General features: G+C 49.2%; 58 protein-coding genes (2 of these 58 cut by a window edge). 26 read left to right on the top strand and 32 right to left on the bottom strand.

The window, feature by feature from the left end:
- From LHL18_RS17870 to LHL18_RS17855, 4 genes are all read right to left on the bottom strand, one after another.
- Positions 1–378 carry the 5' portion of a GGDEF domain-containing protein gene (locus LHL18_RS17870; protein WP_226768100.1) on the bottom strand. The gene continues 1,068 nt to the left of window position 1, outside the view, so 378 of the gene's 1,446 nt are visible here — the first part of the coding sequence; the start codon lies at positions 376–378; its stop codon lies beyond the left edge, outside the window.
- A 40-nt stretch (positions 379–418) separates the two neighbouring features.
- On the bottom strand, positions 419–832 hold the full coding sequence (locus LHL18_RS17865; protein ID WP_226768099.1) for an HIT family protein: 414 nt from the start codon (positions 830–832) through the stop codon (positions 419–421).
- A 48-nt stretch (positions 833–880) separates the two neighbouring features.
- The gene (fghA, locus tag LHL18_RS17860; protein WP_226768098.1) at positions 881–1,729 is read right to left on the bottom strand and encodes an S-formylglutathione hydrolase; all 849 of its coding nucleotides are present in this window, start codon (positions 1,727–1,729) and stop codon (positions 881–883) included.
- A gap of 143 nt (positions 1,730–1,872) precedes the next feature.
- Complete coding sequence (locus tag LHL18_RS17855) at positions 1,873–2,982, bottom strand: S-(hydroxymethyl)glutathione dehydrogenase/class III alcohol dehydrogenase (protein WP_425542633.1); 1,110 nt, start codon at positions 2,980–2,982, stop codon at positions 1,873–1,875.
- Between the two features lie 153 nt (positions 2,983–3,135).
- Here LHL18_RS17855 and LHL18_RS17850 point away from each other — a divergent pair, with 153 nt between their 5' ends.
- From LHL18_RS17850 to LHL18_RS17835, 4 genes are all read left to right on the top strand, one after another.
- Positions 3,136–4,008 (top strand): LysR substrate-binding domain-containing protein, encoded by an 873-nt coding sequence (locus LHL18_RS17850; protein WP_226768097.1) that lies wholly within the window; start codon positions 3,136–3,138, stop codon positions 4,006–4,008.
- A 55-nt stretch (positions 4,009–4,063) separates the two neighbouring features.
- A complete protein-coding gene (locus tag LHL18_RS17845; protein ID WP_226768096.1) occupies positions 4,064–4,819 on the top strand; it encodes a type 2 periplasmic-binding domain-containing protein in 756 nt (251 codons plus the stop codon).
- A gap of 79 nt (positions 4,820–4,898) precedes the next feature.
- Positions 4,899–5,528 carry a thiol:disulfide interchange protein DsbA/DsbL gene (locus LHL18_RS17840; protein WP_226768095.1) on the top strand — a complete coding sequence of 210 codons (630 nt, stop codon included), beginning with the start codon at positions 4,899–4,901 and terminating at the stop codon, positions 5,526–5,528.
- The gene (locus LHL18_RS17835; protein ID WP_134055435.1) at positions 5,515–6,162 is read left to right on the top strand and encodes a DsbA family oxidoreductase; all 648 of its coding nucleotides are present in this window, start codon (positions 5,515–5,517) and stop codon (positions 6,160–6,162) included. The genes LHL18_RS17840 and LHL18_RS17835 overlap by 14 nt, the downstream gene beginning before the upstream one ends.
- A 32-nt stretch (positions 6,163–6,194) precedes the next feature.
- Here LHL18_RS17835 and LHL18_RS17830 read toward each other — a convergent pair whose 3' ends face one another.
- The 4 genes from LHL18_RS17830 to LHL18_RS17815 form a co-directional block, all read right to left on the bottom strand.
- Positions 6,195–6,548 carry an MmcQ/YjbR family DNA-binding protein gene (locus tag LHL18_RS17830; RefSeq protein ID WP_226768094.1) on the bottom strand — a complete coding sequence of 118 codons (354 nt, stop codon included), beginning with the start codon at positions 6,546–6,548 and terminating at the stop codon, positions 6,195–6,197.
- Between the two features lie 167 nt (positions 6,549–6,715).
- A complete protein-coding gene (locus LHL18_RS17825) occupies positions 6,716–7,093 on the bottom strand; it encodes an EF-hand domain-containing protein (RefSeq protein ID WP_226768093.1) in 378 nt (125 codons plus the stop codon).
- Positions 7,094–7,346: 253 nt separating this feature from the next.
- Positions 7,347–9,368, bottom strand: coding sequence for a S9 family peptidase (locus tag LHL18_RS17820; protein WP_226768092.1), 2,022 nt, complete (start codon positions 9,366–9,368; stop codon positions 7,347–7,349).
- A gap of 80 nt (positions 9,369–9,448) precedes the next feature.
- Positions 9,449–10,969 (bottom strand): fumarate hydratase, encoded by a 1,521-nt coding sequence (locus tag LHL18_RS17815; protein ID WP_226768091.1) that lies wholly within the window; start codon positions 10,967–10,969, stop codon positions 9,449–9,451.
- A 99-nt stretch (positions 10,970–11,068) separates the two neighbouring features.
- On the opposite strand from LHL18_RS17815, the gene pabB reads away from it, so the two are divergent.
- From pabB to LHL18_RS17800, 3 genes are all read left to right on the top strand, one after another.
- On the top strand, positions 11,069–12,445 hold the full coding sequence (gene pabB / locus LHL18_RS17810) for an aminodeoxychorismate synthase component I (RefSeq protein ID WP_226768090.1): 1,377 nt from the start codon (positions 11,069–11,071) through the stop codon (positions 12,443–12,445).
- 3 nt (positions 12,446–12,448) lie between these two features.
- A complete protein-coding gene (locus tag LHL18_RS17805) occupies positions 12,449–13,009 on the top strand; it encodes a CoA pyrophosphatase (protein ID WP_226768089.1) in 561 nt (186 codons plus the stop codon).
- Positions 13,010–13,129: 120 nt separating this feature from the next.
- Positions 13,130–14,512 carry an L-serine ammonia-lyase gene (locus tag LHL18_RS17800; protein WP_264190277.1) on the top strand — a complete coding sequence of 461 codons (1,383 nt, stop codon included), beginning with the start codon at positions 13,130–13,132 and terminating at the stop codon, positions 14,510–14,512.
- Positions 14,513–14,557: 45 nt separating this feature from the next.
- On the opposite strand, the gene LHL18_RS17795 is transcribed toward LHL18_RS17800, so the two are convergent.
- Positions 14,558–14,848: a high-potential iron-sulfur protein gene (locus LHL18_RS17795; protein WP_134055454.1), complete on the bottom strand. Its 291-nt coding sequence runs from the start codon at positions 14,846–14,848 to the stop codon at positions 14,558–14,560.
- A 304-nt stretch (positions 14,849–15,152) separates the two neighbouring features.
- Here LHL18_RS17795 and LHL18_RS17790 point away from each other — a divergent pair, with 304 nt between their 5' ends.
- The 6 genes from LHL18_RS17790 to LHL18_RS17765 all read left to right on the top strand — a co-directional run bounded on the left by LHL18_RS17790 (position 15,153) and on the right by LHL18_RS17765 (position 19,517).
- Complete coding sequence (locus LHL18_RS17790; protein ID WP_226768088.1) at positions 15,153–16,253, top strand: hypothetical protein; 1,101 nt, start codon at positions 15,153–15,155, stop codon at positions 16,251–16,253.
- A 145-nt stretch (positions 16,254–16,398) separates the two neighbouring features.
- The gene (atcJ, locus tag LHL18_RS17785) at positions 16,399–16,683 is read left to right on the top strand and encodes a cold adaptation protein ActJcold adaptation protein ActJ (RefSeq protein ID WP_226768087.1); all 285 of its coding nucleotides are present in this window, start codon (positions 16,399–16,401) and stop codon (positions 16,681–16,683) included.
- A gap of 23 nt (positions 16,684–16,706) precedes the next feature.
- Entirely contained in the window at positions 16,707–17,267 is a 561-nt protein-coding gene (gene atcA / locus LHL18_RS17780) for a cold adaptation protein AtcA (RefSeq protein ID WP_226768086.1), read from the top strand.
- Positions 17,268–17,272: 5 nt separating this feature from the next.
- The gene (gene atcB / locus LHL18_RS17775) at positions 17,273–18,040 is read left to right on the top strand and encodes a cold adaptation protein AtcB (RefSeq protein ID WP_226768085.1); all 768 of its coding nucleotides are present in this window, start codon (positions 17,273–17,275) and stop codon (positions 18,038–18,040) included.
- 11 nt (positions 18,041–18,051) lie between these two features.
- Positions 18,052–18,945, top strand: a complete 894-nt coding sequence (atcC, locus tag LHL18_RS17770; protein WP_226768084.1) for a cold adaptation protein AtcC — start codon at positions 18,052–18,054, stop codon at positions 18,943–18,945.
- 38 nt (positions 18,946–18,983) lie between these two features.
- Positions 18,984–19,517: a phosphatase PAP2 family protein gene (locus tag LHL18_RS17765; protein ID WP_226768083.1), complete on the top strand. Its 534-nt coding sequence runs from the start codon at positions 18,984–18,986 to the stop codon at positions 19,515–19,517.
- A 127-nt stretch (positions 19,518–19,644) separates the two neighbouring features.
- Here LHL18_RS17765 and LHL18_RS17760 read toward each other — a convergent pair whose 3' ends face one another.
- Complete coding sequence (locus LHL18_RS17760) at positions 19,645–20,028, bottom strand: VOC family protein (RefSeq protein ID WP_226768082.1); 384 nt, start codon at positions 20,026–20,028, stop codon at positions 19,645–19,647.
- 194 nt (positions 20,029–20,222) lie between these two features.
- Between LHL18_RS17760 and LHL18_RS17755 the strand changes: the two genes are divergently transcribed.
- Entirely contained in the window at positions 20,223–22,274 is a 2,052-nt protein-coding gene (locus tag LHL18_RS17755) for a TonB-dependent receptor (RefSeq protein ID WP_226768081.1), read from the top strand.
- A gap of 241 nt (positions 22,275–22,515) precedes the next feature.
- A complete protein-coding gene (locus LHL18_RS17750) occupies positions 22,516–23,184 on the top strand; it encodes a substrate-binding periplasmic protein (protein ID WP_226768080.1) in 669 nt (222 codons plus the stop codon).
- 6 nt (positions 23,185–23,190) lie between these two features.
- On the opposite strand, the gene LHL18_RS17745 is transcribed toward LHL18_RS17750, so the two are convergent.
- Positions 23,191–24,426, bottom strand: a complete 1,236-nt coding sequence (locus tag LHL18_RS17745) for an EAL and HDOD domain-containing protein (RefSeq protein WP_226768079.1) — start codon at positions 24,424–24,426, stop codon at positions 23,191–23,193.
- 235 nt (positions 24,427–24,661) lie between these two features.
- Between LHL18_RS17745 and LHL18_RS17740 the strand changes: the two genes are divergently transcribed.
- Positions 24,662–25,474 carry an HDOD domain-containing protein gene (locus LHL18_RS17740; protein ID WP_226768078.1) on the top strand — a complete coding sequence of 271 codons (813 nt, stop codon included), beginning with the start codon at positions 24,662–24,664 and terminating at the stop codon, positions 25,472–25,474.
- Between the two features lie 32 nt (positions 25,475–25,506).
- On the opposite strand, the gene LHL18_RS17735 is transcribed toward LHL18_RS17740, so the two are convergent.
- Together LHL18_RS17735 and LHL18_RS17730 are read right to left on the bottom strand one after the other, a co-directional pair.
- Complete coding sequence (locus LHL18_RS17735; RefSeq protein ID WP_226768077.1) at positions 25,507–26,679, bottom strand: vWA domain-containing protein; 1,173 nt, start codon at positions 26,677–26,679, stop codon at positions 25,507–25,509.
- Between the two features lie 160 nt (positions 26,680–26,839).
- A complete protein-coding gene (locus tag LHL18_RS17730; protein ID WP_226768076.1) occupies positions 26,840–27,685 on the bottom strand; it encodes an AAA family ATPase in 846 nt (281 codons plus the stop codon).
- A gap of 112 nt (positions 27,686–27,797) precedes the next feature.
- On the opposite strand from LHL18_RS17730, the gene cysK reads away from it, so the two are divergent.
- Positions 27,798–28,772 carry a cysteine synthase A gene (gene cysK / locus LHL18_RS17725; RefSeq protein WP_226768075.1) on the top strand — a complete coding sequence of 325 codons (975 nt, stop codon included), beginning with the start codon at positions 27,798–27,800 and terminating at the stop codon, positions 28,770–28,772.
- A 104-nt stretch (positions 28,773–28,876) separates the two neighbouring features.
- Positions 28,877–29,323, top strand: coding sequence for a hypothetical protein (locus LHL18_RS17720; RefSeq protein WP_134055480.1), 447 nt, complete (start codon positions 28,877–28,879; stop codon positions 29,321–29,323).
- A 23-nt stretch (positions 29,324–29,346) separates the two neighbouring features.
- Here the strand turns inward: LHL18_RS17720 and LHL18_RS17715 are convergent, their stop codons facing one another.
- Both LHL18_RS17715 and ggt read right to left on the bottom strand, forming a co-directional pair.
- A complete protein-coding gene (locus LHL18_RS17715) occupies positions 29,347–30,084 on the bottom strand; it encodes an enoyl-CoA hydratase (RefSeq protein ID WP_226768074.1) in 738 nt (245 codons plus the stop codon).
- 11 nt (positions 30,085–30,095) lie between these two features.
- Positions 30,096–31,853 carry a gamma-glutamyltransferase gene (ggt, locus tag LHL18_RS17710; protein WP_134055484.1) on the bottom strand — a complete coding sequence of 586 codons (1,758 nt, stop codon included), beginning with the start codon at positions 31,851–31,853 and terminating at the stop codon, positions 30,096–30,098.
- A gap of 205 nt (positions 31,854–32,058) precedes the next feature.
- Between ggt and rrtA the strand changes: the two genes are divergently transcribed.
- Complete coding sequence (gene rrtA, locus LHL18_RS17705; protein WP_226768073.1) at positions 32,059–32,658, top strand: rhombosortase; 600 nt, start codon at positions 32,059–32,061, stop codon at positions 32,656–32,658.
- Here the strand turns inward: rrtA and LHL18_RS17700 are convergent.
- A complete protein-coding gene (locus LHL18_RS17700; RefSeq protein WP_226768072.1) occupies positions 32,636–33,307 on the bottom strand; it encodes an RluA family pseudouridine synthase in 672 nt (223 codons plus the stop codon). The genes rrtA and LHL18_RS17700 overlap by 23 nt on opposite strands.
- A 103-nt stretch (positions 33,308–33,410) precedes the next feature.
- On the opposite strand from LHL18_RS17700, the gene LHL18_RS17695 reads away from it, so the two are divergent.
- Together LHL18_RS17695 and mscL are read left to right on the top strand one after the other, a co-directional pair.
- Positions 33,411–34,097 carry an RluA family pseudouridine synthase gene (locus LHL18_RS17695; RefSeq protein ID WP_226768071.1) on the top strand — a complete coding sequence of 229 codons (687 nt, stop codon included), beginning with the start codon at positions 33,411–33,413 and terminating at the stop codon, positions 34,095–34,097.
- Positions 34,098–34,226: 129 nt separating this feature from the next.
- On the top strand, positions 34,227–34,628 hold the full coding sequence (gene mscL / locus LHL18_RS17690; RefSeq protein ID WP_134055490.1) for a large-conductance mechanosensitive channel protein MscL: 402 nt from the start codon (positions 34,227–34,229) through the stop codon (positions 34,626–34,628).
- A 192-nt stretch (positions 34,629–34,820) separates the two neighbouring features.
- On the opposite strand, the gene LHL18_RS17685 is transcribed toward mscL, so the two are convergent.
- Positions 34,821–37,292, bottom strand: coding sequence for a S9 family peptidase (locus LHL18_RS17685; RefSeq protein WP_226768070.1), 2,472 nt, complete (start codon positions 37,290–37,292; stop codon positions 34,821–34,823).
- Between the two features lie 180 nt (positions 37,293–37,472).
- Complete coding sequence (locus LHL18_RS17680; protein WP_226768069.1) at positions 37,473–38,081, bottom strand: FMN-dependent NADH-azoreductase; 609 nt, start codon at positions 38,079–38,081, stop codon at positions 37,473–37,475.
- Between the two features lie 184 nt (positions 38,082–38,265).
- On the opposite strand from LHL18_RS17680, the gene LHL18_RS17675 reads away from it, so the two are divergent.
- Positions 38,266–38,916, top strand: a complete 651-nt coding sequence (locus LHL18_RS17675) for a sigma-70 family RNA polymerase sigma factor (protein WP_206109582.1) — start codon at positions 38,266–38,268, stop codon at positions 38,914–38,916.
- The gene (locus LHL18_RS17670) at positions 38,900–39,574 is read left to right on the top strand and encodes a ChrR family anti-sigma-E factor (RefSeq protein ID WP_134055496.1); all 675 of its coding nucleotides are present in this window, start codon (positions 38,900–38,902) and stop codon (positions 39,572–39,574) included. Before LHL18_RS17675 ends, LHL18_RS17670 begins: the two co-directional genes overlap by 17 nt.
- Positions 39,575–39,631: 57 nt before the next feature.
- On the opposite strand, the gene LHL18_RS17665 is transcribed toward LHL18_RS17670, so the two are convergent.
- The gene (locus tag LHL18_RS17665; RefSeq protein WP_226768068.1) at positions 39,632–41,869 is read right to left on the bottom strand and encodes an aminotransferase class V-fold PLP-dependent enzyme; all 2,238 of its coding nucleotides are present in this window, start codon (positions 41,867–41,869) and stop codon (positions 39,632–39,634) included.
- Between the two features lie 128 nt (positions 41,870–41,997).
- Complete coding sequence (fadR, locus tag LHL18_RS17660; protein WP_134055500.1) at positions 41,998–42,714, bottom strand: fatty acid metabolism transcriptional regulator FadR; 717 nt, start codon at positions 42,712–42,714, stop codon at positions 41,998–42,000.
- A 170-nt stretch (positions 42,715–42,884) separates the two neighbouring features.
- Between fadR and dsbB the strand changes: the two genes are divergently transcribed.
- On the top strand, positions 42,885–43,421 hold the full coding sequence (dsbB, locus tag LHL18_RS17655; RefSeq protein ID WP_134055502.1) for a disulfide bond formation protein DsbB: 537 nt from the start codon (positions 42,885–42,887) through the stop codon (positions 43,419–43,421).
- A gap of 68 nt (positions 43,422–43,489) precedes the next feature.
- Here the strand turns inward: dsbB and LHL18_RS17650 are convergent, their stop codons facing one another.
- From LHL18_RS17650 to prmB, 11 genes are all read right to left on the bottom strand, one after another.
- Positions 43,490–44,545 (bottom strand): alkene reductase, encoded by a 1,056-nt coding sequence (locus tag LHL18_RS17650; RefSeq protein WP_226768067.1) that lies wholly within the window; start codon positions 44,543–44,545, stop codon positions 43,490–43,492.
- A gap of 31 nt (positions 44,546–44,576) precedes the next feature.
- On the bottom strand, positions 44,577–44,906 hold the full coding sequence (locus LHL18_RS17645; protein WP_134055506.1) for an ArsR/SmtB family transcription factor: 330 nt from the start codon (positions 44,904–44,906) through the stop codon (positions 44,577–44,579).
- A 97-nt stretch (positions 44,907–45,003) separates the two neighbouring features.
- A complete protein-coding gene (locus LHL18_RS17640) occupies positions 45,004–46,218 on the bottom strand; it encodes a serine hydrolase domain-containing protein (protein ID WP_226768066.1) in 1,215 nt (404 codons plus the stop codon).
- A 110-nt stretch (positions 46,219–46,328) separates the two neighbouring features.
- On the bottom strand, positions 46,329–47,159 hold the full coding sequence (locus LHL18_RS17635; RefSeq protein ID WP_226768065.1) for a hypothetical protein: 831 nt from the start codon (positions 47,157–47,159) through the stop codon (positions 46,329–46,331).
- 98 nt (positions 47,160–47,257) lie between these two features.
- Positions 47,258–47,725, bottom strand: a complete 468-nt coding sequence (locus tag LHL18_RS17630) for a GNAT family N-acetyltransferase (RefSeq protein ID WP_134055512.1) — start codon at positions 47,723–47,725, stop codon at positions 47,258–47,260.
- An 81-nt stretch (positions 47,726–47,806) separates the two neighbouring features.
- Positions 47,807–48,421, bottom strand: a complete 615-nt coding sequence (locus LHL18_RS17625; RefSeq protein ID WP_226768064.1) for an FKBP-type peptidyl-prolyl cis-trans isomerase — start codon at positions 48,419–48,421, stop codon at positions 47,807–47,809.
- An 87-nt stretch (positions 48,422–48,508) separates the two neighbouring features.
- On the bottom strand, positions 48,509–48,796 hold the full coding sequence (locus tag LHL18_RS17620) for a YfcL family protein (RefSeq protein ID WP_226768063.1): 288 nt from the start codon (positions 48,794–48,796) through the stop codon (positions 48,509–48,511).
- Between the two features lies 1 nt (position 48,797).
- A complete protein-coding gene (locus LHL18_RS17615) occupies positions 48,798–49,928 on the bottom strand; it encodes an ATP-NAD kinase family protein (protein ID WP_226768062.1) in 1,131 nt (376 codons plus the stop codon).
- A 34-nt stretch (positions 49,929–49,962) separates the two neighbouring features.
- Complete coding sequence (locus LHL18_RS17610; RefSeq protein WP_226768061.1) at positions 49,963–51,123, bottom strand: MFS transporter; 1,161 nt, start codon at positions 51,121–51,123, stop codon at positions 49,963–49,965.
- Between the two features lie 18 nt (positions 51,124–51,141).
- Entirely contained in the window at positions 51,142–52,245 is a 1,104-nt protein-coding gene (gene aroC, locus LHL18_RS17605; protein WP_226768060.1) for a chorismate synthase, read from the bottom strand.
- 34 nt (positions 52,246–52,279) lie between these two features.
- Entirely contained in the window at positions 52,280–53,230 is a 951-nt protein-coding gene (gene prmB, locus LHL18_RS17600; protein ID WP_226768059.1) for a 50S ribosomal protein L3 N(5)-glutamine methyltransferase, read from the bottom strand.
- A gap of 53 nt (positions 53,231–53,283) precedes the next feature.
- On the opposite strand from prmB, the gene smrB reads away from it, so the two are divergent.
- Positions 53,284–53,826, top strand: a complete 543-nt coding sequence (gene smrB, locus LHL18_RS17595) for an endonuclease SmrB (protein WP_226768058.1) — start codon at positions 53,284–53,286, stop codon at positions 53,824–53,826.
- Between the two features lie 16 nt (positions 53,827–53,842).
- Here the strand turns inward: smrB and sixA are convergent, their stop codons facing one another.
- Positions 53,843–54,331 (bottom strand): phosphohistidine phosphatase SixA, encoded by a 489-nt coding sequence (gene sixA, locus LHL18_RS17590; RefSeq protein ID WP_226768057.1) that lies wholly within the window; start codon positions 54,329–54,331, stop codon positions 53,843–53,845.
- A 206-nt stretch (positions 54,332–54,537) separates the two neighbouring features.
- Here sixA and LHL18_RS17585 point away from each other — a divergent pair, with 206 nt between their 5' ends.
- Positions 54,538–56,662, top strand: partial view of an insulinase family protein gene (locus LHL18_RS17585; protein ID WP_226768056.1) — the 5' portion only. The gene runs 671 nt beyond the window's last position; the window shows 2,125 of its 2,796 coding nt (coding positions 1–2,125); it begins with the start codon at positions 54,538–54,540; its stop codon lies beyond the right edge, outside the window.

The raw sequence follows: 56,662 nt of genomic DNA, 5'->3' as shown, positions 1-56,662 counted from the left end.
GAACTGACCAATATTAGCCAAACGCCTGAGTAACCTGGCGCCGGCATAGTACGGCATTATATGCGCCACACCAAACAGCAAGCCGGCCTGCAGCAACTGTGCATAGCTCAGGGACAATTGATAGTGCTGAGCGGTCCAGAATGTAACAATCACACAGCCCAGCAATAGTGCCGGCACGGCTCTGACGCCAACAATAAAAACCGCTGCACTGGTAAGCCCAGCAGCGGGAAACCAAATGCTGGCATGCTCGGTGTATTCAACCAGCAGCCCTAACATCCAAACAACAAGCCAAAGCAGCAATAGCAATGCATTGCGCCATAATGCATGACGGGAGCACTGCCTGAGTATGCTAAACACTTGCGGGTAATAGTTGCTCATCTGCTGACTTATGTTTTTTATTTTTCTAAGTTAATGCTACTTATAGCGCTGAACTGATCTTCTGGGCTAATGCCTTAATTTTTTCCATATCACCCTGCTCGGCACCGTGGCCTTTTAACTTTCGCAGATGCTCAGGAATTAAATGAAAATGTAAATGCGGTACGGTTTGGCCTGCCGCTTCGCCGTTAAGCTGCATTAGCACAACGCCTTCAACCCCAAGGGTAGATTTTAGCGCGGACATCACTTTTTGCACTGTGGTCATGGTATGGATCAGCTCATCGGCTGGAATGTCCAACAGCGTTTCTGCTTTAAACTTTGGGATAACCAGGGTGTGACCGTCGGCCTGAGGCATGATGTCCATAAAGGCCAGCGTGTAGTCATCTTCGTACACTTTGAAACTGGGAATGTCGCCGCGCAGAATTTTTGCAAAAATATTATTGTCATCGTAACTCATGGCATACTCCGGTAACGTCTTTTTACCGGAGTATGCCAGCACAGCAGTTTACTTCAAGTACTGCGCATGAAAATGCAGGTGTTCACCAATAAAACTGGCGATAAAGTAGTAGCTATGATCATAACCTGGCTGCAGCCGGATCTCGGCATTAACATCGTTTAAAGATGCCGCTTCCACCAGGCTTGCTGTACGCAGTTGCTCTGGGTAGAAATTATCTGCGCTGCCTTGATCCACCAAAATCGGCGCTACCTTCTTTGCATCCCGCAACAACAAAGATGCATCATATTGCTGCCATTGGCTTCTATCTTCACCCAAATAACCATTAAAAGCCTTAATACCCCAAGGGCTATTTGCCGGATTGCAAATCGGCGAGAAAGCGGAAATGCTGCAGTAACGCTCTGGGTTGCGAAGGCCGATAACCAAAGCGCCATGGCCCCCCATCGAATGACCACTGATCGCGCGTTTGTCTGTTAACGGCAATGCTGCTTCTACCAGTTCAGGCAATTCGCTAACGATATAGTCGTACATCTTGTAGTGCTTATTAAAAGGAGCCTGTGTCGCATTGACATAAAAACCAGCACCGAGGCCAAAATCGTAGGCTGCATTTTCATCATCCGGCACATCGTCACCACGCGGGCTGGTATCCGGTATAATCAGCGCTATACCCAGTTTGGCGGCAAATTGCTGTGCGCCGGCCTTACTGGAAAAATTTTCATCAGTACAGGTTAACCCCGACAGCCAGTATAGCGCGGGTACCCTCGCGGTTTCGGCTTGCGGTGGCAGAAAAACAGAAAACTGCATGTCGCAGTGTAATACTGCCGATTGATGTTTATAGCGGATTTGCTTACCGCCAAAGCATAACTGTTCACTTACTTTGGTTATGGCTGATGTAGTCATACTATGTCCTTCAAACGCGGTCAGGACAGATTACAACGCCCGCCCTGGCTCGTCACAGCAACTCGTTCGCGCTTGCGCGCTCGCTCAGACACTCTGTGCCGACCAGAACGGGGTTCTAATCCGTCCTTCAATCACTTTCAAAATCAAAAATGAATAACAGTTCTGATTGACTTACCTTCATGCATTAAATCAAAGGCTTTATTAATATCTTCCAGCGGCATGGTATGGGTAATAAAGGTATCCAGCTCAAACTCACCATTTAAGTAACGGTTGACATAATCTGGTAGCTCGCTGCGCCCTTTTACACCGCCAAACGCCGTACCGCGCCATACCCGACCTGTTACCAGCTGAAACGGTCTGGTAGAAATTTCCTGCCCCGCGCCAGCAACGCCGATGATAACCGACTCCCCCCAGCCTTTGTGACAGCACTCCAGGGCTGAGCGCATCACATTGACATTACCAATACATTCAAACGAGAAATCAACGCCGCCATCGGTCATCTCAACAATAACCTCCTGAATCGGCTTATTAAATTTCTTCGGGTTTACCACATCTGTTGCGCCGAGCTTTTTCGCAATATCAAACTTATCTTCGTTGATATCGATAGCAATAATCCGGCTGGCTTTGGCCATCACGGCGCCAATTACTGCCGATAAACCAATACCACCCAGGCCAAAAATGGCTACCGTATCGCCCTCTTTTACCTTAGCCGTGTTCATTACCGCGCCCATACCCGTGGTAACACCACAGCCGAGCAGACAGACTTTTTCTAAAGGCGCTTCTTTACTGATTTTCGCCAGCGAGATTTCCGGTAACACCGTGTATTCAGAGAACGTTGATGTGCCCATGTAGTGATAAATTGGTTTACCGTCTTTTGAAAAACGTGTGGTGCCATCTGGCATCAAACCCTTACCCTGGGTTGCGCGAATGGCCTGACACAGGTTTGTTTTACCCGACAAGCAGAACTTACATTTGCCGCACTCCGGCGTGTATAGCGGAATAACATGATCGCCGACAGCAACAGAGGTTACGCCCTCACCCACTGCTTCAACAATACCGCCACCCTCATGGCCCAGAATAGCCGGGAAAATACCTTCAGGATCCTCACCGGACAACGTAAAAGCATCAGTGTGGCACACACCGGTCGCCACAATTTTAACCAGGACTTCACCTTTTTGCGGTGGCATTAAGTCCACTTCTTCAATTGATAAAGGCTGACCTGGGCCCCAGGCCACAGCTGCACGTGTTTTAATCATGTTCATTGGGTTGTCCTTTTTAAAAAGTTAACACAGGCAAAGTTTATAACGGCAAGTGTAACCTGAATTGTATTTTTTCCATATCAATGAAAATACCACTACAATGCAAATAAGTTTTTCATATTTGCAATAATACTAAGGCAAAACCAGATGAAACACTGGATTGGGATCAGTGAGTTTGTAGCCGTAGCAGAGCAGCAAAGTTTTACCAAAGCAGCCAAAGTACTGGGGATTTCGGTGGCGCAGGTCAGCCGTAATATTGCCGAGCTGGAAACATCGCTGGCGATTAAATTATTGTATCGCAGCACGCGTAATGTCAGCCTGACCGAAGAAGGCCAACTCTACCTGCAGCATTGCCGCCACCTTGTCAGCAGTCTGGAAGAGGCAAACCGTACGCTGGCCAACCTGAAGGCCAGCCCCAAAGGGCTGATTAAGATCACAGCACCCGTATTTTATGGCGAAACCCACATTGCCCCGCTATTGCATGATTTTCTTAAGCTATATCCTGATACCGAGCTGGATATGCAGCTGACCAACAACAAGTTAGATCTTATTCAGGGTGGTTTTGACCTGGCGATACGTCTGGGTACACTGGAAGACTCCAGCCTGATAGCGCGTAAGCTGGCCAGCAGAACCCAGTACATCGTTGCTTCTCCTGAATATCTGCACAAAAACGGCACGCCAACGACACTACAGCAGCTACAGCAACATCAGTGCCTGACGGGCACGGTCACTGTATGGCGTTTCAATGTTGAAGGCAGTGTGCAGCAGTTTAAACCTAAAGGCAGAGTTGTCTGTAACAGTGGGGTCGCATTACTGGATGCCGCATTAAAGGGGCTTGGGCTGGTACAGCTGCCTGATTATTACGTTAAAGACAAGCTCAGTAAGGCACAGCTGCATTCGGTACTGGATAACATTCGTCAACCCGATGACGGTATCTGGGCGCTTTATCCACAAAACCGGCATTTATCCGCGAAAGTGCGGGTGCTGGTAGATTTTTTGGCTGAGAAGTTAGCAAAGTGATATATAATTACGCTCTCACGCTACAGCATCTGTCAGTAACGACACCGGTAACCTCATGAATAGCCGTTGGCCCAGACTGGGCTTTATCATTTGTTTGTTTTTAGCCGCCTCTACTGCGCTTGCAAGCTCCGAGCAAAAGTTGATATTCAGAAGCGCTTTGGACACGCCGGCAGCGCAGTATAGTCAGGCATTGCTTAGCGAAGCCTACAAGGCCATGGGGATCCCGGTTGAATTTATCACCGTGCCTCTTGGCAGAAGTCTGATCGAATCTAATAGAGGTAATCTGTCCGGTGAACTGGCCAGAGTACTGGAAGCCACCCAAAGCTATCCCAATTTAAGGGCTGTGCCTTATGTACTATTTGATACAGACGTTAATCTATATGTTAACCAGACAAAATGTGCCGGTTGTAGTTTATCTACCGTGAATAGTGTTGTTTATATCCGCGGCGCCGTAATTCTGGAAAACATGCTGCAGGCACTGCCGTCAGATATCAAGTTAATCCAGGCAGCAGATACCGCTGCTGCCCGTCAGTTGTATGAACAGCAAAAAGTCGACGCTGCGCTGTTTGTCGCTTATAGCTTACCGGAACAGCCACAGGGCTTTGACAGCATGATGCAAACATTAAAAACGGTGCCGGATTACCACATGCTGCATAAACGTTATCAACCTTTGCTGCAAGCACTGGCTAAAACACTGTTTAAACTGGAAGCAGACGGTACAGCGGCCAGGCTGCGCCAGCAATTCGGGGTTGCCTCACCAAAACATCAGCTACAAAGCCTCCTTAGCCAACCGGTAGCCGAGTTCCACTAATCACACTGCCAGCATTTGGCTTAACCCCGCAGCTGTTTTATCATGCTACTGTTAATAACTGAAAAAATCGGAACTACTGATGAAAAAACTGCTGCTACCCCTGTTGTTCGTGTTACTTACCCCCTCCTTGCTGGCACAGGATTTTAATGCCGGTGAACATTATGATGTGGTGTCGTCTGGCGTTAGCACACCAAAACAGGTAATGGAGTTTTTCTCATATTTCTGTCCGCACTGCTACAACTTCGAGCCGATCGCACAGCAGCTTAAAACAACATTACCGGCTGATGTCAGTTTCAAACGGGCTCCGGTGTCTTTTCTGGGAAGAGATATGGGGCCGGAGTTACAGCGCGCCTATGCATTGGCAGTAGCGCTGAATGTTGAACACAGCATCACGCCAGCACTGTTTGCCCGTATTCATACAGAGCGTAAAGCCCCCGCTAACCGTGCAGATGTAAGAGCATTGTTTGCCGAGCATGGCGTTGCGCCGGACATGTTCAACAGTAGAATTGACAGCATGCCGGTACTTGCAGAGGTTGCCGGTTACGACAGCATTCGCGAGAAGCTCAATATCACTTCAGTACCGACTTTTGTCGTCAATGGTAAATATGTGATTAAAATCGGGGCGTTAAAATCACAGCAGCAATTTAATGATCTGGTCAGCTATTTGCTAAACCTGGACGCACAGGAGTCTGGTAATGCAACAAATTAAAATCGATTTGGTATCTGATATCGCCTGCCCATGGTGCGCCATTGGTTTTGCCAGGCTGGAAAAGGCGTTAAAAAGTTTACCTGATATAAATGCAACGATAGAGTGGCATGCATTTGAGCTGAACCCGGATAAAAATATGTCCAAAGAGCCTATATTGCCGGCACTGAGCCGCAAATATGGCCGGCCGGAAGCTGAAATGCGGGCAGCGCAGGAGAATATGATCCGCATTGCGACAGAGCTTGGGCTTAACTTCAGCAAGATGCAGCAGCGTTTTACCTGTAATACGTTTGATGCCCACCGCTTAGTCAAATGGGCTGATACCCAGCATAAAGCCACAGCGATGAAACAGGCATTGTTTAATGCGTATTTTGGGGAAGCTGCTGATGTTTCAAACCATGAAGTGCTGATGCAGTGCGCACAAAGCACCGGGCTGGACAAAGACGCCGCTGCAAAGGTCCTGGCAACAAATGAGTACGCCGACATCGTCGATGCCGATATTGCGAAGTACCAGCATGCTGGCATTTCATCGGTACCGGCTTTTGTCATCAATAACAAATATCTTATTTCAGGTGCACAGGAACCATCACAACTTGCGGCGGCATTGCAACAAATTGCCGGTGAAGCTAGCGCCTGAGAGCCGGCATACAGATGATCGCAGTGCCCAGTTTAGCCTGCTAACTGCGGTCGTCTGGCTTTAGGCAGGCTTTTCACCACCAGCTGAAAAGAATTTTCTATCTGACGTTTAATTTCATTCTCAGGTACGCTGCCATCAAGCTGCAGCGTGTTCCAATGCTGCTTATTCATATGATAGCCGGGCGTTATTGCCGGGAATATATCTCTCAGCATTAGTGCCTCCTGCGGATCACATTTCAGATTCACTCTTGCCATCCCGGCTGTTTCCGACAAAATCGCGAAAATCTTACCCACTACTTTATATACATAAATATCCGGGCCGAACGGAAAGTCTTCGGTGCTTTGCAGTTGCATCAGGCAATGCTCGCGGCAGTCTTGAAAATTCATCACATACCCTTGCAGAAAACCGGTGAGTAATTGGCTGACTGTAATTTTATGCAGTCAAGCCAACGACAGGTTAAAGAATACAGAGCGGGTTAACAACATAAAATACCCGGGCAGTTTACTGCCCGGGTATGCCGAAACCAAAAAGCCTGATGCCAGCTTACATACAGCTACATACCAATGCCGCTGCTTTTAACCCGCTGCCATTCGCTTTTATCCAATACCCTGTCGCTGTTGGTATCGAACTTATCAAACACACTGGTATGCCACTCTGTACGGGTTAACCGGCCATCACTGTCACGGTCAAACTCATCCAGATTACCCCCCATGCGGTTGGCCATAAATTCAGTATCATCAATCATACCGTCATTGTTACGGTCAGCTTTGCCAAAATACTGCTCGCCGACATATTGCTCAAATTCTATTTTTGATACAGTACCGTTTTTATCTGTATCTACGATATCCATGTGGCCGACTCCCCCTGCCAGCACTGAAGTAGTTGCTAAAGCCAAAGTAAGGATCAGCGCAGAATTCAGTTGCGTTTTCATGTCATATCTCCTCTTACTGATTACGAAACGACGCTGTAAAGACACAGCTTAATGTTACAACACCATGATCTAACGCAATGGCTGTTCCAACCAGTTACTTCACCAGTACATAAAATAATAAGGCGCTGAAAAAAATCGGTTTTTAAAGGCGGGATCTAATATAAAAGCTACCGGTCAACGTGCAACCGGTAGCCTAGCAGAGGTAATATTTGCATACAGCTGGTAATTATTACGCCAGCTTAATTTAACAAACTTAACCTTTGGTGTACTTATCCAGCCACTGGAATACTTCGTTATACCAGCGTACGCGGTTGTCCTTGTTTAAGATCCAGTGATTTTCATCCGGAAAAATCACTAAGCGCGAGTCAATGCCTTTACGTTGCAGGTTGGTAAAGGCGCCCAGCCCCTGCGCATACGGCACGCGGTAGTCTTTTAAGCCATGGATCACCAGCATCGGCGTTTGCCATTTGTCTGCCAGCGCTGCAGGGTTAAATTTCTGATAGTCAGACTCAGCCTGCCATACCGGCCCGCCTAAATCATACTCCGGAAACCATAATTCCTCAGTGCTGCCATAAAAGCTTGGCATATCGTACAAGCCGGCGTGGTTAACCAGGCACTTAAAACCGGTTGGCCAGTTACCGGCAATCCAGTTCATCATGTAACCGCCGTAAGACGCGCCAAGCGCACAAGCCCGGCTGCCATCAATCCACGGTTGCGCCTGCACGATGTAGTCAAAACCCTTCTTTAAGTCCTCCAGCGGCTTACCGCCCCAGTCACGGCTGATAGAGGCTGTAAATTCCTGGCCATAGCCGGTTGAACCATGAAAATCGATCATCACCACCGCATAGCCCTTGGCGGCATACATCTGCGCATTCCAGCGCTCGTTAAACATATTGCCAAAGCTACCCTGCGGCCCACCGTGTACTAAAAACGCCATCGGATATTTTTTCTTGGCGTCAAAGTCCCACGGCTTTACCAGATATCCATACACAGTATCGTCGTTAGCGCCTTTAAAGCTAAACTGCTCGTAGTCGCCAAACTGCACTTGTTCACGCCAGCTTGCATTGATGTCGGTTAGCTGCGTTAAACCACTGCCATCAAGATTAAGCTGAAACACCTCTGGCGGCATATCCAGCTTATGGTTGGTAAATACAATTTTATCGCTGGCAACATTCAGCGCACCAGCCGTGCCGTCGCCAAACACTTTGCGCACATCACCAAAGCCGGTATTAATGGCATAAATGCTGTACTGGCCAACATCGTGCGTGGTGACATACACAGTGCGGTTATCCGGGCCAAATTTATAATCACTGACCGAGCGGTCAAATTCCGGTGCCAGCTCTTTGCGCTGCCCGGTCACCATATCCAGCAACATCAGGCTGAATTTATCCGCCTCGGCCTGTGGTTTACTCATGGCTTTATATGCCATAAAACGGCCATCGCTGGAAAATGACGGCTGTGCATCCCAGGCCGGGTTAGCTGCTGTCAGGTTTTGTTTTTCACCACCTGTTACCGGCACCATAAAAATATCGTAATTAGTGTGCCAGGCCTGATCGGCCGCCGGGATCTTCGCGCTAAACACCAGGCGCTGATTATCCGGTGTGAAAGCTACCTCGTTCATACCGGCGATGTCGGTGTTCCACTCACTCATCAGGTTGGTGGCATCTTTCACTACACCTTTGCTAAGTGTCGCAACATGCAGGTGACTGCGATACGCCGTTTGCCAGCTATCCCAGTGCCGCACCATCAACTGGTCAAACGCCATCGCCGTATCTTTTTTAGTTGCATCAGCCGCTTTAGCATCTACTGTACATTGCAGTGTCTGGCAGCCGGGTTTAACCGCCAGCGCCAATGCTAACTGCTTGCCATCTGCTGACACTTTAAAACCTTCAACCGGCAGTGGTAAGTCTGTTAGCTGCAACGCCTCACCGCCATACAGCGGCAGGTTCCATACCTGAGCAGTGCCACTGCGGCTGGCAATAAAATAAATACTGCGTCCATCTGCTGCCCACTGCAACTGGCTTTCACGGCCTGCACTTTGGGTTAACCGGGTCACCTTGTTCAGGTTTGATAAATCCATCAGGTACAGATCGCTGCTGGTATCCGCTGGGCTAAAACCACCATTGCTCTGACCATAAGCGACAAAACGGCCATCAGGCGATAACGCCACATCGTGCAACTTATTAAACTGGTTCAAATGCTCTACTGTAAGTGGCGCTTTGGCCTGAGCGCTGGCGGCGGCCAGCAGCGCGAGTGTCAGTAAGGTCTTTTTCATGCGTATCCCTTGGATTTTTGTTGTTATAAGCTGAAAAAAATAAGGCTGCAGCACAGCTACAGCCTTTGGGTTTAATGCAATTACGCTTTTTCCATTTGCTGGATATTCACTTTCCAGATAGCCGGCCCCTGTTGGTGCACGTTGTTACCGTTTGAATCGACCGCAACCGTTACCGGCATATCCTGTACATCAAACTCGTAAATCGCTTCCATACCTAAATCGGCAAAAGCGACCACGCGTGACTTTTTAATCGCTTTAGATACCAGATAAGCCGCGCCGCCCACTGCCATTAAGTAAACTGCTTTGTGCTGCTTAATACTGGCAACGGTTTTATCACCACGCTCTGATTTACCTATCATACCCAGCAAGCCGGTTTGCGACAGCATCATATCGGTGAACTTATCCATCCGCGTCGCCGTTGTCGGGCCGGCCGGGCCAACCACTTCATCGCCTACCGCATCTACCGGGCCAACGTAATAAATAAAGCGGTTTTTAAAGTCCACGCCATCAGGCAGCGCTTCGCCGCGGTTTAGCATGTCGGCAATACGCTTATGCGCCGCATCACGGCCGGTCAACATCTTGCCGCTTAACAGTACGGTTTCACCGGCCTGCCAGCTTTGTACATCTTCTGGTGTGACGGTATCGAGGTTAACGCGGCGTACATTACTGCCAAGCTCCCAGGTTACCTGTGGCCAGTCTTCCAGTTTTGGTGGCGTGATATCTGCTGGGCCACTGCCGTCTAAATGAAAATGTACATGGCGTGTTGCCGCACAGTTTGGGATCATCACTACCGGTAAGCTGGCGGCATGGGTTGGTACGCTGTTAATTTTTACATCAACAACTGTGGTTAAACCACCCAGACCCTGCGCGCCAATACCCAGTTTGTTTACTTTTTCATACAGCTCTAAGCGCAGTTTTTCATCTGCCGTTTCAGCACCTTTGGCGATAAGTTCCTGAATATCGACCGGGTCCATCAGGGCTTCTTTGGCCAGTACCGCGGCTTTCTCAGCAGTACCACCAATACCTATACCTAACATACCTGGTGGGCACCAGCCCGCGCCCATCTTAGGTAAGGTTTCCAGCACCCAATCGACAATTGAATCTGACGGGTTCAGCATCGCCATTTTGGTTTTGTTTTCAGAACCGCCACCTTTGGCAGCAATCATCACTTCAACATGATGGCCGGCAACCAAATCAATGTGCACCACCGCAGGTGTATTGTCTTTGGTGTTTTTACGGCCACCGGCAGGGTCGGCAACAATAGAGGCGCGCAGCGGGTTGTCCGGGTTCAGGTAGGCACGGCGTGTTCCTTCGTTTACCATCTCCTGCACTGTCATATCGGTTTTATCCCACTTTACGTCCATACCAATTTTAACGAAACAGGTGACGATCCCCGTATCCTGACAAATTGGCCGGTGTCCTTCGGCAGACATGCGCGAGTTAATCAGAATTTGTGCGATAGCATCTTTTGCTGCCTGGTTCTGCTCTTTGTGGTAGGCCACTTCCAGCGCTTTGATAAAATCCAGCGGGTGATAATACGAGATGTACTGCAATGCATCTTCGATGCTGTCGATAAAGTCTTGCTGGCGAATAACCGTCATCTTTACTTGTCCTCTGACGCCTCTGGCAGCGCCATGTTTAACTATTTTAGCGGGTGCTGGTATGATAGCGCGCATCAGAAACAGCGGCTAGCCCCATTCATGCAGCAGTACCTTATTCCGCCAGAAATTTACGGCGAAACGCCGGCTAACTTACTTGCACTGTTCAGCCATTTTGCCGATCAGCCCTGGGCCATGCTGCTCGACTCAGCCTCGCCTGACCATGTAAACAGCCGCTACGACATACTGGTGGCTGAGCCTGTAGCCACGTTAGAGGCAATAAACGGTCAATGCATTTTAACTGACGAACAAGGCGCCCATACTTATCAGCAAGACCCCTTTACCGTACTTAACTGTGCGTTAAAGCGCTATTTCCCGCACAGTAACGATAACGTTCTACCCTTTACCGGCGGTGCCCTGGGCTACTTTGGTTATGACCTTGGCCGCTATGTGGAAAAACTGCCCGCCACCGCTCAGGCAGATATTGCTTTGCCGGATATGGCGATAGGCTTATATAACTGGGCGCTAACCCTGGATAAACAGCAAAAAAAGTTGTGGTTTACCGACTATCATGGCAATGCTGCAGCTGGTTGGGAAAAACTCTATGCCAGGCTGCAACGCCCAGTCCCGCAGACGACGCCATTTAACTTAACCGGCAGCTGGCAGGCAAATATGGATAAGGCAGGCTACTCGGCAAAGTTTCAGCAGATACAACAGTATCTGCTAAGCGGTGACTGTTATCAGATAAACCTGACCCAACGCTTCAGTGCCGGTTACACCGGCGACGAATGGCAGGCGTATCAGCTGCTGCGCGATAAAAATGCCGCGCCTTTCTCTGCCTTTATCCGCCTGCCGCAAGGCGCAGTGCTGAGCATTTCGCCCGAGCGCTTTTTGCAGCTGCATAATAACAAGGTAGAAACCAAGCCGATAAAAGGTACACGACCACGCGGGATCTGCCCGATGACAGACGAGGTTGAAGCAGAAAACCTGCGTACCTCGGCTAAAGATCGGGCGGAAAACGTGATGATTGTCGATTTACTGCGTAATGATTTGGGTAAAGTATGCCTGCCCGGCAGTGTTGAAGTACCCAGCCTGTTTGCTATCGAGAGCTTTCCGGCTGTACACCATTTGGTCAGCACTGTCTGCGGCACACTGTCACCAGAGTTCAGTGCCTGCGATTTGTTGCGTGGTGCATTCCCCGGCGGCTCTATAACCGGCGCTCCTAAAGTGCGGGCTATGCAAATTATCGAGCAGCTTGAGCCGCAGCGCCGTTCAGTATATTGCGGCGCTATCGGCTACGTTAACAGTAATGGCGATATGGACACCAACATAGCGATACGTACGTTAATTTGTAGCGAAAGTCAGATCCACTGCCAGGCTGGTGGCGGCATAGTGGCCGATTCAGATGCCGACAGCGAGTATCAGGAAACCTTAGATAAAGTGAATAAAATTCTGCCCGTGCTGGCTAAGGTTGTGTAACCGATGCAAGCGGCAGAGTTTCGTCAGCGCTTTTTACTACAACCACAGGCCGACAGCGAAGCCGTACCGGCAAGCGATAAGTTTAAAGCCGCAGTGCTCGTGCCGGTGGTCGATTATGGTGACAAACTTAATGTGTTGTTTACACAGCGGGCATTGCATCTGCGCCATCATCCGGGGCAAATCAGCTTTCCCGGCGGTCGCATAGAGCCGGGGGAAACCAGCAGCGTCGCAGCACTTCGTGAAGCAGAAGAAGAAATTGGCCTGTCTCCCGCTGCTGTTGAGCTGCTTGGCACCTTACCGCTGCAACCGACCAGCACTGGCTTTACCATTGAACCCTGGGTAGGTCTGCTGTCGCCACAGCAAAGCTGGATACTACAGGCAGACGAAGTCGCTGGTATTTTTGAAGTACCGCTGAATCACTTTTTGCAACAGGAAAACCGCCATCAGTTTAGCCTGCCACTACGCGGTAAAGTGCAGCAACTGCATGCGATGCCTTATCAGGATAAGTTTATCTGGGGAGCAACTGCGGCGATTCTGCATAGGTTGTGTTTACAACTCGCCTAATTAGCACCCATTAGTTTTTCTCATATGTAATAAGCGCTGACCAGTTACCAACTGACTTACAGAACTGCACTGCTTGGGCTACAATGGTGCAACTTTGATAGCGACCAACCAGAATAAATTATGATTATCAGTGCTTTTGACATGTTCAGTATCGGTATCGGGCCGTCGAGCTCGCATACTGTTGGCCCGATGCGGGCGGCGAAAAAATTTACCGACGATTTAGCCGATGGCGGTCAGTTGGAAAAAGTCGCCAGCGTTAAAGTGGAGTTATACGGCTCGTTAGGCCAAACCGGCGTTGGCCATGGTACCGGAAAAGCCGTTATTCTGGGCCTGGCCGGGTACCTGCCGGAAACGGTAGACCCTGACGCCGTGCCAGGCTTATTAAAGCAGGTACATGACGAGCAGCAAATCCGCCTGGGTAAAATCCAACCGGTCAGCTTTGCGCGCGAAGGCGCCATCGTATTTCACCGGCGCAAAACATTAAAAGAACACTCCAACGGCATGGAGCTGATTGCGCTGGATAAAGACAAAAACGTTGTGCTGAGTGATGTGTATTTCTCAATAGGTGGCGGCTTTATTGTTAAAGCAGAAGATTTCGCCAAAGAAAAAGAAGCCGCCAGCCAGTTTGCTGCAGATAACCCACCGCCGTTCCCGTTTGAGTCGGGCGCAGAGCTTCTGGCGCTGTGCAAAGAAAATGGCCTGTCGATTGCCGGCTTAATGCTGGAAAACGAAAAAGTATTACGCAGCCCGGCGCAAATCACTGACGAGCTGAACAATATCTGGCTGACGATGCGCGCCTGTATTGAGCGAGGCATTAAAACCGAAGGCATATTGCCGGGCGGTTTAAAAGTTAAACGCCGGGCACCGGCACTGTATAAAAAGCTGATGGCGGAGAAAAGCGCCGACCCACTACAGGTAATGGACTGGGTAAATTTGTTTGCGCTGGCAGTAAACGAAGAAAATGCCGCCGGAGGCCGTGTGGTAACGGCCCCCACTAATGGTGCAGCAGGCATTATTCCGGCAGTGCTGATGTATTACGATAAGTTTATTCAGCCCGTTACACCGGATATTGCTGTGCAATATCTGCTAACTGCAGCCGCAATCGGCATCTTGTACAAGAAAAATGCCTCTATCTCCGGCGCTGAAGTAGGCTGCCAGGGCGAGGTAGGTGTCGCCTGTTCTATGGCGGCTGCGGCACTGACTGAAATACTTGGCGGCACGCCGTCTCACGTTGAAAACGCGGCCGAAATTGGTATGGAACATAACCTTGGTTTGACCTGTGACCCTGTCGGTGGTTTAGTTCAGGTGCCCTGTATTGAACGCAATGCCATGGGCTCAGTTAAAGCGATTAACGCATCCAGGCTGGCGCTGCGTGGCAGCGGTGATCACAAAGTATCGCTGGATAAGGTGATTAAAACCATGTGGGATACCGGTAAAGATATGCAAACCAAGTATAAGGAAACCTCGCGCGGCGGGTTAGCGGTTAACATTATCGAGTGTTAAATCTCGTTGTACGCCAGGCCCGTTAAGCGGGCCTGGCGGTAAAGTTTAGCCCGGCTTTTTGGCCCAGGCTGCACACCAGCCCTCACTACTGACCAGTTTGCCCGGGAAAATACCGCAAGGACGCCAGGCATCACCTGCACTGCCCTGCGCCAGCGCGCAGCCAGCACATTGCTGCCCGTCTTTAGTTGATTTATGCACATATTGTAGTGCCTTAGCCTGCGGATCCTCGGGGTCAACGTGCTCTGCAGCCATAGCTTTCAGGCTTGTACCACCTATACTAAGCCCTACCACACCGCCTGCGGTCAATTTTAAAAAGCGTCTTCTGCTGTTTGTCATAAGTTGTGCCTCTGATCTGATTTGTCTTGTCATCGTCTGCGTGTCATCTGTTGTGCACGTAGTTATTGATATAGCGCCGCTGCCTGGTGTGCACAGCGAACTGCATCATAGCGCCTGCATTAACGGCATTCTTTGATAAGAAACAACATTGCGCCTGCTCAGGCTTAAATAATACGCGCGCCAGCCTGCGGCGGATTAGCCGGCAACCATTAAACCTGTCGCCTGCGGCGCTAAACCGATAACGGTTTAAATTGTCATTTTTGACTGGCAGAATAGGTTTACTTGCCAGATATGTAGAAGACTCATGAAATCAATACTCTGTATAACGGTGGTTTTGCTTGCTGCCAACGTTACCGCTGCTGAACATCCGACTGCGGGCAAATGGATAACCGATTTGCAAGGCCAGACGCTGAATGACCCGCAAAGCTCGGGCTTTACCTGGCGCCATGATGAAATTATTCATCTGGGTGACAATAGTGCTGCGGTAGAAATGCGGAATAAGTTACTCCGTATAAACCCACAAACAGCTGCGCTTAACGCACCACCATTACAAATAACAGTAGCCGAGGATATATTAAAAGGTTGTTTTGGTGAGCTGTTTAGCAAGTATCCGGATTTTGAAGCGCTGACCTGGGACAGGCAGAATGATACGGTATTTGTCAGCGTGACTGAAGATTCATCTTTTGTCAGCTTAAGCGCCGAATGTAAAGCACGCTATGGCGAAACGAACTCAACCGATTACCCGACTTTGCTGGTTAAAATTGAAACCGATAAAGCCCTTAGTCGTGCCGAGATTACTGCTGTGCGGCCGGTACAGTTTCCAAAAACAGCTAATGTTGGCAACTTCCCTAATGACGGCATAGAAGGTTTAGCTTTTGATAATGTGGGGAATTTATATCTCGGCCTGGAACAAAATGCTGAGAATGCCCCAATGATTTTCAAAACCGCTTACGACGACACATTCTGGCAACAGGATACTTATGTCAAAGTGCAGGATACCGGCTTGGCGTTGCCGGTGCCTGATAGCAAAGACCACCCGATTAATGATTTAGATTACCTGCCAAGTCCCAAAGCTGGCCACCCCGGCTATCTGGTGGCGGTGGCTCGTAATGATGATCAGCTTTGGATCCTTGATATTAGCCAACAGCAAGCGCCTTTTGTGCAGCAAATGGCCTACTATGCCCCTACCCCGGCCGACAGCCGTTGCCCGGCATATGAGAAAATGGTGCAAACTGCAGTGGAAGGCGTGACCGTGCATGGGAATACGTTATATCTGGTGAACGATGCCTGGAAAAAACACTACCCGGATAATATCCAGTGCCCGGATAACGCAGCGCATTTTAAGAAGTTTGCGCCACTGATGTTCACTTCGCCGGTAAACCCCGCCTGGTTTGTGCCACGCTAATACTTAATCTGTCAGCCACGGCAGGTGAAGTAATCTGCACAATCTGCTATTATCGCCTGCTGTCTGTCGCAAATGCTTGCGGCGGCGCAGGCAATGCAACTCCTCATAGTTTTTTCGGCATTTAGTAGATTTTTCGGGACACATTATGATTAATCATTTTCGCGTACTTGGTGTAAAAACCAATGCCAGCGATGACGACATTAAAAAAGCCTACCGCCGCTTAGCCAATAAATACCACCCGGATAAACTGCAAGGCCTCAGTGACGAAGAGAAAGACCTGGCCGCCGTTCAGCTGCAGCGAGTAAAAGCGGCCTACGATTTGCTGTCAGATCCGAAGCAGAAAGCTGCCTATATTAAAGATTTCAACAATGTTATTGTCACCGACCCCGCCGCAGCCATGCAGGAGCTGTGGGATCAGTATTATTCTTAAGCCCCTTTGCGTGTAAGAGTGTTATGGCAACGAAATTAAATACTGCACGGCTGCGTGCTCTGCAAACTGATGCGCTGGAAAATATCGAATCCTACATGGATCCGGATACACCCAAGGCGCTGGAACAATTTACCGCCAAGATCAAAGCCATTTTGCTTGCTGATCCACAAATGCTGGAATCATTACCGGAGTATTTACCGGTAGCGCTGTATGGCCGGGTAAAATTTCCACCGGCAGCAAAACCCAAATGGCAGCAGTGGCTAAATACCGCTACAGCGCCTGTCTGGGACGAGTTTAAAACCTCTGTAGCTTTCAATAATGCTGATCTGGAGCTGGTTAAAGCTGTACGCTCTTATTCTGAGTTTGCGTTAATCGAAGCTTGCGCAGTGCTATTTATGCTAGACAACGCCGGTAAAGTACAGGCTGTCAGTCGCAGCAGCGCGAATAACTCTCAGGACGATGCTGATGATGAAAGCGATAACGATGGCTACGATTACGACAGTGATGACTACGGCGCAGATGACGATAGCGACGAAGACGGCTATGACGATCAGTATGACGACATCCGCTTTAAGGGAGAATAAGCTTAATGAGTACCAGTTTAATTGAAATTGCTGTAGCAGAGATTAAAGAGCTGGCTGTAATTGAACCTAAGCAAGCCAGCAAAAAGTTTGAGCTGATAGCCAATACCATGAGTGACGATCAGCTGGTAGAAGTCATTGAGAATATCGATATCGTTACGTTGACTCAGATTAACAGCGAACATGATATTTCGTTCCCGTCTATTATGTCTGAGTTGATGAGCCCGGAACGGATCCGCGATATCGTTTGTCAGCAGCCGCTATACTGGGAAGAGAAAATTAAAAACAATGCGGAAGAGCTAAAGCAACATACCTTTGATTTTTTGACCTACCTTATTCGCACCCAGGATACAGAGGACAAACAAGCTGCCGTGCTTGAATGCATTGCTGAAGATCCCGCAGGCCTGTTTTATCTGAGCATTCCTTTTATTGAACTGTATCGTGGTGAAGTACTCGAGTACGAAAACTACTGGGAAGACAAGCTATACGAAGATGAAGAACATCTGGAAGAAGCTGAAGCCTATACCGAACGGCATCAAGCAGAGGATGCGCATAATCTGGGGATTGACGATCCGCGCAGCCTGCTGGCGCTGATCCGACAGCTGACACCCGAAGTAGAAAGTGCCATTAAAGCCCTTATCCGCAACGAGAATTCCGGCTGGGAAGGCATTATCAGTAAATTTGCTTCCGAACTGGTACTGCAAGCCAAAGAGAAAAACCAGGCCACAGACGATGAATACAGTGAAGTGGACGATATGTTCAGCTTTCTGGATTAAAGGTGTAGTGCATGCAGTTAATACTTCGCGATAGTAACAACGGCCCGTTTTTAACTCAGGTGATTAACAAAGCTCAGGCCGAGGAAGGTTTAAGCAGTGAACAGCTAACACAAGTTAAATCCAAAGCTGTGCTGATGAGCCTGAAATTTGCCGACAAATTTTACAACAAGTACAAAATGCACCTGTTGGAACAGGCGGCCTATGATGTCATAGGTGTGGTCAGCCTGGGATTACAACAGCTAAGCGATAATGACCATCAGCAGGCACTGGACTTGCTATTGGCACCTGAAGGTCTGGTTAAACCTTTTCAGAAAGGCTGGAGCATGTTAGCTGCTGTCAGCAAAAAAACCGGTAAGGCCTCGCTATACGGTGATGTTGAAGAACAGCTGTTGCAAGCCGTTGCCACGCCACCCGATGCCGATGAATGGGATGGCTGGGCGCAGTATCAGCAAGCATTAAAAGAGCACCGACGTACTCAGTCGATGCAACTGTTGCAACAGCAATTTTATGCCCGCACCCATTTTGATGAGTTTGAGCATTTCAGTCTGGAAGAAGTACTGGCTGAAGTGGTGTTTTACCGGGCATTGACCGGTGCCGACAAAGTACGGCAGGATTTAAAACAAAAAATCCGCAGCCTTGAGTTGCAGCCGCACTGGTTCAGCGAAACCTTTTTTAAGCTGCAAACCGAAGCCACACTGGCGCAGTTACCCGATGCCAATAGCGTTGCTATCCGCGAAGATTTGGGGCAGCACTTTATTCCGGCACTGTTGCGCACACTGCATTTTGCCAGGGATTATCAGACGCTGGCTAACACTAATGCCAGCCCGGAAAAGCTTGATGCCCTGGAAGGTAAGCAGGGGTTGACTAACCCACTGCTGGGTTGGCCGCAATATCTGGAGCTGTGATCTGCCAACGCTGATTTGCCAACAATAATGGAGTCGTAATGTTAAAAGGTATTTTACCCGTCGTTTTGGCGGCGTTACTGGTTGCCGCACCGCTACAACAGGCCAGCGCTAACAGTGATACCACGGCAGATGTGCTGCGTGTGGCACTACCTGCCGCGGCCTGGGGCATGACGCAGTATCTGGAAGACGATAAAGGGAGCACGCAGTTTTACTACAGCTTCGCCAGTACCATCGCGGCGACCTATGCGCTGAAAACAGCAGTACATAAAAACAGGCCCGATGGCTCAGATAACGATGCGTTTCCATCCGGGCATACCTCAATGGCATTTCAGGGTGCCGCCTTTTTGCAGCGCCGTTACGGCTGGCAATATGGTGCGCCCGCTTATGCGCTGGCTAGCTATGTTGGCTACAGTCGGGTAAAAAACGATCATCACGACACCCGTGATGTGCTGGCCGGCGCGCTTATTGGTATGGCTGCCAGCTACTATTTTGCCGAGCCTTTTTATGGCGTGCAGATAACCCCAACGGCAGGCTTAAACGGCCTGGGCCTGCAATTTAGTAAACGTTGGTAAAAACCAAAGCCTGCAAAAAAACCACTGTGCAGACTGCATAGCACATAGCGTTAAACCGGTGGTAGTAGTGTTTATAAAATAGCTATCCCTACTAAGATATCTGAAAATTAAACGCATTATTCAGATATCAGGCATCAGTCTCTGAATGAAGCACAACCCTGTTGCCTTCACTATCAATAACAACAGCACGAAATCCATGTGGCCCTATTGCATGCACCGCCTGTAACACTTTACCGCCGTGTAGGTTCACCTTCGCCACAGCGTCTTGTATTCTGCCGTCAACATTGAGGTACAACATCACGCCTTTATCGCTGATATCTGCCGGGTTCGGCACCAGGCAACCACCGTTACCGTCGCTGTGCTCAATTACAGCAAAGCTAAATCCTGCTTCTGAGAAGATATCAACTTTCACCGCCAGCATGGCGGAATAGAAATCTGCCGCACGTTTTAGCTCTGCCACGGGTATATCAAACCATACGGCCCTGTTATGTAAGGTATTCAGATCACTCATAGCGCTGCTCCTTTATCTTTTGTCAGCCTGGTTTGGCTGCAGCGAACTAAGCATAGCTGGTTAAGATTAACCACTGAAGTTTCTTCCTGCCATGGGCATTCCGCATTATAAATGCCGCTATCGGCAGTTTGGCTGGCTCAACGGCCTGTAGCAGTGTTAGCATTTACGTAGTTTGCCTTTATTCACAGAATGTTATGACGACTCATCACGCTATACTGAGCGCTTTTTGCGCAGTAATGACCTGCCAGACACTGGCCCAGCAAGAAAGCATCGAGCGCATTACAACGACGGCCTCCCGCACCGCGGTGCTGGCCGATACACTACCACTTATGCTCAGCACAGTAGATGAGCATAGCCTGCAGATGCTGGCTCCCACTCATATTGAAGAAGTATTAAAGCAGGTGGCCGGTGCTAACCTGCAACGGGGCAATGGCCAGGAATATTTACCGGCGCTGCGCTCTCAGGTGTTTTCCGGTGCCGGCGCCTGCGGTGGTATTCTGACTGCCGAAGATGGTATACCGCTACGTGCTGCAGGTTTTTGTAACGTGAATGAACTATTTGAAGCACACAGCGAAATGGCACAGCGGATAGAAGTGCTTAAAGGGCCAGGCTCGGTGCTTTATGGCTCAAATGCAGTACACGGCGTCGTTAACGTGATAACCCCCGACACCAGCTACGATAATGCGCTGCTAGGGCTTGATCTTGGCTCTTATGGTTACCAGCGCTACAAAGTGCGGGCCGGTAAAGCCCTTAATAACAGTGGCATAGGCATTAATGCCAGTGTCACCTCTGACAGCGGCTACCGTGCCAATGAAAGTGTGACACAGCAAAAAGTGAATCTGCGCCATCGGTATAGCGCCAGCGCATTTGCGCTGCAAACCGGCGTAACCTTTACCAATTTACAGCAGGATACTGCTGGCTATGTCAGCGATTACTCGCATGATGCAGTCGCAGCGCTGCCAGACGGCGTCGATCCATACCGCGATGCCCGTTCATTACGGCTGTGGACTAAAGCGAGCTGGGATTTGTCTGGCAAAAACAGTGTTACAGTCACACCTTACCTGCGCGATCAGCAGATGGAGTTTATTAAACACTATCTGCCCGGCGCGCCACTGGAGCGTAACAGTCAGTCCGGTGTCGGTATGTTGTCACTGTGGCAGCATGAACTTAACGCAAACCTGCAGCTGCAATTGGGTTTTGACAGCGAATATACCCGCGGCGATATGTATGAGTACCAACAGCAAAGTGCCAGCGGCTCGCCGTTTGTCGTAGAAACGGTGCCTGTGGGGAAGCATTATGACTATGATGTTTCGGCCCGGCTGTATGCACCTTTTGCAGCAATGAGCATGCAGCTCGGAGACTGGCAGCTACACGCTGGCGTGCGCTACGAGAACATACGCTATAACTATCACAACAATATGCTGACCGGACGTACCAGGGATGATGGAACGCCATGCGCATTGGGCGGCTGTCGCTACAACCGGCCGCCAAGCAGCGTTTCCAGCTTTGACGATATATCCCCCAAGCTTGCCGTCAGTTATCAGCTAAATAGTACAGGCCAACTGTATGCTAACTTGTCGCGAGGCTACCGCGCCCCACAGACTGCTGAGTTATATCAGCTACAACGTGAGCAGAATGTCGCTGACTTACAGCCCGAAACTGCCAATAACCTGGAGCTGGGTTATCGCTACGTACAAGATAACCTACGCTATACGCTGGCACTGTATCAGATGTCAAAACACAACTTTATTTTCCGCGACAGTAACTTCTTTAATGTTAACGATGGTGCATCACGACATCAGGGAATAGAGTTTGAGCTGGATTACGATCTGAGTGACAGTATTAATATGAAAATTGCTGCTACCCACGCCAGGCATCGTTATCATTACAGTGAAATATTAAATGGCGTTGATATAAACGGTAATGATATTGATACAGCCCCCCGTACTTTAGCGAATATTCAAGTTGATTGGCAGGCGGGTAATAACCTGCAGTTAGCGCTGGAGTGGCATTATATAAGCCGTTACTACACTGACGCTGAAAACCTGCATCAGTACGGCGGGCATAATCTGTTTAACCTGCGCAGCAGCTGGAATATCAGCCCGCAATTTACCCTGTTCGCCCGGGTAAATAATCTGACAGATCGTGCCTATGCTGAGCGGGCTGATTACAGCAGTTTTGATGGCGACCGCTATTATCCCGGCAGGCCAAGAAATATATCCTTATCACTGATCTATCAGTGGTAACAGCGAAAAAGCAGGCTTGCAAAATACAATGATTAACTGGCATATTGAGCTGCTGTTTTTATTTTGAATTGGCGTCAGCCTAAGCCGGTTGCCTGTCATAATACCCTGTCAGAATATAACAGCATTGTATTGACCCGGTTATTATAATAGCCGGCAACCTTAGGAAATATAGGTGCATAACAACATCTGGCTAATATCATTATTGTTTACCTTGCCGCAGGCAAGCGCAGAAACATTTAAGGTGGCAATTTATTATCCGCAGGTGCCGCCTTATATGTATGCCGCTAATGACAATGTGCCGCTGGGTGTAGTACCCGAGCTGTTAAACGCATTCTTTGACGAACAGCCCTACGAATTAGAATACGTGTTTGAAAACCGACAGCGGGCAGAGTTAGGTGTTTACAGTGGCAAATATGACGCGACTGTACTGGCTGAAAAATGGACGGAAGAGCCAGACGCGTTGCTATTCACGCAACCTATTGTTGAACACCACGACTATCTTTATTCGCTACGCCCTGTCACAGACGAAGAGCTAACAGTTAACAGCAACCACAGCATTTGCTTAAGGCGCTACTATAAATATACTGCTTTTAGTCAGCAGTTATCTGAGGGCCAGCTAATCCGGCTGGATTCTGATTCAGAATTTGATCAATTTAATATGCTGGTAAACGGTCGTTGTGATCTGGTGTATATGAACGAACATGTCGCCAACTGGCTTATTAATAACCACTTCCCCGATACGCATTTTTACCGCAATAGCGTAGAGACAGATAAAGCCGATTTAACCCTGGCGTTACATCCAAAATGGGCTGTGCTGAAAAAGCGGCTTGATGCATATATTCGCGAAGCGCACCGCAATGGTCTGATTGACCGCAGCCTGGCCAGGCATATGAGAAAAAAACCACGTTAACTGCTATTAGAAACCGGCTTCAGCCAACCGCTGTTGGATCTGGCTTAATTCTGCGGCGTAAAAGTTAAGATATGGCATGTCCTGCGCATTTACCGGTTGTTTCAATGCATAACTGCGCTCAATACTGCGTACCGTGGTCAAGGCCTGAGCAATCGGGCCATTGTTATTGACGATGGCATCAAAAATCGTTGGATTAATATTCAAATAAGGCAATAGCCGTTCAGAGGCAATACCAAACAACATATCTGATCCTGAAATCAGTGCTGCCAGAAAATACTGCTGGCATTGTTGCTCGGTACGCTGCCAGTGCCGGGCAATACTCTGTGCACTGTAAGCACGGGCAAGTACCGTAATCGCCGCTGCAGCTGTTGCTGTGCCAAGCACAGCATAGGTCAGTACCCACTTTCTTACCAGTTCCAGCCCGAGCCGGGTAACCATCTCTTTTACTGAGCTGACATCGCGGGTTTTACGATACAGTGGACTGTTCGCTATTTTAAGTATCCCCATCACAATGGCAGGCTCATCGTTCAGCAGCCGCGCTAACTCGTTAATATCGGGCTCTGCACTGAACAGACAGCGGATAATTTCGGTGAGTTTAAGTGCTCCCGGTTCAATTTTCTTACCATCGACCGCCAATGCATCGCTAAGGAAGTACCCCTGAAACAAATTGCAACCCAGCGCTTTACAAGCAGCAAACTGCTGCTCCGTTTCTACTTTTTCTGCTAACCACAGTAGATCTGGTCTGGCATAGCGCTTTTTATAGTGCTCAACCTGAGCCAAAGAACTGCCTAACATGTCGAGCCGGATAATACCGACAAGTGCCAATAAAGGTAAAATGTTGTCATTTACGCAGCTGTTATTCAGTGCAAAACGAAAGCCCTGTTGTTTATACGCAGCCACACAAGCTAATAATGCGGGAGTAACATCAATATCACCGGTTAATGTCAGTATTGTGCGGCCAGGCTGCAGCGCTAATTTCGCCGCCGATAGCAGCAGCTGCGCACTGACGTTAACAAACACGGCGGTACGGTATTGGTCTGCTTGTACACTGATAGCCTGGCAGTACATGCTGAGCTGCTCATTGCCAAGGCTAGTGTCAAGCAATAAGCCTTTGATAGATATTGAATTATTTAATAACAACTCTACAGCATAACGCTGCTTATCTGCGTCAAATACCGGTTGGGCAACAAGCATAGCGCCGAGATCATTAAGCGCGTTTATTTCAGTATTCAGGCTGGTCACTTTCAGTCCTTACTGCAATACAGTTTTAACATGCAGGCGACAATATACGGGCCAGCCTATAGCGTGTCCAGCGTTCACACTTCATGGCAATTACTTTATGCGTTAATTAGCAAAAACTGTTTGATTCTGAATTATTTTGTTATAAAACAATAGCAACACAAGATGCCTGAACTATGTTTATACTGCTCAGGTACAGTTTATCTCTAACGCTAACCTTCTTGACCCGAGTGCCGCTATGAAGCAAATGATTGAAAAAGCAACAAACTTACCAAGCATTCCCAAAGTAGTGCAGGAACTAATCAGTAGTTTTAATAACCCCGATATTACCAGTGGCCATATCGCAGCTATCTTAAGCAATGACCAGGCACTAACAGCCAAGGTGTTACGCATGGCGAACTCAGTGCGCTACGGCGGCCACCGCAAAGTGGGTTCGGTAAAAGACGCCGTACTTATTCTGGGCTTTAATTCATTACGAACTTTAGTGTTGTCTGTCGGTTTCGCCTCTACACTGAGGGGCCCGGAAGCTTTTGATCTGGAAGCATTCTGGACAAAATCTTTTAAGGTGGCGAACCGCTGCAAATGGCTGGCAAAATCATTTAACATTGACGCTGATATAGCTTATACCTGTGGCTTGCTGCATGCCATAGGTGAGTATCTGATCCATTTGGTCAAACCGGCAGAGGCCGTTGCCATCGACAAACGGGTTAACACCGGTGAAAGCCGCTCACGGCTGGAAAAACAGTTACTTGGTTTTGACTACACCGAAGCTGGCGCTGAACTGGCTAATTACTGGTACTTTCCGCAGGAAATTGTCACCGCCATTCGCTATCAGGAAAACCCGGCTGCAGCGCCTGAACTGTCTGCTTATGCGGTATGCATCCATATTGCCCAGTACATGCTGGATAACGAGCGCAGCATTGCCGAAGGCAACTTTGATGGCTTCCCGGCAAAACTGGTACATGCGTTACACCTGACATTATCAGAACTATTTGCCCGACTGGAAAAAACACCGGAGCTGGATGAAGGCATTGAAGAGTTTCTGCATTAAGCAGAAAAAGCAAATGGCTGCGCGGTGTCGACTTATGGCAACAACATTTTGATCGCGCTGCCAAGACCGTCCAATGTCAACGCAAACATGCGGCCTTGCATGATTTTTTCAATGATACCAATAGAATAGTAATGCCCCCACCACTGCAGTGGCTGGGGGTTTAGCCAGACCGCTTTTGGGTATTGCGCCAATAACCGCTGTAACCACACTTTACCCGGCAACTCATTAAAATGCTCTACGCTGCCGCCGGGGTATTCTATCTCGTAAGGCCCCATCGTCGCGTCACCAACGAAAATCAGTTTGTAATCGCTGCTATAGGTGTGAATGATGTCTTCTACTTTAATCTGCTCAGTATAACGGCGTTTATTATCACGCCAGACACCTTCATACACGCAGTTGTGGAAGTAAAAAAACTCCAGATGCTTAAACTCGGTTTTAACTGCGGCAAACAGCTTCTGACACTGTTCAATGTGGTCATCCATCGAGCCACCCACATCGAAAAACACCAGTAGCTTCACGGCATTGTGCCGCTCGCGCATAAAGCGTAAATCCAACCAGCCGGCCTGTTCTGACGTCGCTTGAATAGTGCCGTGTAAATCCAGCTCGTTCTCGGCGCCGCTGCGGGCAAACTTACGCAACTGCTTCAGGGCCAGTTTAATACTGCGGTTGTTAAGCTCGCTTTCGGTATCTAAATCTTTGAACTCGCGTTTATCCCACACCTTTACCGCACGGCGAGCGCCACTGCCCTGCTGACCAATGCGCACACCTTCCGGGTTATAACCGTAAGCACCAAAAGGCGACGTGCCGCCAGTCCCGATCCATTTATTGCCGCCGCTGTGTTTTTTTTGCTGCTCGGCTAAACGCTCGCGCAGCGTTTCAAGCAGTTTATCCAGCCCGCCCAGCGCTTGTAGCTTGGCTTTATCTTCCTCACTGAGCTTACGCAGCACTTCCGGCACCAGCCATTCAGGCGGAATGCTGGCAGCAATATCGACCCCGGCAACACCTTCAAAGTACTCGGCAAAAGCCCGGTCAAATTTATCATACTGGGTTTCATCTTTTACCAGACAAAGCCGTGCTAACTGATAAAAGGCTTCGGTATCGGCGAAGATAACCTGCTTTTGCAACGCGTGAAGCAAGTCCAGCAATTCAGTAATGCTGGTTTTTAAACCGCATTTTCGCAGCGTAAAAAAGAAATCAATTAGCATGTGGCACATCTGTATTGTGCACACTTCGGCCCACAACACTTGCCAAGGCTCGTCGCAGCAACTCGCTCGTGCTATCGCCCTCACTCAGACACTCTGCGCCGACCTTAACAAGGTTCTGGGCCTTCGCAAGCAAGCTATGCTTTATATTGACAGCCATCAATTAACGCCCTTGTCTTTTCGCTAAAAAAGCCAGTTTCTCAACTAAAGCCACATCCTGCTCATTTTTCAGCAGTGCACCAAACATCGGCATTAAACCACCCTTTTGCTGTTTGTCGGTAAGTACCTCTGCCGGTATATCTTCGGCCAGCAATAACTTTAACCAGTCCAGCAACTCAGATGTAGAGGGCTTTTTCTTTAAGCCCGGTAATTCACGCAGTTCGAAAAACACTTCCAGCGCCACAGTTAACAGCTGCTGCTGAATATGCGGAAAATGCACCGCGACAATAGCACGCAAGGTTTCGGCGTCTGGAAAGCGGATATAGTGAAAAAAGCAGCGGCGTAAAAAGGCATCTGGCAGCTCCTTTTCGTTATTAGACGTGATAATTACAATTGGCCGCTCTCTGGCTGTAACCTGTTCCCCGGTTTCGTGCACATAAAACGCCATCCTGTCCAGCTCATGCAGCAGGTCATTTGGAAACTCGATATCGGCTTTATCTATTTCATCAATCAGCAGCACCGGCCGTTTTGCTGCGCTAAATGCCTGCCACAACTTACCCGGGCGAATATAGTTATTAATATCGTGCACTTTGTCGCTACCCAGCTGGCTATCGCGCAAACGTGAAACCGCGTCATACTCGTACAAGCCATGCTGAGCTTTAGTCGTAGATTTGATATGCCACTGAATTAATTCTGCGCCTAAACTGGCCGCTAACTCTTCTGCCAGCCTGGTTTTACCGGTGCCCGGCTCGCCTTTTATCAGCAAAGGTTTTTCCAGCGTTACAGCCGCATTTACTGCCAATGCCAGTTCAGCTGAAACGATATAATTGTCGGTGCTTACAAAGGCCATGGTTTCCCTCTATGCTTGTGGTGAAATGTAATATCTTATAGCCAAAAGCTACTGTCATTTTTGCCACGCTGGCGTATTCTTATAACCAATTTATCGTAAACGGAGTTTTTTTATGGCAAACGTCTATGCAGACAACTCATTGTCTATCGGCAGAACCCCTCTGGTCAAATTAAACCGGACCATAGAAGGCGGTGCCAATGTTTATGCAAAAATTGAAGCGCGTAACCCAAGCTTCAGCGTGAAATGTCGTTTAGGCGCTGCGTTAATCTGGGATGCCGAGAAAAAAGGCACGCTGACTGCAGATAAAGAAATTGTCGAACCTACCTCTGGTAACACGGGTATAGCACTGGCGTTTGTAGCAGCAAGCCGCGGCTATAAGTTAACCCTTACCATGCCAGCTACGATGAGCTTAGAGCGGCGTAAGCTGTTAAAAGCCCTGGGCGCTAATCTGGTGCTGACTGAAGGGCCGAAAGGCATGAAAGGTGCCATCGAAAAAGCCAAAGAAATTCAGGCATCAAACCCGGATAAATATTTAATTCTTGGTCAGTTCGAAAACCCGGCTAACCCGCAAATTCACTTTGATACCACAGGTCCGGAAATTTATAACGACTTAGACGGCAAAGTGGATATCTTCGTTGCCGGCGTCGGCACTGGCGGTACTATCACAGGTGTCAGCCGTTATCTGAAGAACGAGAAAAAGCTGCCACTGCAAAGTGTCGCAGTAGAGCCAGCAGAGTCGCCGGTAATCAGCCAGGCTAAAGCCGGCGAAGAATTAAAACCTGGCCCGCATAAAATTCAGGGGATAGGCGCAGGCTTTATTCCTGGCAATCTTGACCTGGCGCTGGTTGACAGTGTTGAGCAAGTCACCAGTGACGAAGCCATAGCGGCGGCACATCGTTTAATGCGCGAAGAAGGCATTCTGGCCGGTATTTCATCCGGTGCTGCTTTGGTAGCAGCACAACGCCTTGCCGCCAAGCCGGAAAACACTGGTAAAAACATTGTCATTATTCTGGCAAGCGCAGCAGAGCGTTACTTAACCAGCCCGCTGTTTGCTGACATCTTCACCGAGCAGGAACTGCAGGCCTAAACACGTTTCCAATGATGATAAAGGGCTGCTTTTGCAGCCCTTTTCTTTACAGCGCGGAAAAAAAAAGCCACACTGGATATCCAAATTTTACCGGATAATACACCATGAAACTGTATTGGCTTTCCCCGCTACTCTTACTGCTGTTAGTCGCCTGCAAAGACGATACATCTAAAGTTAATGCCCAGTGGGGCACACCTGAGTATATCGCTACCGAGTTTTTTCAGGCGCTTTACAATGACAAAGATCTGGAAAAAGCGAAAAAACTCAGCACCAAAGAATATGCTGACTTAATGGAGTCTTACGGCACAGTGCGCCAGGTTGGCCGCACACTGATGAATATGTCCTTTGACAGTGTTGAAATTCGTGTCAACCGCAGCGGAGGCAATCTGCGTGAGCAATACGAAGATGTGGCTGAAATCACCTTACTGCTGACAGGCCCGCACGACGGTAAACAGGTAGACGAATTACGGGTTGTTGAGATGACAAAACGAAACAGCAGTTGGGTTGTCAGTTCAGTAAAAGTAGATAAATTCAGCACCAGCGCCCGCTGATGCTGCCTTTGTTTCCGCTGATATTAACGCTTGAAAAACCCCGCTATTCGCTGCTGACAATCGTCACCGTCCAGCAAGCGCTGAAACTGCACCAGTTCAGCAGCGATAGTCGCTGTGACGTCTTGACTACCGGCTTTTAGCAGCGCTTTACTGGTTTGCACTGCATCTGCAGGTAATGCAGCCAGCTGCTGCGCTTTTTGCCAAGCCAGTGCGTCAAGCTCCGCATTAGTGACGACCTGATTTACCAGCCCCATGGTGTATCCTTGTGCTGCATCAAAACTCTCTCCCAGCAGCAAATACTGAGCAGCACGCTGATAGCCAACCAAACGCGGCAGCAGCAAACTGGACGCAGCTTCAGGACACACGCCTAATTGGGTAAACGGTAGCTGAAAACGGGCACTATCTGCTGCATATACCAGGTCGCAGTGCAGCAGTGCGGTAGTACCGATACCAATTGCCAGACCAGACACAGCGGCAATCAAAGGTTTTGGACACTGTGCCAGCAGATATAAGAACTGCACTGTAGGGTGCTCAGCATCCAGTACACCGGCGGCGAGAAAATCTTTCAAATCGTTGCCGGCACTAAAACAATCGTCAGCGCCCTGCAGTAATACGACCTTGATGCTGCTGTCTTCTGCAGCGCGCTGCAAGGCAGCGTTCATATCCCGGTACATTTGCTGGCTTAACGCATTTTTCCTGGCTGGGCGGTTCAACCGGATCTGCAATACGCCGTCTGTAAGATCAATTAAAACGTCGGTCATGGTTAACTCCGTCATTCGCCCGCTACCCGGCCTTCGCGACGTGGATCGGCAGCACCCTGCAATCCGGCCTCGCTAATAGAAATAGCATGCAAACCACTATTCAGATCCTGAATTTGTACTTTGTAGCCCATATCCTTTAATGCGCCCAGCTGTTGCTCCAGCACGGTGTGCTTTTCCAGCGCCAGATAATCATTGCGGTGGGTGATACGCGGTAAACTCAGCGCCTGTTGCACATCCAGTTTCCAGTCCAGCACCGCAACGATACTCTGGGCAACATAATTGATAATACGGCTTCCGCCCGGAGAGCCTATCAGCAGCACAGGTTTGTTGTGCTGATCAAATACCATCATCGGGGCCATAGACGAGCGCGGTCTTTTGCCACCCTCTACGCGGTTTGCCACCAGATAACCGTTCTGCTGCGGGCTTAAACTGAAGTCAGTCAGCTGGTTGTTCAGTAAAAATCCGCCTACCATCAGGCCAGAACCAAACACGTTTTCAATGCTGGTGGTCATGCTGACTGCATTACCTTCACTGTCTACAATAGAAAAGTGGCTGGTATTAGGTAACTCTGGAGAGCTGGCACTGATAAGCGCCGGCGCCCCTGCAGGCACACCGGCAACGGCAGGTTTGCCTGCTTTCGTTAAATCGATAAGCGCAGCTCTGCTTGCCAGATAATCTTTTGCCAGCATGCCCTCGACTGGCACTGTCACAAATGCCGGATCTGCCAGATAACGCTCGCGGTCGGCAAAAGCCAGCTTTGCAGCCTGGGCCAGCATATGGGTAGCCTTAAGGCTATTCGGTGCCAGTTTCGACATGTCGTAATGTTGTAATATGCCCAGGATCTGCAATACCGCTATTCCGCCGGAGCTGGGAGGCGCCATACCACATACTTTGTAAGCACGGTAAGGCATACAGATAGCATCACGTTGTACGGCTTTATAGCTGGCCAAATCTGATACCGACAACTTACCCGGATTAACGGGAGCGCTCTGTACCCTGTCGCTTATCGCTTTTGCCAGCTCGCCATGGTAAAACGCATCGGGTCCGTTTTTAGCAATCAGCTTAAGGGTGGCAGCATAGGCCGGGTTTTTCAGGATCTCGCCTTCTGCGACCGGTTTTCCATGCGGGAAAAAATACTGCTTTGAATCATAAAACTCAGTAATGCCTTTGTTCCAGCCTTTGGCCAGCTGAGAGGCCGTGCGGCTGGACACCGAAAACCCCTGCTCAGCGGTCTGTATAGCATCGCTAAACAGATCCGCCCAAGGCAGCTTGCCATATTGTTGATGGGCAGCATACAGCATTGCAACAACACCCGGCACCCCGACGGATTTACCGCCGACATAAGCATCACGCCAATCCATAACCTTGCCGTTTTCACTAAACAATAATGGTGTGGCACTCTGTGGTGCCGTTTCACGCCCGTCAAAACTGGTCAACTGCTGTTGCCTGGCCTGCCAGTGCAGCATAAAAGCACCACCGCCAAGACCAGAGCTTTGCGGCTCAACCAATCCCAGCATCAATTGGGTGGCGATAGCCGCATCCACTGCACTGCCGCCTTTAGCCAGTATTGCTCTGCCCGCTTCAGTTGCCAATGGATGCGCAGCAGCTACCATATAATGTTTTGCCGTTACCAGCTGCTGCTGATAAACACCGGTAGCCGCTTCCGGCTCGCGGGTTTCCTGCTGCGCTGCACTAACCTGTAACGTGATGACTGACGTAAAACCTAAAACTAATAGTGTTTTGTAGCAATGGGACAACTGGCTAAACATAATTCGGCTGGTCTGCTGAAAATAAAGTACAAATACCCTAACCAGTTCGCCGCGTAATATCAATATTGATAAACGCCGTTGACCGGTTGCAGTGGCAACTTCAGCGCAGGACTGTCCTGCCTTTACACTTTGACAAGAATTTTGCTTGACCTGGCTTGGGTTATCGTTTTGCATAAGCGCATTGATAACATTTGATGAGTTGCCTTTGCACAAGTTTAAGTCCTATTTCGCGCCCTGGTTGCCGTACCTGCTGGTGGCCGCCGCTATTCTGCTGCTGGCTGCGCTACCCGAACACATGCAAGCAGCACTCAGTTACAGTAGAGACGGCATAGCTGATGCTCAATACTGGCGTTTAGTCACTGGCCACCTGCTACATAGCAATAACTGGCATTTACTGATGAACCTTGGCGGTTTGCTGCTGGCCATGCTGTTGCATGCAGGTTGTTTCAGCTACCGCCAACTGGCCGCGCACTGGCTGCTGTGTGCTGTGGCAATAAGCGTGCTGTTATATGTTGGTTCTGAACAAATACGAATTTACGTTGGCTTATCGGGTTTACTGCACGCCATGCTGACACTTGGCGCACTAAAAGATATTCAGCAGAAAATTAATACAGGCTGGTTACTGCTGGCAGGGCTTATTGCCAAAGTGAGCTTTGAACAATGGCATGGGCCGGATGAAGATTTAGCTAAGCTGATAAACGCCAGTGTCGCTACAGATGCTCACTTATACGGCGTTATCAGTGCTTTGGTGTTAGGCTTACCGGCCATTATCTGGCTGAATACTAAAAAGGCGCAGCAGCACTGAACTCAACTGGCTGTTTTGTCAGCGGATGCTGAAAACGTATGTACTCAGCGTGCAACATCAAACGCGAACTTTTACCTGTAACATCTGATGACGCATATAAGGTGTCACCCAGCATCGGATTGCCAAGCGCCAACATATGCACACGTAGCTGATGTGAGCGCCCGGTCACCGGTTCAAGCTGAACCCTGCTTTGATCTGTAGTGCTGTCGTAACTCAGCAGCTTATATCGGGTAACTGATGGCTTACCGTCTTGCTGACATACTTTGTAAAGCGGCCGGTTGTCATTATCACTAGCAATCGGCAACTCAATAATACCCTGTGTTTTAGCCACTTTACCGGCAACCACAGCAATATAGTGCTTATGAACCATTCTGGCCTGAAACTGTTTGCTGATATCAGACAGTACTCTCTTCGTCATGGGCAAAATAACCAAACCGGACGTATCATAATCAAGCCGGTGCACAACCTCTGCAAAAGGAAATTCACGCTGCACCCTGCGGATCAGACAATCCTGGTTCTGCGGATGGCGCCCCGGCACTGTCAGCAACCGGGCTGGTTTGTTAACAACCAACAATACATCATCGGCATAGACTATCTGGAACGGCTCTTTTGTCGCCGGCAGTATTGCCAGTTGTTCAGTACTGCTCATCTCTATCTCCATCGTAAAAGCGCTGGCTATTATGCCGTAAAAGCCGCTTGCCTGCCGCTGAAATTACGCTAAGCTACCCTCTTTGTTTGCAGACTGCGTTAGTATGACTACGCCCTTTATATACACCCCTCCTACTGAGCCATGGCTTGATATTCTATATCAGGACAAAGATCTGATAGTACTGAACAAACCAAGTGGCCTGTTGACTAACCCGGGGCGCGGTGAACACTTGTCTGATTGTTTGCTAAGCCGCGTACAACAGCAGTATCCACTGGCACAACTGGTACACCGCCTCGACATGGCGACTTCCGGTATTGTTGTTATAGCCCTACGCCGTAAAGCCGAAACAGCGCTAAAGCAGCAATTTGCCGACAGAACGGTTAAAAAGCGCTATCTGGCGATGGTATGGGGCCAGCTGCTGCAGGCAGAAGGCACGATCGATTTACCGCTTATTGCGGACAAAGACCAGTTGCCCAAACAGAAAGTCTGTCAGCAAACCGGTAAACCTGCGATAACCCACTACAGCTTAGTGCACCAATTATCAGACCGGGCTTTGGTTGAACTCAGACCCATCACCGGACGCTCGCATCAGTTAAGGGTGCACATGTTGTCGCTGGGCCACCCAATACTGGGCGATGCTTTTTATGCGCATACTGAGGCACAGCAAGCCGCACCGAGGTTAATGCTGCATGCTGCCAGCTTGCAGCTGCATCAGCCTTATCATGGTAACGTGCTGCATTTTCAGGCTGACACCGACTTTGTTGCGGCCAATGGTGTGTTAAAGCCCTGAGTTAACGCTTTAAATTGTGTTAAATGCTAGTGGCAAAATACACTTTGCTGGCTATAGTGTTGTTAGCCATTTGCAGCATATAGCTGCAGACTCAATGGCAGATAATGATAATAAAACAGGAGTTTAGCTATGAGTATGCTGCAGGAATTTAAAACCTTTGCCATGCGTGGCAACGTAGTAGATATGGCCGTCGGTATCATTATCGGTGCGGCCTTTGGCAAAATTGTTTCGTCTTTTGTAAATGACGTCATCATGCCGCCTATTGGCGTGTTGTTAGGCGGCGTTAACTTTCGCGATCTGGCGGTTGTTATTCAACAGGCAACAGAAACTCAGGCCGAAGTGGTGATTAAGTACGGTGCTTTTATCCAGACCATTATCGACTTTATTATTATTGCTTTTGCGGTGTTTGTCGGTGTTAAGGCAATGAACTCCATGAAAAAGAAAGAAGAAGCCAAGCCAGCGCCTGTTGCTGTTGTACCGGAAGATGTGAAGTTACTGACTGAAATTCGGGATTTACTGAAAAAAGACTAACGGCGCTACCACGCGATGATAAAAAAAACGTCTCCTGGTGAGACGTTTTTTATTTATCAACTTATACAAACTACGGCAGCAATACCCGATTTAGCTCGTCGCAGCAACTCGCCCTTCTGCCTGCGGCAGGGCTCAGACACTCTGCGCCGACAAAATCGGGTTTCCTGCCTCTTCTCATAAGTAAAACCACCATTATAGGTTTTGTTCAAACAATTTATAAATCCGGCGGTACTCATCCAGCCAGCTGCTTGGCTGACGGAAGCCATGCGGTTCAACCGGATAAATAGCGGTTTCAAAGTTGTTGTTTTCCTGCTCAATCAGGCGTTGAACCAGACGCACAACGTCCTGGAAAAATACATTGTCATCAACCATAGGAGCGTTGATAAGCAGTGGCTTTTTCAGACCCTGCGTAAAGTAAATGGGCGAACTGCGCTGATACGCTATAGGGTCAATCGCTGGTGAGTTCAGAATATTAGACGTGTAAGCATGGTTATAATAAGCCCAGTCACTGACCGGACGCAGGGCTGCACCGGCCTGAAACAGATCCGGCTGGGTAAACAGCGCCATAAAGGTCATAAAGCCACCGTAAGAACCACCATAAGTACCAATGCGGTTACGATCAACATTCGCATTGTCTACCAGCCAGTTCACGCCATCTGCTAAATCTTCAATCTCTGGCGTGCCCATCCGGCGGTAAATTGCGGTGCGCCAGTCACGGCCATAACCTTTTGATGCACGGTAATCCATATCCATTACTACATAGCCCTGCTGGGTCAGTAAGTTATGGAACAGAAACTCGCGGAAGTAACCAGACCAGCCTAAATCACTGTTTTGCAGATAACCGGCACCGTGGTTAAAGATCACAGCGCGGCGCTTCTCACCTTGCTGATAATCTTTCGGGTAGTACACTTTGGCAAAAACCGGCTGTTTGCCGTGGCTTGAAGGTACCGCCACAATTTGCGGTGCAACCAGAGGTAGCTGCTTAAACTCTGCCGAGATGGTGTCTGTTAGCGGTTTTACCTCTGCACCGACAACAGCATCAGCAACATATAATTCATTCGGCTTAAGATTGGTAGAGAAATTCAGCAACAGCTTTGATTCATCCGGCGACAGCGTAAAACTGGTGTTACCGCCCAGTTTGGTCAACTGCTCGGTTTTGCCCGTCTCCAGCACTGTACGGTAAACCTCATAATTACCCGGGTGCTTAACATTGGCCTGAAAGTAAATATAGGCATCGTCATGAGTTAATACCGGACCAGCGACTTCAAAACTGCCCTCGGTTAGTTTTTTGGCCTTCCCTTTTAAAGGCTTAACATATAAATGTGAATAGCCAGACTCTTCAGACAGATAATACAGGCTCTCGCTGTTATTCAGCCAACCAAAGTCATTAAACGCGTAGTTCACCCAGGCATCGTCATGTAGCCGGTGCTGTGGTATCAGCTTTTTCTGTTTAAGGTCAACGGTTGCTATCCAGCGGTCCTTATTATCCAATGCTTTTAGCATCAGCGCCACCTGCTCGCCATTGCGGTGCCAGCGTATAGCGCTCTGGCTCCAGTACCAGTCGTTCATCAGACCGATAGCACGGATCACCTTTTCACTTTTGTACTTCTCGCCTCTGGCCTTGGCATTTTCTGCTTTTACCTCAGCCAACACGTCTTCGTTGTAACCAGGCAAGCTGCTGTAGCTCAACTCAGTACTGCTACCATCCTGCAGGCTAACCAGCAAAACGCGCTGCGGCTCGGGATTTACATCATTTACGCGGGCACGAACTTTCTGCGCGGCTATATCACCGTTGCCGGTAATATAATTCGGCATGATGTCTTTCTCATTGGCTTTACCGGCTTTACGTACTGATACCACAAGATAATCGGCTTTAGGCGATAAACTCGCGCCGACAATCTGCTGGCCTTTGCCCAGATAGATGGCTGGTGCGGCAATACTGTCATTTTGTTGCTGCAATTGCTTTTTAGCATCAAAGCGCTGCTCGGCGTGTTGTTGCTGCAAGGCGACAAACTCAATCAGCTTATGTTGCTCCTGCGCCAGATAACCTGACGGTGTTGCCGGAGCCTTGGGTTTATCTTCTGTTTTCAGGCTCACCAGCTCTATCCGCTGGCCTGTTGCCAAATCATGCGCGTACCAACTCCAACCTTCGCGGTATACCAGTCGGCCATCAAGTAAAAACTCAGGCGCACTTTGCGCTGCATTATCGCGCGTTAGCTGTATCAGCTCACCATCAGTTACGCGACGAACAAACACATCGCCTTCGAATACATAAGCTTGCATACTGCGATCGGCGTTATAGCTTATCTGAGCTGCGCCAATCTGATGCAGCTGCGACAACGGTACTACACTGCCATTGCCAGCCGCAGCCAGTGGCCGGGAATACCAGTCACGCAGTTCACTACCTTCTCTTTTACGTTCAAAATACACCTGCTGGCTGTCCAACGACCAATGCGCGTCTTCCGGCTGACGTCCAAGCCAATCCGGATCTGCCATAATTTGCTCTAAACTTAGCTCAACAGTAGGATCAGCGTTATATACCACCGGTACACTAACCGCTTCAGTCGGGTAATTCAGTGATTCAGTATTTTTGGCCTGCAATGGGCCCGCCAGCGACAGAGTGCAGACAGCGAACGCCAACACAGAGTAACGAATTTGAGGCATAGTTAAGTTCTTATATTAAAAATGACACCTTGTTATACAAAGCATCGGCAGCTAACGCAACCGTCGGCAAACGGGATGCGGCTGACTACCTGACATATAAGATTAACTGTAACAAAAACGCCGGCCTGAACAGGCCGGCAAAACAGCGTGAGAACAGAGATTCAAACAGCTGTGGAGAAGTTAAGCTGCAATTTTAGCGCTGATTTGCACTAAACGCGCTTTGGCTGCGGTTAACGCCGCCTGCTGCGCGTCAGTTCCCATATTGAGTCCTTCCGCGTAGACAAAATGTACATCTTTTAAGCCAACAAAGTTCAGGAAAGATTGTAAAAATGGGGTCTGGCTGTCAGCAGGGGTACCCTGATACACGCCACCGCGGGTTGCAAAAACCACCACAGGTTTGTCTTCCAGTAAACCTACCGGCCCCTGCTCTGTATATTTGAACGTAATGCCGGCACGGGCAATTCGGTCCAACAAGGCTTTTAACTGAGATGGAATACCAAAGTTATACATAGGTACGCCAAGCACAATTACGTCAGCTGCTTTTACACGCGCGATAATGTCATCAGAAATTGCTGCCAGCTTTTGCTGTGCATCAGTACGCTGCTCTGCTGGTGTCATCCACGCCGCCATCTCTGTCATTTCCAGATGTGGCACTGGCGTTGCGTTTAAATCCAGAGTATCGACGTTGAAGCCGCCTTGTGGCAATTGGGCAATAAATTGCTGCGCCAGTTGCACCGAATGGCTTTTGTCACCACTAATTGAACTACTGATAAAAAGTATCTTTTTCATATTCGCCTCCGATTATTTGATACAGCCATAATAAGGCAATTTTTTAGTAAAAAAATTAGAATAATACGCACAAAACATTCTATTTTTTGATATAAAAAAGCAAGATCCACACTCTCTCAGACCGCGTATAACACTGCACACAAACAATGCAGCATAGCTAACTGCTTATTGCGGAACCTGAAATATGTTGAAGTTAACCTCGCCACCAAGGCATGATGAGCGCCTTAATTCGAAAACGGATATCGGCACACCTATGACGGGGCAGGATCACACTCATCAGCAGTGGGAAGATGCACTTACTTTCGTGGCGTTAAAACGCGACCGCCAAGCCTATGCCGAGCTGTTCAATTATTTCGCTCCCAGGCTTAAAGCGTTTGGCATGAAAATGTTTGGTAACGAGCAGCAGGCGTTGGAAATGGTACAGGATACCATGTTAAACGTGTGGAAAAAGGCCGCATTGTTTGATGCGTCCAGAGGCTGTGCCTCCACCTGGATTTTTACTATTGCCCGCAACGTACGCTTTGACATGCTGCGTAAAAAGCAGAGCCGCAAAGACGACATTAGCGCTGATGATTTGTGGAATGGTGACTACCCGGAATCTTACGCTGAAGAGGCGGCTGACAATTGGGATATTCAACTTTTATCTGAAAAGCTCGCTCCGCATTTTTCATTGTTGCCTCCACCGCAACGCGAAGTTATTGAAAAAGTTTACCTGCAAGAGAAAACCCATCAGGAAGTATCAGACGAACTGGCTATTCCCCTGGGCACTGTAAAATCACGCATCCGCCTGGCGCTGGACAGACTGAGAGAGGCATTAGATGGCGCACGCAATTAAATATCATCCGGGTATGGCATTACTAGAGCAATTTGCTGAAGGGTGTCTTAATGCAGATGTTGCGCTGGCAGTGGCAGCACATATCGATTTATGCCCACACTGTCAGCAACTGCAACGCGATATCACCACAGATCTGGCTGGCAGGTTAATGCAACAACGGCTGAAACCAGATAATACAAACTGGGACGCCATGCTAAGCAATATTATGTCGCAGCAAGAACCGGCTGCGCGGACAGAAGTGATAGAGGTGCCTGCGCAGCAGGTGCAGGTTGCCGGGCGCGAGTTCACGTTACCTAGAGCGCTGCAACGTCTGGCGTCGAAACACGGTAAATGGCTGCAGCTGGGAGGCATAGCAACGGCGAAAATTCCGGCTGGCAGCGATTACCATATTTCACTGCTGTATATCAGCAAGGATACTGAAGTGCCGCAGCATACTCATTTAGGCCTGGAAATGACGCTGGTGCTGGCAGGTAAAATAGCTGATGAAAATGGTGAATACTGTGCCGGCGATTTACTGATCAATTCACCGGATGACACCCATACTCCGCGTACTCTGCCCGATGAAGACTGTTTGTGTTTGTCGGTACTGAGTGCTCCGCTGCAGTTTAAAAAAGGCCTTACCCGGCTGTTAAACCCATTACAGCAGTTTTTTTACTAAGTTTGTCGACAACCTGGCAGGAAGTCGTTAGCGCCGGTTAATACCGGCGCAGTTTTATCAGCAAAGCAATGCCGTGCCGCCTTTCAGGTTGTATACCTGCGTAAACCCCAGGCGCCCGAGCACTTTACAAGCCACCAGGCTGCGATTACCGGAGCGGCATACCAACAGCAGGGGTTGCTGTTGTTCTAACTTACCACTGATAAGAGCATCTGCCAGCTTTGACAATGGGATCTCCGTCACCGGATAAGGCACTGGCAAATGCTGCGCTAAGGCACCGGCACTTTGCTCATGTGGCTCACGCACATCCACCACCTGCAAAGTGCCATGCTGCTGCATAAATCCGGCTAGGTGCTCCGGCGCGATAACATCGGTCGCATCAGACAAGCTGACTTCAACCAAGCCACACAAATGCTGATTTTGCTGCTGCAGCAATACTGCCTGCTGCTGCAACTGTTGCTGCCAGTCGCTGTCTGCCTCGTTCTGTAACAGCGCATGCAATAGCGGTTGTTCTTGTGTTGCCAATGCCAGTGTCGTGAAAAAGCGCTGGGCATAATCATGGCTTGATAGTACCAGCGTATTATCTTTCAGCGTCGCTGCCAGCAAACGGATACTGTCTGCCAGTGCTGACATATCGCCGCCCGGTAGGTCGGTACGGCCAACACCACCGGGTAAAATTAAATCACCGGCAAAGGCGGCGTATATTTGTTGTTCTTTACGTAGCAGTATCGTCACAGCTTCTGCGGTATGACCGGGGGTTGCCAATTTTGTCAGCCGGTAAGGCCCGCAAAGCAGTTCTGGTTGCTGTTTTGGCCAGCCCAGCACATCGCAGTCCTGATGTGATTCATGCTCGCCAATCAAGGCAATAATTTCTCGCCTGGCTGACAGATGATCACGGTGCAGATGCGTATCAAGCACAGCTTTTAATGTCAAGCCCTGGCCCTGAATAATATTGGCGATGCGCCCAGCCAGCGGCAATACCGGATCAATCACTACCGCATCGCGGCTGTCAGGGCAAATCAGTACATAGCTGCACAAGGCTTCATGCTTCAGCTGCAATAAACCCCGGGCATGAATTTCCAGCGTCGGCGTAGCATCAGTCAGCACCAAACAATGCTTACAGACGATTTCAGCTAATGCGCTTATCGCATTGCAAGCCTGTACACATTCAGCCTGCGTCATCGCCGGGCCGAAGGATAACCGTATCGCGCCTTGTGAGCGCCAGGGTTCAAGCCCCATCGCATCTAATACAAAACTGCTGGGTACTTTAGAGCTACAGGCCGAACCAGAGCTGACACGGATACCGGCCGCGTCAAACAAGTCCATAATATCTTTGCTGTAAAAACCAGGTACCGAGAAATTGATTGTGGTGGGTACGACATAGGGCTCAGAGCTGTTGAGCTCGAGCGCCGGGAACACCTGCTTTAAGGCTGAAATCAGTTGCTGCCGGTATCGCCACAGTACTGCTTCGGCTTGAAATACCGACCCCTGCTTTTTAGCCAGCTCACTGAACACTGCATGTAATGCAGCGATACCCGGCAGGTTTTCAGTGCCGGAACGTAAACCACTTTCCTGGCCTCCGCCTGCAATAAAAGGCTGATAAGGTGCGCCGCGGCGTACATATAAAAAACCAATACCTTTGGGTGCGTAAAGCTTGTGTCCACTGAACGGCGCATAATCAATACTGGTTTGGGCAATGTTAAGCGCCATCTTCCCCAGTGCCTGCACACAATCAACCATCCAGTACACTGTTGGATTAACACTACGGATCAACTGCTCCAGCGCAGCCAGATCTTGTTTTACGCCTGTCTCATTATTTGCCGCCATAGTGCAAATCATTACCGCGGAAGCCAGATTAGCGCGGATAAAGTCATAATCGAGTACGCCATGCTGGTTAACGGGAATAGCCATTACCGTTGCATCAAGCTGCAATACCTTATTCCAGTGTTTCAGGCTTTCCGGCACAGCTTTATGTTCCGTAGCCCCATACAGCAGCAACGTTTTGGCGCCTGTTAATCCCCGCTCGCGCGCGGCCATTAGTGCTGAAACAATAGAGGTTTGAATGCCTTCAGTGGCACCTGAGGTAAACACGATGTCCCCGGTACTGGCACCGATCAGCTGCCTGGCAAGGGCCCGCGTACTTTCCAACTCGGCTTTGGCTTTAATACCGGTAGCGTGACTGCTGCTTGGATTACCGAAACCACGCTGCATTGTGTGCATTGCAGCCTGCGCGGCCACTGGCAACACTGGCGTAGTAGCATTGTTATCGAGATAAATTTCGCGCTGCTGGCTGCTCATGCCCGGCCCCTTTATAACCATAAGGAATATCTTATTCCCTACAATAATAACCGGCATCCCCGCCTTGCTCAAGTTTTTAACGTAGTCCAGAAACAACAAACCGCCCTCAGGCGGTTTGTATTAACGAGTTACTCAACCAAATCTTTTGGGATCTGCGGCCGCAGTTCTGACCAGACCAGGCCACTTTCTTTACCGTATTTACGCACGGCAAACACCACCTCATCAAACTTACCATTTTCGGCGTACAGTTTAATCTGGTGATAATACTTACGTGCCAGCTCACGCGCTTGCGGGTGAGAGAAGTAAAAACGGGCAATTTTGTTATACAAACCACGAAAGCCGTTTAGAATCAGCACGTAAATCCGGTTAGCAGAATGCAGTGCTAACTCATGGTTCAGGTTATAGTCAAATTCGGCAAAAGCTTCAGCAGTATCCTCCAGTGCTTCAGCACCGGCAAAAATATCCACCACCTGCTGGGCATGATTCTTAATAGCACCGCGAATGTAGATAGCACTGATATTAGTGCGCGCCGACAGCAGCTCGTCTACCAGCTCCGGCATCCGTTCTTCATCTAACCGCGCCAGCGTTTCGAGAATATTTAAACCTGACGTTTCCCAAAAGTTATTCACTTTGGTTGGCTTACCATGTTGAATGGTTAACCAGCCATCACGGGCTAAACGCTGTAAAACTTCACGCAAAGTGGTACGGGTTACGCCGATAAGCTCTGATAATTCACGCTCTGCAGGCAGTATTGAACCAGGCGCAAATTTACCGTTCCAAATCGAGTCAACAATATACTCTTCAGCAAACCCGGCCGGGCTTTGCGCTTTTATCAGATTAGTCATGCGGATCTATCCGTCTTCTTGTTCAGAAATTTGCACTGATTGTACCAGAGCGCCAACAGTTAACAAGTCACCGCCTGAAAATAGCCATTGGTAACAGCCTGATTGTACATTGACAATAAATACCGTAGATTAACGGCAGTTGACAAAGATCCCCGTCAGAAGGATAGAAAATGCTACATTATTTCAAACGTTTATCTACTAAGCGCTGGGGCTGGGCTTTGGTAGTCTTGTCATGTCTGATGTTGCTTGGCACAGCGTTGTATTTCCAGTATGGCCTGAATATGCAGCCATGCATCAAATGCATTTATGTACGCAGCGCCTTCACCGGCGTATTGCTGGCCGGCATCATCGGTTTAATTGCCCCCGCTAATACGCTGCTACGTGTTGTTGCGCTGCTTGGTATGCTGGCTGCCGCGCTCTTTGGTGTAATGCAGGCCAATGAGCTATTAGAAATTGAAAAGCTGCTGGCCGAAGGCGGCTTTTTCAGCTGCGCTCTGTTTGCCGATTTTCCGAAGTGGATGCCGTTGGACAAATGGCTACCATCAGTATTTGAACCGACCGGTAGCTGTGGTGATACCAGTTGGCTGTTTTTAGGTCAGAGCATGGCCTTCTGGAGCGCGTTTTCACTATGTATTTATGCCGCCATTGCTGCAGTACTGTTGTTGTCACAACTTGTCAGACTAAGCAGCAACCCATACCGGGGCTAACAAAAATACATAAGCTATTATAAATAAACAAAAAAACCGGCAAACGCCGGTTTTCTTGTTTATACAGACTAACGTGCTAAAAACGGATAGTCGGTATAGCCCTCTTTGCCGCTGGCGTAAAATAGCTCTGGCTTAGCCGTATTTAGTGCTGCATCGACAGCAAAACGCTGTACTAGATCCGGGTTTGCAATAAAAGGCACACCAAACGCAACTGCGTCGGCACTGCCCTCTGCCAGTGCCTTGTTTGCTGAGGCTTTATCAAACTTCTCATTGCTGATATAAACGCCACCAAACTGTTGCTTCAACATTGGGCCAAGGCTATCTTCAGCTTGCGCTTCACGGGCACAGATAAACGCAATACCGCGCTTACCCAGCTCTTTGGCGACATAACCGAAAGTATCAGCACGCTGTGAATCGCCCATGTCATGAGCATCTGCCCGCGGTGCCAGGTGCATACCAACACGGCCGGCTCCCCAAACAGCGACCACGGCATCAGTGACTTCCAGCATCAGACGGGCACGGTTTTCAATACTACCACCGTAGTTGTCGCTGCGCTTATTGGTGCTGTCCTGCAGGAACTGATCTAACAAATAGCCATTAGCGCCATGAATTTCAACACCGTCAAAACTAGCCAGCTTGGCATTTTCTGCCCCTTTGCGGTAGGCCTCGACAATACCAGCTATTTCCGAAGTTTCAAGCGCACGCGGGGTAACAAAATCTTTTTTCGGCCGCACCAAACTGACATGTCCGGCGGGTTGTATCGCGCTTGGCGCTACCGGCAATTCACCGTTTAAATACATAGGGTCAGAGATACGGCCCACATGCCATAGCTGTAACATAATGCGCCCACCCGCTTCATGTACCGCCGCAGTAATTTTGCGCCAGCCTGCAACCTGTTCATCTGACCAGATCCCAGGTGTATCCGGATAGCCCACGCCCATAGGAGTAACAGAGGTTGCCTCAGTCAAAATAAGCCCGGCAGTGGCGCGCTGAGTGTAATATTCGGCCATTAATTCGTTGGGTACGCGGCCTTCGCTGGCGCGACAGCGTGTTAAAGGCGCCATAATAATGCGGTTGGGTAACTGTAAATCGCCGATTTGTATTGGGTCAAATAAGGTTGCCATATCTATATCCTGTGCTGTTGAAAGTACTTATCTATAACTGATGACTGATTTGTGCCAGAAACTGACTGATCATCACGTCATCTCGTTTAAAAAAATGCCATTGCCCGACTTTCTGGCTGTTGATAACCCCGGCACGCTGCAACGTTGCCAGATGTGCCGACACCGTGCTTTGTGACAAGCCGGTTTGGCGCTCAATTTTGCCGGCACAAACGCCGAGGCTAAGCGGGTGGTCCTGATCAGCAAAATATTGCTCTGGCGTTTTTAGCCAATGCAAAATATTGCGCCTGACCGGATGCGCCAGCGCCTTAATAATGTCGTCCAGCTGTTTAGCCGTTAATTGTGTAGTATTTGAAAATGCCATAACAAAATCGATTCATTTAAATATCGCGATAAAGCGATATATGCGGGTGCAAAATATGTATTTCAACTGCCCGCGCAAAAATATTTTGTGAGTGCAGCTATTTATGACTGCTATCAGGGAAATACGCTGACAAGGCGCGTAAAAACCTATGTTCATCCAAAGGAGCACGGTTTAAAGGTTTAGCCTGCGCACTTAACATCACCACTACCAACTGTTTATCCGGGTCAACAAATACATACTGACCAAAAATACCCTCGGCCGCGTAACTTCGGCCATGCAGTGGCCACAACATGTAACCATACTCAACCTTTTTACCGTTAATCCTCTGCGCACTGCTGGCGGCATCAAGCCAGCCCTGTGGCAAAACCCGCTGCTGGTTAACAATACCGTCATGCAGTAGAAACAAGCCAAACCGGCCATAGTCCCGCATTGTTGCTGACAAACCGCTACCACCGATTTCCAGCCCGCCGGGCGATTCCAGCCACCAGCTGGCATCAGCCTGCATACCAAGTTTCGCCCAGATTTTCTCTGACAAATACTCCGCTACCGGCTTTCCTGTTGCCGCCTGCACCAGGGCGCCCGCCACCTGAGTCTCGCCGGTACTGTAATTCCACACACTGCCCGGTTCTGCTGCGCGCGGTAAAGAGGCCATCAGATCCAGGATAGCGCCGCTCTTCTGGCTTATTTGCGCCTCAAGCATGCGCCTGCGGTCTGATGTCGGGTCGGTGTAAGTTTCATTCCACGCCACCCCAGAACGCATCTGCAATAACTGACGCACCGTGACACCGTCATAAGCAGTTCCTTTAAAGCGCGGTAAGTAAGTTACAATAGGGTCATCAATATGCTTTATCGCGCCATCCTGTATCGCCGCACCAATTAGTGTCGCCGTCACTGATTTTGCTACCGACATCGACATCCAGCGGGTATCTTTGTCATTGCCCAGCAGGTATTTCTCAAACACAATCTCGCCATGATGCAAAACCAGCATGCCGCTGACACGGTTCATTGACAGCACGTCGTACAAATCATACTGCTTGCCATCAACCTCGTAAGAAAACTGCTGCAATGGGGTTTTACTCAGAGGCAGTTCAAGCACTGTACTGCCGCGCTTAACCGTGCGGCTTGGAAATAAGCGATCGATATTACGGAACGTATTTACCTGAATATCGGGGTACAATTTGCCATCATATACTTCGCGCACAGTACCAATGGTCTCATTTGCATGACGGTAAGCAGTTTCAGCGGCACTGGCCGAACAGGCAAACAGCAGACAGATAAGTAGAAAAGCGTTTTTTGTCTGTAAAGCGAACATGGAAATAATATCCTTTGGTTAACGCTGAGTGGTGTGGCAGCAAATAGCCACCGCGTCTGATACTCCATCAGCGCTGTAAGTATTCTTACAAGTAAAAGTACAGCAAACATTCAAAGAGCCGGCACTTTGCCCTTGCCTTCACGTTTTTCAACAGCGACTTTTCGTAATCTTTCTACTTCTGCTCCGGCGGCCAATTCAGCCTGCACCCAAGATGGAATATCAATCATTGTGGTTGTCACACTGTTTGCTGGCTTGGTATCTGTAGCGGTAAGCTTGAATTCCAGCATATTGGCACACTCATCAAGATTTTTGACCCGGCTTACCCTGAACAAATCCAGCCGGTACTGACCTGATCTTTTCAGAAAAACCATATCCAGGATGCTTTTATTTTTACTGCTGTCAGGCAACGCTACCCCTGTACCATCCTGGCTGGCGGACAGACAGTTTTTATTGCCGCTACCAAACTTCCAATTCAATGTGTTGCTGTTTGCGGCAGTCGGCTCGCCATATTTATCAATAACCGCTTGCTTAAACTGGCCACCCGTAACTGGATCAATGCCATTTAGCATCAGACGTTGCAAACCAACCAGCCGTCCCCCCTCTGGAGGCGGCGAAAAATACAGCGTAATAGAGTCACTGTACTGCTTACCATCTTTATAGCGAGCTTCATTCGCGCCAATAATCCGGTATACAAAATCATCGGTTTTGAAATTGTGATTTACGCCATCGCTATAACTGTACGACATACGGGTTTCGTATATTGACTGCTCTTCAATGCCGAAGTCCCGCAGTTTTTGCTTTGCATCTTCAACAGTCATACCAAGTGTAATGCCGACAACATCATATTTACTGCCGCTATCTGCCGCTATAGCGGTGGTTGTTGTCAGAATGACAAAACCACAGATAGCAAAAACCGCAGAGAATCTTTTTATCAACAGCATAGCCCGCCTCCTTCAGCATGTTTTGTCCGTGTTTAACTATAGAAGGAGTTTTAAATTAGGGGAAAATTGCTGCGAGTGTGGCCGCCACTTGCAGTCATTTAGGCCTGGCGCTTTTCCATTAAAAAATTGGTTAGCACTACACCCCGCACTTCTTTTTGCTGTTGGCGCACTACAACAAAGCCATAATGCTGAAAAAATGGCTTTGCCGTTATACTGACGTCGGCGTAAAAGCGTTTCAGACCATAGCGACGACCGGTTTTTATGATGTGCTGCATCAGCGCTTTACCTACACCTTTACCCTGATAAGCGTGATGACAAAAGAAGAAGTCGATATAGCCATCATGTTGTACATCGGCAAACCCTACAATAGTGTCATTATCCAGCGCAACAAAGGGCTCACTTTGCATAATACGCAGTGCCCAGGTGTTTGCATCGAAGCGATCCGGCGCCCAGGCATTACGCTGCTCAAGCGTATAGTCGCGCTGATTTACGTTATGTACAGTGTGATAAAACAGTTCGCGTAAAAGCGGCTCTTCACCAATCTGATAAGGGCGGATGTGATACATACTTACCTGCTGATTATATTTTGCTACACCTGAAAACAACAAAGCCCTGCTTAGCAGGGCTTTTTAGCATACTGAGCGCTATTACAGAATAGCTAACAGTTCTACATCGAAAATCAGTGCGCTAAAAGGCGCGATAGCATTACCTGCACCACGCTCGCCGTAAGCCAGGTTGTGCGGAATGTATAAACGCAGTTTGCTGCCAGGTGCCATCAGCTGCAGCGCTTCCGTCCAGCCAGCGATAACGCCTGATACCGGGAATTCTGCCGGCTCGCCACGCTGATAAGAGCTGTCAAACACTGTGCCGTCAATCAAAGTTCCGTGATAGTGCGTACGTACAGTTGAATTGCGCGTTGGCTTTTCGCCTTCTGCCGCTACCAGGACTTCGTATTGTAAGCCTGAGTCAGTTACGGTGATTTCAGGACGCTTGGCGTTTTCAGCCAGGAAAGCTTCACCGGCCTCGGCCAGTAGTTCTGCTTTTTCTGCCTGCTCAGCCTGCATACGTTCGCTGATCACAGTAAAGGCAGAACGAATTTGCTCGTCACTTACCTCTGGAGTCTGTTCAGTGAAGGCCGCAATCACACCGGCGGCTACCGCGTCGATATCCAGACCTTCAAACGGGTTGTCGGCCAGCTGCTGGCCCATCTGTAAACCGATACCATAGCTGGCGTGCTGTTCAAGCGTTGTATATTTTGACATGAGTTCCACTTATGCTGGAAAAGCCTGATGGCTTTTGGTTAAAAGTGCGCTTATGGTAGCGCATAAGCGCGCGAATGTCTTGTCAGCTCAGGCTGCCAGCTGCTGAACACGCAGCCAGATCGCGTTGACGTGATGCTGATCCTGCTCATTCAACTCACCTGCTGTTATGGCCTGCTGTAAAGTACCACTGACCTGGCTTATTACATCAGATGCCGCGAAAGGCGTGCCTTCTACCTGCAGCGTGCCTACCGCCAGGTCGAAGTGACCACGCAGATAACCTGATGCAAACAGCTCATCGTCAGTCGCAACCGGCACCAATGCATCAAACAGTTCGGTTACCGCATCAATAAATTGCTCGGGTACTGCTGTTGTCATGTTATTCCTCGTCTTCATAGCCCAAGCGGTACATCACATAATCGTTGTAGCCGGTCAGAACATTAATTAATCCGGTGAGCTGCTTGTCCAAAGTCGCATCACCGCTATCGGCAAGTAACGGCCTGCCATCAAGCTGCTGCAGTTTAGTTTTGCTGGCAATAAGTAAAATGTTATCACGACCAATGGCGCGGATAACCGCGGGAGACAACTGCTGATTACCGCGGCCAAACACATGGCCCTGACCACCAATCAACGTAATGATAAGCTTACTCGGCCTGCCCTGCACCAGCTCTAACAGCTGAGCAGCCGTGACATCTTTGGCAATCAGTTGACCGTTTTCGACAACATCGACGCCCAGCAGAGTATTATCAACGCCAAGCTCAGCCATCACCGCCGCCACAGTAGAGCCGGAGCCCATTACATAGCGCACATCATCTTCAAGCTGGCTGGCGACATAAGCGGCTAGATCGGCCAGTACCAGCTCTTCAGACTCGCGCCCGCCCATTTTTACGCTTTGCACATAACGCAGCAGCGCAGGGATACGCATCTCGCCAAAGCGGCGAGCTTTTACCACGCCGGTCCTGAACGCCTGCTCATCAATGTCCATTACCGGTGCTTCACTAAGTGATACCAGCTCACCGGCGACCAGTTTAGCCACCAGCTTACCGGCCGCCTGCGGTGATATAGCATACACGCCAGAGTGAATCTTCACGCCTGCCGGAATACCCAGCACAGTAGTATTATCAGCCACAGCGGCGCAGATATTACGTGCAGTACCATCGCCACCGGCAAACAGCAGAATATCCACCCCCTGCTGTGCTAATAGCCTGGCTGCATTTTCGGTATCACTTGCACTGGAGGGCCATGAAGGTGGTGTATAAATGACCTGGCTTTGCAAACCAAGCTCTTTACAGACGCTGTGGCCCATATCGCCGGCCACGGTTAGTATTTCAAATTTGTCTTTTTGCGCCAGCAGCTCTGTCAACGCTGTTTTTACCCGCTGCATTGCCTGCGGCTTTGCGCCAAGCGCCAGTGCTTTTTGCGCCTGACCATCTGAACCTTTTAAACCAACGCTGCCGCCAAGCCCCGCTAACGGGTTAATAATAAGCCCCAGCCGGAACAGATTAGCCATACTGCATATACCTTTGCTGCTGTGAAAACGGCCGCTATTGTAATGTCTTGCCGGCCCCTTTTCCACCGGGCAGCGTCAGCGCCAGAAAAGTAGCCGCTAAAGCCAATAACGCCGCAGCAGTAAATGTCAGGCTGGCACCAGCGCCGTTCTGCCATAACAGGCCAGAGAAATAGGCACCGATGGCTCCACCGCCGCCGAAAATAACACCGGCGTACATCGCCTGGCCACGGCTACGCAGTTTCTTTGGAAAAAACTGCTGAATAAACTGCATCGCACAACTATGAGCGATAGCAAAGCTGCCAGCATGTAATAACATGCTAAAACACAGCAGCCAGACGTTATCGGCCAGCGTTGCCAGCATGTACCAGCGCAGCACCGTTACGCCATAGCAAATACTGAGCAGCAGCCGGTAACTGCGGTTACGCATTAAACTGCCGGCAAAATAAAACGCGACGATTTCAGCCAAAATGGCCAGGCCAATAAACAGACCGGTTTGGGTACCGCTATAGCCCAAATCCCGGCTGTACAGCGTGAAAAACCCATAAAAAGGGGCAAAACTCATCTGTAATAACAACGCCGCCAGCATAAACCGCACTAATACGGTGTTTTTAATAAGTTTCGTAAAACTGACATGCTCGCTGCTAAGCTCTGCATTGACAGTGACTGTGGGTAATAAGAATAAACTGCATAACAGCAGCAATAGAAACAACAACGCCGATAACGGTAAAAACTCGCTACCATAGCGCTCAAACAACCAGCCACCCAACATAACTAAAACGATATAACCAACACTGCCAGACGTACGAATACGGCCGTAGGCCTGGGTATCATCATTTAAAAAAGCAAAGGCTGATACTTCTAACTGCGGCAAAATAGCCGTCCAGAAAAAACTGAATAACGCAAACCCACATAATAGCGGCCAGAAGCCATAATCGGCAAAGCTGCTTAACCACCCCATACTGGCGAGTATTGCGCCGCAGCGCATCACCAGCAGCGGCTTGCCGGTGCGCTCGGCAACCAATGCCCACACCGAAGGGCCAACAATGCGGCTGGCGGTAACAATGGCCAGTAATAAACCTATGTCAGCTGAGCTCAGCCCGCGGCCATCTAAGAACAGGCCAAAATAAGGCACGAAGATGCCCAGCACACCAAAATAGGTAAAGTAAGCCAGCACTAAGGCTGGCCTGGCAGACATTTGCATCATCACGCTGGATTAATCGCGGTTAACGCGGGCGATATCAGGGGTTGTCACCTGCACATGCAGATTTTGCGCACGGTGACGCAGATAATGATCCATCAGTACTATCGCCAGCATCGCCTCAGCAATCGGCACGGCACGAATGCCAACGCAAGGGTCGTGCCGGCCTTTGGTAACAATATCCACTACCTCGCCAGAGGTATTGATACTTTTGCCCGGGATGCTAATGCTGGACGTTGGCTTTAACGCCATGCTCACCAGTAAATCCTGGCCGGATGAAATACCACCCAGCACACCACCGGTATGATTGGCACTGAAACCCTGCGGTGTCAGCTCATCACGGTGGGTTGAGCCACGCTGCTCAACCACCGCAAAACCGTCACCAATTTCGACGGCCTTCACGGCATTGATGCTCATCATTGCATGGGCAATATCCGCATCCAGTCGGTCAAATACCGGTTCACCCCAGCCGACCGGCATGTTGCTGGCCACTACGTTAACCCGGGCACCGACTGAATCGCCGTCTTTTTTCAGCTGGCGCATATAGTCATCCAGTGCATCCAGCTTTGACGGGTCGGGGCAAAAAAACGGGTTATTTTCGACTTCGTCCCAACTTACCAGCTCAGCTTTTACCGGCCCAAGCTGTGCCAGATAACCACGGATCTCTATACCACAATTCTCGCGCAGGTATTTTTTGGCAATAGCACCGGCAGCAACGCGTACCGCTGTTTCGCGCGCTGAAGAGCGGCCACCACCCCGGTAGTCACGGATGCCGTACTTATGCCAGTAGGTGTAATCGGCGTGACCGGGCCGGAACAAATCTTTGATATTAGAATAATCCTGCGAGCGCTGATCGGTATTTTCTATCAGTAAACCTATGCTAGCTCCGGTCGTGGTGTCTTCAAATACACCGGACAGAATTTTTACCGCATCATCTTCACGCCGCGCCGTCGTGTAGCGTGATGTACCAGGCTTTCGCCGGTCTAAGTCAAGCTGCAGATCTTCCGCTGTCAGCGTCATTCCCGGCGGGCAACCATCAACAATCCCCCCAATGGCCGGGCCATGGCTTTCACCGAAAGTTGTGACTTTAAACAATTGCCCGATGCTGTTACCGGCCATAACGACTCCTAACGCTAATAGGTTTTAATACTGATTAATCCTGAAACAAATGCTGACAACGCTCCAGCTCAGCTTTGCTGATAGCAAACACGCCAATGCCACCATGCTCAAACTGCAGCCAGTCAAAGGCAACATCCGGATAATCCTGCTGCAGTTGCACCATGCTGTTACCTACTTCACATACCAGCACGCCGCCATCGGTAAGATGCTCAGCTGCACCGCGTAAAATGTGTCGTGTCAGCGCCAGCCCATCCTCACCGGACGCCAGACCAAGCTCCGGCTCGTGCCGATACTCGTCCGGTAAATCAGCCATATCGTCGGCATCAACATACGGCGGATTGGTTACGATTAAGTCATACCTAGCACCGCCAAGCGCACTGTAACCATCTGATAATATGGGAAATACACGCTGTTCAAGGCCATGCTGTTCAATGTTATACTGCGCCACATCAAGGGCATCTTCACTGATATCCACCGCATCAACCTGCGCATCTTCAAAGGCATAAGCGCAGGCAATGGCAATACAACCGGAGCCGGTGCATAAATCCAGTATCTGTTGCACCGGTTTGCCGTTTAACTGACGGATAAATTTACAGTTAATCAGCTCGGCAATAGGTGAGCGCGGTACCAGCACCCGCTCGTCAACATAAAACGGTAAACCGGCAAAGTATGCCTGTTGCGTGATATATGCAGTGGGGATCCGCTGCTCAATACGTTGGCGCAGTAAACTTAAAAAATGCTGGCGTTCACCTCGGGTTAGCCTGACATGCAATAGCTTATCGTCCGTCAGCGGAGGCAAATGCAGTACAAAGCTCAATAATCCGGCGGCTTCATCCCAGGGGTTGTCTGTCCCATGCCCCAGATAGACATCAGATTGATTTAATTTACTGACTGCAAAGCGCAGCCAGTCATGCACGGTATGAAGTTCAGCAACAGCGTCGCTTAATAATTCAGGGGTAAACAGCAGTTCGCCAGTGTCGGACATGATGAATTTAAGCTCTTTTTGTATTAACCGGTAAGTTTGAGTAGACTTGCGCCATGCAAAAGAAAGTCAGTGTAACATCTACCGGTATCAGTACCGAAGACAGTCAGCTGTTTCGCGAGTCGATAACGGGGGCAAGGCCTATTGCGCAGGACAAGATACCGCCAAGCGCCACACCTCGCAAGCAAAAAAGACGTGCAGACGTCTTAAGCAAGACACTTGATGAAAATTTGTTCTGGTTTTCTGACGAATTCGAAGGTTATATCGCAGATAGCGCCAGCCTCAGCTGGTTAAGGCAGGGCGACGACCCTCACTTACCGGGCCGGTTACGCCGCGGTGAGTTTCAGCCACAGGTTGTGCTGGATTTACACGGTATGACCACGCGCGAAGCAAAAACAGAACTGGCCGGTTTGTTAGCCTATTGCGCGAAGCAACACATTAACTGTGCCTGTGTGGTGCACGGTAAAGGCCTTGGTATCCTGGCCAGAAAAGTACCGAATTGGCTAATTCAGCACCCCAGCGTGCGCGCCTTTCATACCGCCCCCAAAAGCTGGGGTAAACATGGCGCTTTGTTACTGTTACTGCAGGTTGATGATTAAACGGCCAGCTACAGTTTCAAAAACTGAGCAGAGCCAGATCTGCCGGCGATAATCGTTCCAACAACTTTCCGCCCTGCTCAGGGCTGTAGTCAATACATGCCAGCTGCGCAGTACTGAATATAGGCGCCTGCCCGGGCAACGTAAAGGCCTCAACCAGAAAACTAACCAGTGGCATATGCGAGACAAGTAGCACACGGGCATCCGGTTTTTCACTGATACAGGCATCAAAATAACTTTTAAATAATGCTGCATCAGCGTCTGGTACCAACTCTGGCAATAGATCTAACTGGCTAAACGGAGCCTGCTTAGCTAACATTAATTCGGCAGTCTGGCGGGTTCGCTTGTAAGGGCTGGCCCAAACCCAGTCAAATGCAGCATAATGTTGCTGTAACCACAGTGCCATCTGGTTAACTTCATGCCGCCCACGGTCGGTAAGCTGCCGCTGGCTATCTTCGGATGATAGTGGTTCAGCCTCACCGTGGCGCATAATAACGAGATTTACCATTTTTGTGACACCATACTGCTCTGGGTTTCCTGTTAACTGAACCGGGGCAGATAACAATACGCCGGGTAAAAATTGTGCGCTATGATAATGAAAGTTACCACTAAGAGTAACTGCTATTAACGCATAACACCCAAGTTGCTTATTACTTATTGCTATGACAATGTGTATTCAGACTTATATTGTCGCAACCTGAAAAGGCGCTACTGTTGGAAAATAGCCAAATATTGCAAAGCCCTAACGACTACCGACAATACCAGTACCTGACACTGGAAAATGGTTTAGCCGTGCTGCTGGTGCATCAGGCCGACAGCGAAAAAAGTGCTGCGGCCCTGACAGTGAATGTCGGACACTTTGATGACCCCGCCGAGCGCGAAGGGTTAGCCCACTTTCTGGAACATATGCTATTTCTTGGCTCGGCTAACTACCCCGATGCCGGCGAATATCAGCATTTTATTAACCACCACGGTGGCAGCCATAATGCCTGGACCGGCACTGAACACAGTAGCTTTTTCTTTGATATTGATACGCGTTTTTTTGCTGAAGCACTGGCACGCTTTGCCGATATGTTCAGCCAACCTTTATTTAACAGTGAATACGTAGAGAAAGAGCGTCATGCCATTGAAGCTGAGTTTTCGCTGAAATTAAAAGACGATGGACGACGTATATATCAGGCCCATAAAGAGAGCATTAACCCTGCACACCCTTTTGCCAAGTTTTCTGTCGGCAACCTGAGTACTTTGGCCGACACAGAACAAGGTAGCTTGCAGCATGCACTGCAAGAGTTTTTTACCACCCAGTACAGCGCCAGCCGGATGACGCTGACGCTGGTATCCTCTTTGTCTCTGGCACAGCAGCAACAGTATGTTGAACAGTATTTCTGCACCCTGCCCTCACATTTGCCGAAAAAGCCACCGCTCGATGTGCCGCTGTATCTGCAGCAGCATCAGGCGATACAATTGAACATTCAGCCGCATCGCGACACACAGAAACTGGTAGTCAGCTTTGCGTTGCCGGATATACAGCCGTGGTACCGGTATAAAGTAATCAGTTTTATCGCCCATATTCTCGGTGATGAAGGGCCGGGGTCATTACTAAGTTTGTTAAAACAGCAGGATTTAGTTAACCAGCTCAGTGCCGGTGGCGGCATTGATGGCAGTAATTATAAAGACTTTACCATTTCGTTTGAGTTAACCGAAAAAGGGCTGATAGAGCGGGATCGTATTTTACAGGCGCTTTTTAGTATGCTGGCAATGCTAAAAGCCAAGCCACTGCCACAGCCACTATTTGCAGAGCGGCAAAAATTACTGCACTGGGCATATCTTTATCAGGAACCCGCTACCGCGCTGCAAACAGCAACTCATCTGTCAGTCAGCATGCAACATTACCCTGTGCACGACATTATTTTTGGCGACTACCGGATGGAGCAGCCAGACGAAGCGTTGTATCAACAGGTGCTTGGCTACTTTAACAGTGAAAATATGCGTCTGATGCTGATTGCACCTTGCGTACCGGTACAACAGCAGGCGCGTTGGTACCATACGCCTTACAGCATTGACAAGCTGCAACCTGACTTATTGGCACAGCTCAGCAACGCCAAACCTGATCCTCAGCTACGTTTACCTGCTACCAATCCCTATCTTGACGGTGACATCACACTACTGGCGCCAGACAAACATATGGACAACCCGGTGTGTATTTATGATGAAAATGCATTATGTGTCTGGTATAAAGCCGATACCGAATTCGCCAGCCCCAAAGGCCACCTGTTTGTCCAGCTTAGTTTGCCTCAGAGTCTGGGGAATTGCCGGCAACTGGCCGCGACACGGCTTTGGGTTGAACTTTTTCTGGACAACATTAACCAGCAGTTTTATGCCGCGACGACTATTGGCCTGGTGTACAACCTGCATGTGCAGCGCCAGGGCATCAGTATTCATACCAGCGGTCTGAGTGCTAACCAACTCAGGTTGTTACAGGATTTACTGCAGCAGATGCTGCAGCAGGATTTCAGTGCGCACCGCTTTAATGAACTTAAACGTCAACTCAGCCGGCACTGGCGCAACAGCAGCAAAAACAAGCCAGTAGCGCGCTTGTTTAGCCAGCTTTCGGCTTTATTGCAGCCACAAAACCCTGAAATAGATATACTGGCTGACGCACTGGAAGAGCTGGATTTCCAAAGCTTCATACAATTTCATCAGCAATTACTGCAGCAGGTACATATTGAAAGTCTGATGCTCGGTAATTGGACATCCGCTCAGGCCCAGCACCTAACTACGATCCTGAAACAGTGGCAAACTAAGTTGCCTGATACAGGAAACAGATTACCGAATCCCC

The sequence above is a fragment of the Rheinheimera aquimaris genome, assembly GCF_020531985.1.
In the GTDB taxonomy this organism is placed as follows: domain Bacteria; phylum Pseudomonadota; class Gammaproteobacteria; order Enterobacterales; family Alteromonadaceae; genus Alishewanella; species Alishewanella aquimaris.
Note: the sequence above shows the minus strand (reverse complement) of the source record. Positions and strands in the feature narration are given on the sequence as shown.

What these genes read in the sequence shown, in the direction of transcription:
- LHL18_RS17865 (WP_226768099.1), bottom strand. Translation starts at nt 832, where the DNA reads ATGAGTTACGATGACAATAATATTTTTGCAAAAATTCTGCGCGGCGAC.
- fghA (WP_226768098.1), bottom strand. Translation starts at nt 1,729, where the DNA reads ATGACTACATCAGCCATAACCAAAGTAAGTGAACAGTTATGCTTTGGC.
- LHL18_RS17850 (WP_226768097.1), top strand. Translation starts at nt 3,136, where the DNA reads ATGAAACACTGGATTGGGATCAGTGAGTTTGTAGCCGTAGCAGAGCAG.
- LHL18_RS17845 (WP_226768096.1), top strand. Translation starts at nt 4,064, where the DNA reads ATGAATAGCCGTTGGCCCAGACTGGGCTTTATCATTTGTTTGTTTTTA.
- LHL18_RS17840 (WP_226768095.1), top strand. Translation starts at nt 4,899, where the DNA reads ATGAAAAAACTGCTGCTACCCCTGTTGTTCGTGTTACTTACCCCCTCC.
- LHL18_RS17835 (WP_134055435.1), top strand. Translation starts at nt 5,515, where the DNA reads ATGCAACAAATTAAAATCGATTTGGTATCTGATATCGCCTGCCCATGG.
- LHL18_RS17830 (WP_226768094.1), bottom strand. Translation starts at nt 6,548, where the DNA reads ATGAATTTTCAAGACTGCCGCGAGCATTGCCTGATGCAACTGCAAAGC.
- LHL18_RS17825 (WP_226768093.1), bottom strand. Translation starts at nt 7,093, where the DNA reads ATGAAAACGCAACTGAATTCTGCGCTGATCCTTACTTTGGCTTTAGCA.
- LHL18_RS17820 (WP_226768092.1), bottom strand. Translation starts at nt 9,368, where the DNA reads ATGAAAAAGACCTTACTGACACTCGCGCTGCTGGCCGCCGCCAGCGCT.
- LHL18_RS17815 (WP_226768091.1), bottom strand. Translation starts at nt 10,969, where the DNA reads ATGACGGTTATTCGCCAGCAAGACTTTATCGACAGCATCGAAGATGCA.
- pabB (WP_226768090.1), top strand. Translation starts at nt 11,069, where the DNA reads ATGCAGCAGTACCTTATTCCGCCAGAAATTTACGGCGAAACGCCGGCT.
- LHL18_RS17805 (WP_226768089.1), top strand. Translation starts at nt 12,449, where the DNA reads ATGCAAGCGGCAGAGTTTCGTCAGCGCTTTTTACTACAACCACAGGCC.
- LHL18_RS17800 (WP_264190277.1), top strand. Translation starts at nt 13,130, where the DNA reads ATGATTATCAGTGCTTTTGACATGTTCAGTATCGGTATCGGGCCGTCG.
- LHL18_RS17795 (WP_134055454.1), bottom strand. Translation starts at nt 14,848, where the DNA reads ATGACAAACAGCAGAAGACGCTTTTTAAAATTGACCGCAGGCGGTGTG.
- LHL18_RS17790 (WP_226768088.1), top strand. Translation starts at nt 15,153, where the DNA reads ATGAAATCAATACTCTGTATAACGGTGGTTTTGCTTGCTGCCAACGTT.
- atcJ (WP_226768087.1), top strand. Translation starts at nt 16,399, where the DNA reads ATGATTAATCATTTTCGCGTACTTGGTGTAAAAACCAATGCCAGCGAT.
- atcA (WP_226768086.1), top strand. Translation starts at nt 16,707, where the DNA reads ATGGCAACGAAATTAAATACTGCACGGCTGCGTGCTCTGCAAACTGAT.
- atcB (WP_226768085.1), top strand. Translation starts at nt 17,273, where the DNA reads ATGAGTACCAGTTTAATTGAAATTGCTGTAGCAGAGATTAAAGAGCTG.
- atcC (WP_226768084.1), top strand. Translation starts at nt 18,052, where the DNA reads ATGCAGTTAATACTTCGCGATAGTAACAACGGCCCGTTTTTAACTCAG.
- LHL18_RS17765 (WP_226768083.1), top strand. Translation starts at nt 18,984, where the DNA reads ATGTTAAAAGGTATTTTACCCGTCGTTTTGGCGGCGTTACTGGTTGCC.
- LHL18_RS17760 (WP_226768082.1), bottom strand. Translation starts at nt 20,028, where the DNA reads ATGAGTGATCTGAATACCTTACATAACAGGGCCGTATGGTTTGATATA.
- LHL18_RS17755 (WP_226768081.1), top strand. Translation starts at nt 20,223, where the DNA reads ATGACGACTCATCACGCTATACTGAGCGCTTTTTGCGCAGTAATGACC.
- LHL18_RS17740 (WP_226768078.1), top strand. Translation starts at nt 24,662, where the DNA reads ATGAAGCAAATGATTGAAAAAGCAACAAACTTACCAAGCATTCCCAAA.
- LHL18_RS17735 (WP_226768077.1), bottom strand. Translation starts at nt 26,679, where the DNA reads ATGCTAATTGATTTCTTTTTTACGCTGCGAAAATGCGGTTTAAAAACC.
- LHL18_RS17730 (WP_226768076.1), bottom strand. Translation starts at nt 27,685, where the DNA reads ATGGCCTTTGTAAGCACCGACAATTATATCGTTTCAGCTGAACTGGCA.
- cysK (WP_226768075.1), top strand. Translation starts at nt 27,798, where the DNA reads ATGGCAAACGTCTATGCAGACAACTCATTGTCTATCGGCAGAACCCCT.
- LHL18_RS17720 (WP_134055480.1), top strand. Translation starts at nt 28,877, where the DNA reads ATGAAACTGTATTGGCTTTCCCCGCTACTCTTACTGCTGTTAGTCGCC.
- LHL18_RS17715 (WP_226768074.1), bottom strand. Translation starts at nt 30,084, where the DNA reads ATGACCGACGTTTTAATTGATCTTACAGACGGCGTATTGCAGATCCGG.
- ggt (WP_134055484.1), bottom strand. Translation starts at nt 31,853, where the DNA reads ATGTTTAGCCAGTTGTCCCATTGCTACAAAACACTATTAGTTTTAGGT.
- LHL18_RS17700 (WP_226768072.1), bottom strand. Translation starts at nt 33,307, where the DNA reads ATGAGCAGTACTGAACAACTGGCAATACTGCCGGCGACAAAAGAGCCG.
- LHL18_RS17695 (WP_226768071.1), top strand. Translation starts at nt 33,411, where the DNA reads ATGACTACGCCCTTTATATACACCCCTCCTACTGAGCCATGGCTTGAT.
- mscL (WP_134055490.1), top strand. Translation starts at nt 34,227, where the DNA reads ATGAGTATGCTGCAGGAATTTAAAACCTTTGCCATGCGTGGCAACGTA.
- LHL18_RS17685 (WP_226768070.1), bottom strand. Translation starts at nt 37,292, where the DNA reads ATGCCTCAAATTCGTTACTCTGTGTTGGCGTTCGCTGTCTGCACTCTG.
- LHL18_RS17680 (WP_226768069.1), bottom strand. Translation starts at nt 38,081, where the DNA reads ATGAAAAAGATACTTTTTATCAGTAGTTCAATTAGTGGTGACAAAAGC.
- LHL18_RS17675 (WP_206109582.1), top strand. Translation starts at nt 38,266, where the DNA reads ATGTTGAAGTTAACCTCGCCACCAAGGCATGATGAGCGCCTTAATTCG.
- LHL18_RS17670 (WP_134055496.1), top strand. Translation starts at nt 38,900, where the DNA reads ATGGCGCACGCAATTAAATATCATCCGGGTATGGCATTACTAGAGCAA.
- LHL18_RS17665 (WP_226768068.1), bottom strand. Translation starts at nt 41,869, where the DNA reads ATGAGCAGCCAGCAGCGCGAAATTTATCTCGATAACAATGCTACTACG.
- fadR (WP_134055500.1), bottom strand. Translation starts at nt 42,714, where the DNA reads ATGACTAATCTGATAAAAGCGCAAAGCCCGGCCGGGTTTGCTGAAGAG.
- dsbB (WP_134055502.1), top strand. Translation starts at nt 42,885, where the DNA reads ATGCTACATTATTTCAAACGTTTATCTACTAAGCGCTGGGGCTGGGCT.
- LHL18_RS17650 (WP_226768067.1), bottom strand. Translation starts at nt 44,545, where the DNA reads ATGGCAACCTTATTTGACCCAATACAAATCGGCGATTTACAGTTACCC.
- LHL18_RS17645 (WP_134055506.1), bottom strand. Translation starts at nt 44,906, where the DNA reads ATGGCATTTTCAAATACTACACAATTAACGGCTAAACAGCTGGACGAC.
- LHL18_RS17640 (WP_226768066.1), bottom strand. Translation starts at nt 46,218, where the DNA reads ATGTTCGCTTTACAGACAAAAAACGCTTTTCTACTTATCTGTCTGCTG.
- LHL18_RS17635 (WP_226768065.1), bottom strand. Translation starts at nt 47,159, where the DNA reads ATGCTGTTGATAAAAAGATTCTCTGCGGTTTTTGCTATCTGTGGTTTT.
- LHL18_RS17630 (WP_134055512.1), bottom strand. Translation starts at nt 47,725, where the DNA reads ATGTATCACATCCGCCCTTATCAGATTGGTGAAGAGCCGCTTTTACGC.
- LHL18_RS17625 (WP_226768064.1), bottom strand. Translation starts at nt 48,421, where the DNA reads ATGTCAAAATATACAACGCTTGAACAGCACGCCAGCTATGGTATCGGT.
- LHL18_RS17620 (WP_226768063.1), bottom strand. Translation starts at nt 48,796, where the DNA reads ATGACAACAGCAGTACCCGAGCAATTTATTGATGCGGTAACCGAACTG.
- LHL18_RS17615 (WP_226768062.1), bottom strand. Translation starts at nt 49,928, where the DNA reads ATGGCTAATCTGTTCCGGCTGGGGCTTATTATTAACCCGTTAGCGGGG.
- LHL18_RS17610 (WP_226768061.1), bottom strand. Translation starts at nt 51,123, where the DNA reads ATGTCTGCCAGGCCAGCCTTAGTGCTGGCTTACTTTACCTATTTTGGT.
- aroC (WP_226768060.1), bottom strand. Translation starts at nt 52,245, where the DNA reads ATGGCCGGTAACAGCATCGGGCAATTGTTTAAAGTCACAACTTTCGGT.
- prmB (WP_226768059.1), bottom strand. Translation starts at nt 53,230, where the DNA reads ATGTCCGACACTGGCGAACTGCTGTTTACCCCTGAATTATTAAGCGAC.
- smrB (WP_226768058.1), top strand. Translation starts at nt 53,284, where the DNA reads ATGCAAAAGAAAGTCAGTGTAACATCTACCGGTATCAGTACCGAAGAC.
- sixA (WP_226768057.1), bottom strand. Translation starts at nt 54,331, where the DNA reads ATGGTAAATCTCGTTATTATGCGCCACGGTGAGGCTGAACCACTATCA.